Annotated in this window: 59 protein-coding genes and 1 tRNA gene (2 of these 60 only partly in view); 21 read left to right on the plus strand and 39 right to left on the minus strand. The window is 65.4% G+C overall.

Annotated elements, in window-relative coordinates; translation table 11 throughout:
• The 8 genes in view from IPL75_11975 to IPL75_12010 are tightly spaced (at most 22 nt apart) and all read left to right on the plus strand, a layout consistent with a single transcriptional unit that may run on beyond the window.
• Positions 1-221, plus strand: partial view of a hypothetical protein gene (locus IPL75_11975; GenBank protein ID MBK9240954.1) — the 3' end only. It extends 235 nt beyond the left edge of the window; 221 of the gene's 456 nt are visible here — the last part of the coding sequence; the start codon falls outside the window, past its left edge; it ends in the stop codon at positions 219-221.
• Positions 222-223: 2 nt separating this feature from the next.
• Positions 224-616, plus strand: a complete 393-nt coding sequence (locus tag IPL75_11980) for a hypothetical protein (protein MBK9240955.1) — start codon at positions 224-226, stop codon at positions 614-616.
• A gap of 5 nt (positions 617-621) precedes the next feature.
• Complete coding sequence (locus tag IPL75_11985; GenBank protein ID MBK9240956.1) at positions 622-1,305, plus strand: hypothetical protein; 684 nt, start codon at positions 622-624, stop codon at positions 1,303-1,305.
• Positions 1,302-2,120, plus strand: a complete 819-nt coding sequence (locus IPL75_11990) for a TPM domain-containing protein (GenBank protein MBK9240957.1) — start codon at positions 1,302-1,304, stop codon at positions 2,118-2,120. Before IPL75_11985 ends, IPL75_11990 begins: the two co-directional genes overlap by 4 nt.
• Positions 2,121-2,142: 22 nt before the next feature.
• A complete protein-coding gene (locus IPL75_11995; GenBank protein ID MBK9240958.1) occupies positions 2,143-2,721 on the plus strand; it encodes a LemA family protein in 579 nt (192 codons plus the stop codon).
• A complete protein-coding gene (locus IPL75_12000) occupies positions 2,718-3,212 on the plus strand; it encodes a DinB family protein (GenBank protein ID MBK9240959.1) in 495 nt (164 codons plus the stop codon). Before IPL75_11995 ends, IPL75_12000 begins: the two co-directional genes overlap by 4 nt.
• Positions 3,209-4,747 (plus strand): hypothetical protein, encoded by a 1,539-nt coding sequence (locus IPL75_12005; GenBank protein ID MBK9240960.1) that lies wholly within the window; start codon positions 3,209-3,211, stop codon positions 4,745-4,747. Before IPL75_12000 ends, IPL75_12005 begins: the two co-directional genes overlap by 4 nt.
• A complete protein-coding gene (locus IPL75_12010; protein ID MBK9240961.1) occupies positions 4,737-5,738 on the plus strand; it encodes an alpha/beta fold hydrolase in 1,002 nt (333 codons plus the stop codon). Before IPL75_12005 ends, IPL75_12010 begins: the two co-directional genes overlap by 11 nt.
• A gap of 57 nt (positions 5,739-5,795) precedes the next feature.
• Here IPL75_12010 and IPL75_12015 read toward each other — a convergent pair whose 3' ends face one another.
• A complete protein-coding gene (locus IPL75_12015; protein ID MBK9240962.1) occupies positions 5,796-7,088 on the minus strand; it encodes an amidohydrolase family protein in 1,293 nt (430 codons plus the stop codon).
• 114 nt (positions 7,089-7,202) lie between these two features.
• The gene (locus tag IPL75_12020) at positions 7,203-8,480 is read right to left on the minus strand and encodes an aminotransferase class V-fold PLP-dependent enzyme (GenBank protein MBK9240963.1); all 1,278 of its coding nucleotides are present in this window, start codon (positions 8,478-8,480) and stop codon (positions 7,203-7,205) included.
• 46 nt (positions 8,481-8,526) lie between these two features.
• Here IPL75_12020 and IPL75_12025 point away from each other — a divergent pair, with 46 nt between their 5' ends.
• The gene (locus tag IPL75_12025; protein ID MBK9240964.1) at positions 8,527-11,043 is read left to right on the plus strand and encodes a zinc-dependent metalloprotease; all 2,517 of its coding nucleotides are present in this window, start codon (positions 8,527-8,529) and stop codon (positions 11,041-11,043) included.
• 14 nt (positions 11,044-11,057) lie between these two features.
• Here IPL75_12025 and IPL75_12030 read toward each other — a convergent pair whose 3' ends face one another.
• On the minus strand, positions 11,058-12,563 hold the full coding sequence (locus IPL75_12030) for a CotH kinase family protein (protein MBK9240965.1): 1,506 nt from the start codon (positions 12,561-12,563) through the stop codon (positions 11,058-11,060).
• Positions 12,564-12,613: 50 nt separating this feature from the next.
• Here IPL75_12030 and IPL75_12035 point away from each other — a divergent pair, with 50 nt between their 5' ends.
• Positions 12,614-13,837, plus strand: coding sequence for an MBL fold metallo-hydrolase (locus IPL75_12035; GenBank protein MBK9240966.1), 1,224 nt, complete (start codon positions 12,614-12,616; stop codon positions 13,835-13,837).
• 18 nt (positions 13,838-13,855) lie between these two features.
• A complete protein-coding gene (locus IPL75_12040; protein MBK9240967.1) occupies positions 13,856-15,448 on the plus strand; it encodes a fibronectin type III domain-containing protein in 1,593 nt (530 codons plus the stop codon).
• A gap of 21 nt (positions 15,449-15,469) precedes the next feature.
• Here IPL75_12040 and IPL75_12045 read toward each other — a convergent pair whose 3' ends face one another.
• Entirely contained in the window at positions 15,470-16,312 is an 843-nt protein-coding gene (locus IPL75_12045) for a maleylpyruvate isomerase N-terminal domain-containing protein (protein ID MBK9240968.1), read from the minus strand.
• A 22-nt stretch (positions 16,313-16,334) separates the two neighbouring features.
• Positions 16,335-16,874 (minus strand): Uma2 family endonuclease, encoded by a 540-nt coding sequence (locus tag IPL75_12050; GenBank protein ID MBK9240969.1) that lies wholly within the window; start codon positions 16,872-16,874, stop codon positions 16,335-16,337.
• A 149-nt stretch (positions 16,875-17,023) separates the two neighbouring features.
• On the opposite strand from IPL75_12050, the gene IPL75_12055 reads away from it, so the two are divergent.
• Positions 17,024-17,578, plus strand: a complete 555-nt coding sequence (locus IPL75_12055; GenBank protein ID MBK9240970.1) for a Smr/MutS family protein — start codon at positions 17,024-17,026, stop codon at positions 17,576-17,578.
• A 3-nt stretch (positions 17,579-17,581) separates the two neighbouring features.
• Here the strand turns inward: IPL75_12055 and IPL75_12060 are convergent, their stop codons facing one another.
• From IPL75_12060 to IPL75_12120, 13 genes are all read right to left on the minus strand, one after another.
• Positions 17,582-21,052 (minus strand): TM0106 family RecB-like putative nuclease, encoded by a 3,471-nt coding sequence (locus tag IPL75_12060; protein ID MBK9240971.1) that lies wholly within the window; start codon positions 21,050-21,052, stop codon positions 17,582-17,584.
• 59 nt (positions 21,053-21,111) lie between these two features.
• Positions 21,112-21,816: a DUF72 domain-containing protein gene (locus IPL75_12065; GenBank protein ID MBK9240972.1), complete on the minus strand. Its 705-nt coding sequence runs from the start codon at positions 21,814-21,816 to the stop codon at positions 21,112-21,114.
• 10 nt (positions 21,817-21,826) lie between these two features.
• Complete coding sequence (locus IPL75_12070) at positions 21,827-22,960, minus strand: ABC transporter permease (GenBank protein ID MBK9240973.1); 1,134 nt, start codon at positions 22,958-22,960, stop codon at positions 21,827-21,829.
• Positions 22,957-24,054, minus strand: coding sequence for an ABC transporter permease (locus IPL75_12075; GenBank protein ID MBK9240974.1), 1,098 nt, complete (start codon positions 24,052-24,054; stop codon positions 22,957-22,959). Before IPL75_12075 ends, IPL75_12070 begins: the two co-directional genes overlap by 4 nt.
• The gene (locus tag IPL75_12080; GenBank protein ID MBK9240975.1) at positions 24,051-24,863 is read right to left on the minus strand and encodes an ABC transporter ATP-binding protein; all 813 of its coding nucleotides are present in this window, start codon (positions 24,861-24,863) and stop codon (positions 24,051-24,053) included. Before IPL75_12080 ends, IPL75_12075 begins: the two co-directional genes overlap by 4 nt.
• 1 nt (position 24,864) lies before the next feature.
• A complete protein-coding gene (locus IPL75_12085; GenBank protein ID MBK9240976.1) occupies positions 24,865-26,199 on the minus strand; it encodes a TolC family protein in 1,335 nt (444 codons plus the stop codon).
• Positions 26,196-27,116, minus strand: a complete 921-nt coding sequence (locus tag IPL75_12090) for an ABC transporter ATP-binding protein (protein MBK9240977.1) — start codon at positions 27,114-27,116, stop codon at positions 26,196-26,198. Before IPL75_12090 ends, IPL75_12085 begins: the two co-directional genes overlap by 4 nt.
• A complete protein-coding gene (locus IPL75_12095) occupies positions 27,113-28,135 on the minus strand; it encodes an efflux RND transporter periplasmic adaptor subunit (GenBank protein MBK9240978.1) in 1,023 nt (340 codons plus the stop codon). Before IPL75_12095 ends, IPL75_12090 begins: the two co-directional genes overlap by 4 nt.
• Positions 28,132-28,779 carry a TetR/AcrR family transcriptional regulator gene (locus IPL75_12100; protein ID MBK9240979.1) on the minus strand — a complete coding sequence of 216 codons (648 nt, stop codon included), beginning with the start codon at positions 28,777-28,779 and terminating at the stop codon, positions 28,132-28,134. Before IPL75_12100 ends, IPL75_12095 begins: the two co-directional genes overlap by 4 nt.
• A gap of 112 nt (positions 28,780-28,891) precedes the next feature.
• Positions 28,892-29,617 carry a response regulator transcription factor gene (locus tag IPL75_12105; GenBank protein MBK9240980.1) on the minus strand — a complete coding sequence of 242 codons (726 nt, stop codon included), beginning with the start codon at positions 29,615-29,617 and terminating at the stop codon, positions 28,892-28,894.
• A 13-nt stretch (positions 29,618-29,630) separates the two neighbouring features.
• Positions 29,631-30,689 (minus strand): histidine kinase, encoded by a 1,059-nt coding sequence (locus IPL75_12110; GenBank protein ID MBK9240981.1) that lies wholly within the window; start codon positions 30,687-30,689, stop codon positions 29,631-29,633.
• A gap of 4 nt (positions 30,690-30,693) precedes the next feature.
• Positions 30,694-31,425 (minus strand): hypothetical protein, encoded by a 732-nt coding sequence (locus IPL75_12115; GenBank protein MBK9240982.1) that lies wholly within the window; start codon positions 31,423-31,425, stop codon positions 30,694-30,696.
• A 2-nt stretch (positions 31,426-31,427) separates the two neighbouring features.
• On the minus strand, positions 31,428-31,751 hold the full coding sequence (locus IPL75_12120) for a hypothetical protein (GenBank protein MBK9240983.1): 324 nt from the start codon (positions 31,749-31,751) through the stop codon (positions 31,428-31,430).
• A 229-nt stretch (positions 31,752-31,980) separates the two neighbouring features.
• Here IPL75_12120 and IPL75_12125 point away from each other — a divergent pair, with 229 nt between their 5' ends.
• From IPL75_12125 to IPL75_12140, 4 genes are all read left to right on the plus strand, one after another.
• Positions 31,981-32,721 (plus strand): ABC transporter ATP-binding protein, encoded by a 741-nt coding sequence (locus tag IPL75_12125; GenBank protein ID MBK9240984.1) that lies wholly within the window; start codon positions 31,981-31,983, stop codon positions 32,719-32,721.
• On the plus strand, positions 32,718-33,599 hold the full coding sequence (locus IPL75_12130; GenBank protein ID MBK9240985.1) for an SCO family protein: 882 nt from the start codon (positions 32,718-32,720) through the stop codon (positions 33,597-33,599). Before IPL75_12125 ends, IPL75_12130 begins: the two co-directional genes overlap by 4 nt.
• Complete coding sequence (locus tag IPL75_12135) at positions 33,583-34,314, plus strand: hypothetical protein (protein ID MBK9240986.1); 732 nt, start codon at positions 33,583-33,585, stop codon at positions 34,312-34,314. Before IPL75_12130 ends, IPL75_12135 begins: the two co-directional genes overlap by 17 nt.
• Before the next feature lie 18 nt (positions 34,315-34,332).
• Positions 34,333-34,408: transfer RNA gene (locus IPL75_12140), tRNA-Ala, on the plus strand.
• A 75-nt stretch (positions 34,409-34,483) separates the two neighbouring features.
• On the opposite strand, the gene IPL75_12145 is transcribed toward IPL75_12140, so the two are convergent.
• Entirely contained in the window at positions 34,484-34,711 is a 228-nt protein-coding gene (locus tag IPL75_12145; GenBank protein ID MBK9240987.1) for a hypothetical protein, read from the minus strand.
• A gap of 55 nt (positions 34,712-34,766) precedes the next feature.
• Here IPL75_12145 and IPL75_12150 point away from each other — a divergent pair, with 55 nt between their 5' ends.
• From IPL75_12150 to IPL75_12160, 3 genes are read left to right on the plus strand one after another with little or no spacing between them, the layout of a single operon-like run.
• Entirely contained in the window at positions 34,767-35,453 is a 687-nt protein-coding gene (locus tag IPL75_12150; GenBank protein MBK9240988.1) for an outer membrane lipoprotein carrier protein LolA, read from the plus strand.
• A 28-nt stretch (positions 35,454-35,481) separates the two neighbouring features.
• Entirely contained in the window at positions 35,482-37,158 is a 1,677-nt protein-coding gene (locus IPL75_12155) for a hypothetical protein (protein ID MBK9240989.1), read from the plus strand.
• 21 nt (positions 37,159-37,179) lie between these two features.
• Complete coding sequence (locus tag IPL75_12160; protein ID MBK9240990.1) at positions 37,180-38,385, plus strand: ABC transporter permease; 1,206 nt, start codon at positions 37,180-37,182, stop codon at positions 38,383-38,385.
• A gap of 134 nt (positions 38,386-38,519) precedes the next feature.
• Here IPL75_12160 and murA read toward each other — a convergent pair whose 3' ends face one another.
• The 5 genes from murA to nagZ are packed head-to-tail and all read right to left on the minus strand — an operon-like array spanning position 38,520 to position 44,177.
• Positions 38,520-39,779, minus strand: coding sequence for a UDP-N-acetylglucosamine 1-carboxyvinyltransferase (murA, locus tag IPL75_12165; GenBank protein ID MBK9240991.1), 1,260 nt, complete (start codon positions 39,777-39,779; stop codon positions 38,520-38,522).
• A gap of 1 nt (position 39,780) precedes the next feature.
• Complete coding sequence (gene murB / locus IPL75_12170) at positions 39,781-40,716, minus strand: UDP-N-acetylmuramate dehydrogenase (GenBank protein MBK9240992.1); 936 nt, start codon at positions 40,714-40,716, stop codon at positions 39,781-39,783.
• Between the two features lie 10 nt (positions 40,717-40,726).
• Complete coding sequence (mpl, locus tag IPL75_12175) at positions 40,727-42,133, minus strand: UDP-N-acetylmuramate:L-alanyl-gamma-D-glutamyl-meso-diaminopimelate ligase (GenBank protein MBK9240993.1); 1,407 nt, start codon at positions 42,131-42,133, stop codon at positions 40,727-40,729.
• A complete protein-coding gene (locus IPL75_12180) occupies positions 42,130-43,098 on the minus strand; it encodes an LD-carboxypeptidase (protein MBK9240994.1) in 969 nt (322 codons plus the stop codon). The genes mpl and IPL75_12180 overlap by 4 nt, the downstream gene beginning before the upstream one ends.
• On the minus strand, positions 43,095-44,177 hold the full coding sequence (nagZ, locus tag IPL75_12185) for a beta-N-acetylhexosaminidase (GenBank protein ID MBK9240995.1): 1,083 nt from the start codon (positions 44,175-44,177) through the stop codon (positions 43,095-43,097). Before nagZ ends, IPL75_12180 begins: the two co-directional genes overlap by 4 nt.
• A 23-nt stretch (positions 44,178-44,200) precedes the next feature.
• On the opposite strand from nagZ, the gene IPL75_12190 reads away from it, so the two are divergent.
• Positions 44,201-45,193, plus strand: a complete 993-nt coding sequence (locus IPL75_12190; protein MBK9240996.1) for a GHMP kinase — start codon at positions 44,201-44,203, stop codon at positions 45,191-45,193.
• 301 nt (positions 45,194-45,494) lie between these two features.
• Positions 45,495-45,689, plus strand: a complete 195-nt coding sequence (locus IPL75_12195) for a hypothetical protein (protein ID MBK9240997.1) — start codon at positions 45,495-45,497, stop codon at positions 45,687-45,689.
• On the opposite strand, the gene IPL75_12200 is transcribed toward IPL75_12195, so the two are convergent.
• From IPL75_12200 to IPL75_12270, 15 genes are all read right to left on the minus strand, one after another.
• Positions 45,678-46,082 (minus strand): helix-turn-helix domain-containing protein, encoded by a 405-nt coding sequence (locus tag IPL75_12200; protein MBK9240998.1) that lies wholly within the window; start codon positions 46,080-46,082, stop codon positions 45,678-45,680. The genes IPL75_12195 and IPL75_12200 overlap by 12 nt on opposite strands.
• Before the next feature lie 16 nt (positions 46,083-46,098).
• The gene (locus tag IPL75_12205; GenBank protein ID MBK9240999.1) at positions 46,099-46,788 is read right to left on the minus strand and encodes a thiamine phosphate synthase; all 690 of its coding nucleotides are present in this window, start codon (positions 46,786-46,788) and stop codon (positions 46,099-46,101) included.
• A gap of 260 nt (positions 46,789-47,048) precedes the next feature.
• On the minus strand, positions 47,049-47,684 hold the full coding sequence (locus tag IPL75_12210) for a ribonuclease HII (GenBank protein ID MBK9241000.1): 636 nt from the start codon (positions 47,682-47,684) through the stop codon (positions 47,049-47,051).
• 16 nt (positions 47,685-47,700) lie between these two features.
• The gene (rplS, locus tag IPL75_12215; GenBank protein MBK9241001.1) at positions 47,701-48,048 is read right to left on the minus strand and encodes a 50S ribosomal protein L19; all 348 of its coding nucleotides are present in this window, start codon (positions 48,046-48,048) and stop codon (positions 47,701-47,703) included.
• Entirely contained in the window at positions 48,045-48,776 is a 732-nt protein-coding gene (gene trmD, locus IPL75_12220; GenBank protein MBK9241002.1) for a tRNA (guanosine(37)-N1)-methyltransferase TrmD, read from the minus strand. The genes rplS and trmD overlap by 4 nt, the downstream gene beginning before the upstream one ends.
• Positions 48,773-49,333, minus strand: a complete 561-nt coding sequence (rimM, locus tag IPL75_12225) for a ribosome maturation factor RimM (GenBank protein MBK9241003.1) — start codon at positions 49,331-49,333, stop codon at positions 48,773-48,775. Before rimM ends, trmD begins: the two co-directional genes overlap by 4 nt.
• 33 nt (positions 49,334-49,366) lie before the next feature.
• Positions 49,367-49,609: a KH domain-containing protein gene (locus tag IPL75_12230; GenBank protein ID MBK9241004.1), complete on the minus strand. Its 243-nt coding sequence runs from the start codon at positions 49,607-49,609 to the stop codon at positions 49,367-49,369.
• Complete coding sequence (rpsP, locus tag IPL75_12235) at positions 49,606-49,875, minus strand: 30S ribosomal protein S16 (protein MBK9241005.1); 270 nt, start codon at positions 49,873-49,875, stop codon at positions 49,606-49,608. The genes IPL75_12230 and rpsP overlap by 4 nt, the downstream gene beginning before the upstream one ends.
• Positions 49,876-49,886: 11 nt before the next feature.
• The gene (gene ffh, locus IPL75_12240) at positions 49,887-51,260 is read right to left on the minus strand and encodes a signal recognition particle protein (GenBank protein MBK9241006.1); all 1,374 of its coding nucleotides are present in this window, start codon (positions 51,258-51,260) and stop codon (positions 49,887-49,889) included.
• A 128-nt stretch (positions 51,261-51,388) separates the two neighbouring features.
• Positions 51,389-52,243, minus strand: coding sequence for a hypothetical protein (locus IPL75_12245; protein ID MBK9241007.1), 855 nt, complete (start codon positions 52,241-52,243; stop codon positions 51,389-51,391).
• Positions 52,244-52,254: 11 nt separating this feature from the next.
• Positions 52,255-53,499 (minus strand): bifunctional 3,4-dihydroxy-2-butanone-4-phosphate synthase/GTP cyclohydrolase II, encoded by a 1,245-nt coding sequence (locus tag IPL75_12250; protein ID MBK9241008.1) that lies wholly within the window; start codon positions 53,497-53,499, stop codon positions 52,255-52,257.
• A complete protein-coding gene (locus tag IPL75_12255) occupies positions 53,496-54,095 on the minus strand; it encodes a riboflavin synthase (GenBank protein ID MBK9241009.1) in 600 nt (199 codons plus the stop codon). The genes IPL75_12250 and IPL75_12255 overlap by 4 nt, the downstream gene beginning before the upstream one ends.
• Complete coding sequence (gene ribD / locus IPL75_12260; protein MBK9241010.1) at positions 54,092-55,174, minus strand: bifunctional diaminohydroxyphosphoribosylaminopyrimidine deaminase/5-amino-6-(5-phosphoribosylamino)uracil reductase RibD; 1,083 nt, start codon at positions 55,172-55,174, stop codon at positions 54,092-54,094. The genes IPL75_12255 and ribD overlap by 4 nt, the downstream gene beginning before the upstream one ends.
• 5 nt (positions 55,175-55,179) lie before the next feature.
• Positions 55,180-56,112, minus strand: coding sequence for a signal recognition particle-docking protein FtsY (gene ftsY, locus IPL75_12265; GenBank protein ID MBK9241011.1), 933 nt, complete (start codon positions 56,110-56,112; stop codon positions 55,180-55,182).
• Positions 56,112-57,098 carry the 3' portion of an NAD(P)-dependent glycerol-3-phosphate dehydrogenase gene (locus IPL75_12270; GenBank protein MBK9241012.1) on the minus strand. 21 nt of this gene lie beyond the right edge of the window, so only the last 987 of its 1,008 coding nucleotides appear in the window; its start codon lies off the right edge, out of view; its stop codon occupies positions 56,112-56,114. The genes ftsY and IPL75_12270 overlap by 1 nt, the downstream gene beginning before the upstream one ends.

A 57,098-nucleotide genomic window follows, 5' to 3' on the forward strand; every position in this document is an offset into this window, starting at 1 on the left:
AGGTGACCGGCACCCTTGATGGCCCGTCGGGCCCCTCCCCCATCGCCGGTGAGTGGAAAGAGGGCGTGCTGGGCTTCACGATCAGCATCGATGCCGGCGGCACGGCAATGGAGATTTACTTCGAAGGCAAGCTGAACGCCGAAGGCAAGATGACCGGCACGATGGCCGCCGGCGACATGGGCAGCTTCCCCTTCACCGCCGACCGCGCGAAGGGACTGTAACCATGTCGCGTGTGCTGGCTGCGCTCCTTGTCATTGCCGGAGCGACGACCGCGGCCGCCCAACAGGCACCGGCGGCCACAACCCTCACGGGCAAGTGGCAGATGACGCTGGAAATGGAAGTGGGCACGTCGAGTCCGGTGCTGGTGTTCAAACAGGACGCCGATAAGCTGACGGGCACCTACACCGGACGCTACGGCGAATATCCACTGGTCGGCAAAGTCGACGGCAAGAAAGTGGAATTCGTCGTCACGATCAACGCCGAAGGCACCGAGACGCGGATGGCCTTCACCGGCGAATTGACGACCACGCCCACCGGCGATGTCCTTCGCGGCGGTGCCGAACTGGGTGGCATGGGCCAGGCCACCTGGCTGGCCAAGCGCGAGATCAAGAAGTAGACCGTATGGAACTCCCTGCTGCGGCCAGGCAGGCAATGGCCCGCCTGGCCGCAGACCTCACGCGGGTGTTCAGCGACCGCTTCGTCGCCCTGGTGGCGTACGGCCCCACACGCACGGCGGCCTTCGCCCGCTCGATACACGCCGACGACCTCGACGCGCTCACGCCGCTGGCCGACCGCTGGCAGCGCGAGGGTCTGGACACGCCTCTGCTCATCACGCCTCTTGAGTTCGAGCGATCGCTCGACGCGTTCCCGCTCGAATACCAGGCCCTGCTCGACCGGCACGAGGTGATTGCCGGCGAGTCGCCCTTCACCAACGCGCGCCCGTCAGAAGCCGATCTCCGGCGCGCCTGCGAAGTGCAGGCCAAAGCGTTCCTCATTCACCTGCGCCAGGGCTGGATTCAGGCCGCAGGACACGCACACGAGCAGGAACTGCTGCTGGCAGAGTCAGCCGCCCCACTGCGAGCGCTCCTCGCCAGCGTGGCGCAACTGCAGCACGCGAGTCATGCGACAGACGCAGACATCGCGGCGTTTGCCGGACAGGCCACGGGCGTGCCCGCGGACCTCGTCGCCGGCATCCTTGCGCTGGAACAACATCCAGAGGCGGCCGGGCGTCTCACATCGCGCCTGGGCGAGTACCTGGGAGTGGCCGAACGGCTCTGGGCTCATGTAGACGGCTGGCGCGCGTGACCCCTGCCTGTGCCGCCGTGCGCCGCCTGGCGCTTGTCGCCGCGTGTTTTTTCTTCATCTTTTCGCCCGCAGCCGCGCAGGCTCAAGGGCCGCTGCCGACGCTGACCGCGCCCGTCAACGATTTTGCCAACGTGATCGACGCTGGGTCCGCCGCCGAACTTGATCGCATCATTCGCGTGTTGCAGACGACGACCGGCGATGTGGTGGTGGTGGCCACGATCGACACCTTTGCGCCGTACGCGACGATTGAAGAGTACGCGACACGCCTCTTCGAGAAGGCCGGCATTGGCACCCGCAAAGCCGACAGCGGCGTGCTGATGCTGGTGGCCGTGCAAGACCGCCGCGTCCGTATCGAAGTGGGCTACGGCATCGAGGAGTTCATCACCGACGGTTTTGCGGGCGACACGATTCGCACCCAGATGCTGCCGGCATTTCGTGAAGGCGGCTACGGGCCTGGGCTCGTCGCCGGTGCCACCCGCGTGATCACGCGAATCGCCCAGGGTCGTGGTGTGACGTTGCCCAATGTCGTGGCGGCAGCCCGCCCGCGGTCGGAGCCAAATGGTGGCATCCCGATTGGCGTGGTGATCCTTTTTCTCGTCCTGTTTTCGCTGATGGGCCGCTTCGGCGGGTTCGGTGGATTGGGTGGCATCGCCGCCCTGCTGCTGCAGAATCGACGGGGCCGGCGCAGCACCTGGAGTGGATGGCACGGCGGGTCCGGCGGATTCGGCGGCGGGTTCGGGGGCGGCGGCGGTGGCGGCTTTGGCGGATTCGGCGGGGGACGATCCGGAGGCGGCGGCGCGTCCGGCGGATGGTAGCGTATGAGCAGGAGTTTCGACAATGCGGACAATTACTGAGTTCAAGCGGCTGGTCATGACGATGTTGGTTGTTGGCGCCATTGGCGCCTCGGCCTCGGGCTGTTCATACAACCGCTTCACCACGCAGGAAGAAGCGATCAAGGGCCAGTGGGCGCAGGTGGAGAATCAGCTGCAGCGCCGCAGTGACTTGATTCCCAACCTGGTCGAAACCACCAAAGGTTACGCGCAGCAGGAAAAGGACATCTTCATCGCGGTGGCCGACGCACGCGCGAAAATGGCCGGCGCGACTACGCCGGCACAGAAGATTGAAGCAGCCAACCAGGAAAGCAGCGCGCTCGCACGCCTGTTGGTGGTGGTGGAGAACTACCCGCAGTTGAAGTCGGATGCGATCTTTGCGCGGCTGATGGATGATTTGGCCGGCACCGAAAATCGGCTGGCTACCGAGCGTGGGCGCTACAACGATCGCGTGCGCGAGTACAACACGGACCGGCGGAAGTTCCCCGGCAACATCACGGCCAAAATGTTCAGCTTCGTGGAATACCCGTACTTTGAGGTGGCCGCCGACGCGAAGGCGGTGCCGAAGGTCAACTTCGGGAAATGATCCGCGACGTCCTTCTGGCCGAATTTGATCACGAAATGGCGGTGACCCGCCGGCTCCTCGATCGATGCCCGGCACAGTTCGACTGGACGCCCCATCCGAAGTCGTTCACACTCGGCTCGCTGGCCACCCACCTCACGCGCCTGCCGCGGTGGGGCGAGTGGATTCTGTCCCGCGACACCTACGACCTCGTGCTCGACCACGCCGCTTCCCCACCGCCCTTCGCTACGCTGCCTGAGGTGCTCGACGCGTTCGACCACAACGTGCGGGTCGTCCGAGCGGCGCTGATTGCCACAAGCGACGCGGAACTGGGAGCGCCGTGGTCACTGCGCCGGAACGGCACCACACTGCTGACGCTGCCCCGCATGTCGGCATTCAAGACGTTTGTGGTGAATCACACCATTCACCACCGCGGGCAGTTGACCGTGTACCTCCGTCTGCTGGACATCCCACTGCCGGCCATCTACGGCCCGTCGGCCGACGAGCCCATGTGAATACGGCCACAAAGCTCGCTGGCGTGCTGGTGTTCGTCGTGCTCGCCACCGCCAACAGTGGCGGATACCGCTATGGGGTGTCGGACCAGGCCTTCTATTTGCCCGCAGTCAACCATCACCTGACGCCGGAGCTGTTTCCGCGCGACGCGCCGCTGCTTGATGCCCAGGCGAGGCTGATTACATCCGATGAATTGATGGCGGCAGCCGTGAAGACAACCGGCCTGTCACTCCCCATGGTCGCGGCCATTCTGTACGTGCTGACGCTGGTCCTGTTGATCGCGTCGGCGGCAGGGTTCACCCGCGGCCTTGGATACTCATGGTGGGCGGTCACACTGTTTGGGATTCTGCTGACGTTCCGTCACCGCATCGCCAAGACCGGCGCCAATTCGCTTGAAGGCTATATGCACCCGCGCGAGATGGCATTTGCGATCGGCATCGCATCACTCGCCTGCCTCGTTCGCGGCCGCCATGCGCTTGCCCTGGGTCTGGTCGCTGCATCCGCCGTGCTGCACCCCACCACGGCCGCGTTTTTCGGCTTGGTGGTCGGCGTCGCGGCGCTTGATCGGTACGTAGCTCGGCCTGGGTCGTACGTAGCTCGGCCTCGTCCGAACGTTGCTCGGCCTGCTCCTCAAGGCCGAGAGACTACCCGCGCGCTTGGCCTCATCGCCGCGGCGGCCGTCCTCCTCGCCGCCGTCGCCCTCTGGGCACTCGTGTACGGCCCCCTCTCGGGCCGCCTGGGGACCATGGATGCCGAGTGGTTGCAGGTGTTCGCCGAGAAGGACTATCTCTTCCCCGCCCAGTGGCCGATCGACGCGTGGCTGATCAACCTGGCCTACCCGGTGATCATCTTCGCGATGTGGCGCGCGCGGGTTCGCCGTGATCTGGCGGGGCCAAATGAGCGCGGCCTCGTCATCGGGCTGATGGCGTCGGTCGTCTTTTTCCTCGTGTCTGTGCCGTTCACCATGGCTGAGGTTGCGCTCGCTGTGCAGTTGCAGATCACGCGTGTGTTCTGGATTCTCGACTTCGTGGCCATCGCCTCGATCGCGTGGTGGCTGACGCAGTCGCGCCGCGTAGCGATGGTGGCGATTGGCGTGTGTCTGGTCGGCTCGGCCGCGCGCGGATACTACCTGCTCGAGGTTGATCAGCCGGACCGGCAACTGGTGCGCCTCAACCTGCCGGATACGCCCTGGATGGACGCAATGCGCTGGCTCGAGACACAACCCTCACACTGGCATGTGCTTGCCGACCCAGGCCATGCGTGGAAGTACGGCATCAGCGTCCGGGTCGGCGCCAACAGGGACACGCTCATCGAATCGGTCAAGGACAGTGCGATCGCGATTTACGATCGCACCATCGCCATGCGTGTGGCCGACCGCGTGTTTTTCACCAACGATTACGATCAGATGTCCACGGCCAGGGTGCGTATGCTCGACGAGAAATACGACCTTGACGTGGCTGTGGTGACGGCCGGCAGCGCGCTCGATCTGCCGCTGCTCTATCGCAATGCGGAATTCGCCATCTACGATGTTCGCTGAGTCGTCGTTTGTCCCCGCGCGCGGGTTGTCGGCGGGCCACGTCATCACGATTTACGCGTGGGCGCGAGGCCGCACCTATCCTGGCCTGCCCACACCCGAGACGCGCCTGATTCGTGTGGATGCCGAGAGCCAGGTGCGCGCGGACTGTTACTGGCAGCACGAACGGACCACGCGGCCGACACTTCTGTGTCTCCATGGCCTGGAGGGGTCCTCCGAGAAGCACTACATGCGCGGGTTGGCCCACAAGGCGCTGCGCCGCGGCTGGAACGTGGTACTCCTCAATCAGCGCAATTGCGGCGGCACCGAACACCTGACGCCCGGGCTGTATCACTCGGGGCTCACGGCGGACCCGATCGCGGTCATCCGGGCGCTTGCCTCGGCCGAAGGGCTCAGTCGGTTTTCGGTGGCGGGATATTCGCTGGGCGGCAACATCGCGATCAAGCTGGCGGGCGAACTGCCGGACCATCCCGATCTGCCCGTCGTGTCGGTGGCTGCGGTCTGCCCCACCATCGACCTCGCGCTCTGTTCCGAGGCGCTGCAGTGGCGACAGAACCTGTTGTATCAGTTGAACTTTCTCAAGGGGCTCAAAGCGCGTATGCGCCGCAAAGCTGCGGCCTTCCCTGGTCGCTATGACCTCGCGCCACTCGACCGCATCCGCACCATCCGCGAGTTTGACGACACCTACACGGCGCCGGCGCATGGCTTCGGCACAGCGGCGCGGTACTACGAACTCGCCAGCGCCCTTCGTGTGGTCAACCGCATCGCGATCCCGGCGCTCATCATCGCGGCACACAACGATCCGTTCGTGCCCATCTCTCAGTACCAGGTGGCCGACATCCGCAACAACCCCAACGTCCTCGTCAGCCTGCAGCGCCACGGCGGCCACTGCGGCTTCGTCGGCCGCCCAACCGCCGACAGCGACGGCTACTGGGCCGAACAGACCGCCGTCGACTTCGTGTCGCGAACGGCGAGTCGCCAAAACGACCTCTGAGGTAATTACCGTAGACAATGAGTCGGGAATTACCTCAGAGGTCGTTTTGATTCTCGCCTACCGCACGCGTTTGCCGTTCTTGATCACCAGGTCCACGTCCTGCAGCAGGTTGATGTACTTGAGCACGTCGCCGCGGACGGCGATGATGTCCGCGTACTTGCCGGGCGTGATGGTGCCGACGTCGCGGTCTTTTTTCATCATCAGCGACGGCCAGTAGGTGGCGCTGCGAATGGCTTCCATCGCCGGGATGCCCATTTCGCGCACCCACACATCGAGTTCGTTCCAGGTGGACTGGCTGTGGAAGTTCATCGGGATGCCGCTGTCGGTGCCGATGAGCAGCGTGGCGCCGGCTTCGCGTAGCTGCGTGACCTTGCGCTTCAGCGTCGGCTTGCGCGCCGGCGTGAGCTGGAAGTAGCTCAGCTCTCCCGGCTTGCGCAGTGACTGGCGGATGTCGGCCACGATGTCGGCGCCAAGGCCAAGCGTCCACGACGGGTCGTCGAGCATCTCGGGGTTGTCGCGCTGATATTCATAGTTGAACAACCCCTGCACGGTGGGTGTCCAGAAAAACGGCCCCATGCTCATCTTGGCCGACCGCTCGCGAATCATCGCGATGATGTCCTCAGGATACTCGGGCGCCGTCGCCAGGCCGGTGTGTTCGAAGTTGTCCACACCGAGCTTCATCCCAAGGCGAATCTCCTGCGGCCTGTGGGAGTGGCCGATGACAGGCAGGCCATTCGCATGGGCCTCATCGATCACAGCCTTGACCTCGACCTCGGCCATCTGGTCCTGGTCGATCAGCTTGATCACATCCACGCCCGCCTTCGCCAACTGCCGCACCTTCGCACGGGCATCGTCTACCCCGTTGACGCCCCAGCGAAAGTCTTCGGTGCCCGGGTATGGCTCATGTTGGATGAACGGACCCGAGACGAACAGGCGCGGGCCGGGCATTTCGCCCCGGTTGATCGCGTTGCGCACATTGATGCTCGGACCGAGCGGACCACCGAGGTCACGCGCTGACGTCACGCCGGCCAGCAATAGCTGGTGGGCAGACGACGGCATGATTTCTTTTTCGAAGCGAGCGGGATAGGTCTTGTCCCAGTGTGTGTAGTCGGAGTGCCCGTTGATCATGAGATGCACGTGCATGTCCCACAGGCCGGGCAGCACAGACATCCCTTCGGTGGAAATCACTTCGGCGCCCGCCGGAACCGCGAGCGTGCCCACCATGCCGACGGCCGTGATGCGCTCGCCGGACATCAGCACCACGCTGTTGTGAATCGGCACGCCGCCGAAGCCGTCGATGAGCGTGCCGCCGACCAGCGCCGTCACCCGCCCGGCTGCCTGGCGCGGCATCACGTCACCAGGACCGAACGCGTCCACGCCTCGGCCCGATGCCCCTGCCAGCACAAGCCCCACAGCTGCCACCCCCATCACGAGTGTTTTCATGGTGGGCATGGTAGCAAAGACTCAGCCGCGCGCGATGGCGCCCAGGGCGGTGACCAGCGCGTCCAGGTCGGCCGTGGTGGTGAAGAGTTGCGGTGTCACACGCACGCCCTTGACCGGGCCGGTGTCGATGGCCACCGTGAAGATGCGATGGTTATCGAACAGCGTCGTGGCCAGTTGCTGCGGCGTCAGGCCGGTGACGCCGACGTTGGCGATCGCGCACGCGCGGTTCCCCGTGGGTGTGTTGAGGTAGACCTTCGGCATGCCGCGCACCTTGTCGGTCCAGTACTGCTGCAGGTATCTGAGTCGCGCTTCCTTGCGGGCCGGTCCCACCATCTTGTGGAACCGGATGGCGTCGCTGATGGCGAGCACGGTCCAGATGGGCTTGGTGCCGCTCCGCTCGAGTTTGCGGATGTCGTCCGCAGGTCGAGAGGTGTCGCCAAACAGCGGCCAGACGTCTTTGATCTTGTCCTTCCTGACGTGCAACAGGCCGGCGCCCAGCGGCGTGCACAACCACTTGTGCAGGCTCACGCCGAGGAAGTCGCCGTCCAGATCGGGAATTTTGTAGTTCACCTGCGCGAAGGAGTGCGCGGCATCAACAATCACCGGGACGCCGCGCGCGTGGGCCATCGCCGCAATCTTCTTCACCGGCATGATGTGGCCGGTGATGTTGATCATGTGCGAGACCAGGATGACCTTGGTGCGTGGCGTGATGGCGCGCGCATACACATCGACAAGCTCCTCGTCGCTCTTCGGGTGCAGCGGCACATCCACCTCGATGCACTTCAGCCCGTGTCGCTGCCTTTCCTGCCGGAACTGTTCGAGCATCGAGCCGTAGTCCTGGTCGCACATCACGGCCTCATCGCCGGGGGCGTAGGTGAGGCCGTGGATGACCGTGCCGAGCGACTCGGTGGTGTTGCGTGTGATGACCAACTCGTCTTCGGGCACGCCGGCCAGATCGGCCAGCTCTCTCTTTACGCTGGCCACTTCGCCCAACATACGTCGACGCATGAACCAGGACAGGTTGTTGTTGATGTCCTGGGTGTACCTCGTGAAGGCCTCGAATGTCGGGGTCGGCTGCGGGCTGGAGTAGCCGTTTTCCAGATGCACGTACGCGGTGGGCACAGGAAAGACACGACGAATCTGATCCCAGAACGCCTCTTCAGTGGCCGCACCCTGCGGACTCAGCCCGACAAACGGCTCGAGTCGGCCCTCCATGGCGTCGAGCGTACGTGGACCGAGCAGCGGCACAGCGGCGGCCGCTGCAGCCATTCCCAGGAACCGGCGTCGGGTGGTGGTCATCGCCGCTGATTATCCATTAAGATCGCCCATTCCCCTGGGAGATCCAATGCGATACCGACGCCCACTTCTTGCCCTGATCACACTCATCGCCGCGGCCACGCCGATGTCGGCGCAGAACCCGCCGCCGGCCGCCGCCCCATCGCAGGAAGCTGGGGCCCAGCCACCGGCCGGTGCGGCAGGGAGACGGGCCCCACGGCCCTACGACCAGGTCATTACCGCTCGCGCGCGCACCGAACGAGGCGCGTTCGCCGTGCACAAGGTGGACGACCGGTACTTCTTCGAGGTGCCCGAGGCGATGCTCGGTCGCGACTGGCTGCTGGTCAGCCGCATCTCCGGGGTGCCGGCCGGCAGCGGCGGCTTCCAGAGCGCCGGTAGTTCCGTGGCTGAGCGCATGGTCCGCTGGGAACGCCTCAACAACAATGTGCTGCTCAAGAGCATCAGCGTGGATGCCGTGGCCGACGAGTCGCTGCCGATTGCGCGTTCGGTGAGCCAGAACAACTTCGCGCCGATTCTGGCGTCGTTCCCCATCGCCGCTTTTGGTGCCGACAACGGCAGCTTCGTGATCGACGTCACCGACTTCTTCAGCGGAGATACGCCTGCGCTCTCAGGACTGTCAGCGGCGCAGCGGCGCACGTATGGCGTTCGCCGGTTTGATGCGGCGCGCAGCTACCTCAGCGACATCCGCTCGTTCCCGATCAACGTCGAGGTGCGCCATGTGCAGACCTTCGACGCGTCAGACCCGCCAGGCGACCGCACCGGCGGCGCGGTGAGCCTCGAGATGCGCCAGTCGCTGGTGCTGCTGCCGAAGGAACCCATGCGGCCGAGGAACTTCGACCCGCGTGTCGGCTACTTCACGGTGGAACGCGTGAACTACGGCCTTGACGTGCAGAAGGCCGAAACCGAGACGTTCCTCGCCCGCTGGCGCCTGGAGCCCAAGGACCCAGCCGCGTATGCCCGCGGCGAGTTGGTGGAGCCCATCAAGCCGATCACGTACTACATCGATCCCGCCACACCGACGCGGTGGAAGCGTTACGTGAAGGAAGGCGTCGAGCAGTGGCAGTCGGTGTTCGAGAAAGCGGGATTCAGGAACGCCATCATTGCGAAGGAAGCGCCGACCAAGGCTGAGGACCCTGACTGGGATCCGGATGACGCGCGCGTGTCGATGGTGCGATGGGCGGCGAGCCTGGTGCGCAACGCCGTGGGACCGCACACGTCCGATCCGCGGACCGGCGAAATCATCAACAGCGAGATCACGTGGTACCACAACCACATGCGCAGCTATCGCAACCGGCTGATGCTGGAGACCGGCGCGGCCAACCCGGCGGCGCGTTCGCTCAACATGCCAGACGAGCTCATGGGCGAGACGATGCGCCAGGTCATCACGCACGAAATCGGCCACGCGCTTGGCCTGCAGCACAACATGGTGGCCAGCAGTTCGTTTGCGGTGGAATCGTTGCGCGATCCGAAGTTCACGGCCAAGTACGGCGTCAGTGCCACCATCATGGACTACGCGCGCCAGAACTACATCGCGCAGCCGGGTGATGGGCTTCAGCCGAAAGACTTCATCCGCAGGCTTGGCCCCTTCGATGACTTCGCCATCAACTGGGGCTATCGCGTCCTGCCAGGCAAAACGGCAGACGATGAGAAGGCGACGCTGAATTCATGGATTGTGAATCAGACGGGGCCGTTCCCCTATCGCTTTGTGCCCGGGCAGTTCGGCGCGCTCGACCCGCGTTCGCAGACCGAGGACATGGGCGACGACCCGATCAAGGCGTCCACCTACGCCATCGCCAACTACAAGAAGATGATTCCGAATCTCATCGCCTGGACGACAAAGCCGGGCGACGACTACTCGGAGCTGACCGAGCTCTACACCGAAGGGCTTGGCCAGTGGGGTACGTACATGGGCCACGTGGCCGGGCTCATCGCCGGGGTGAACGTCGATCTCAAGACCGCCGATCAAGCCGGGGCGGTGTTCAAGGTGGTACCGAAGGCGAAGCAGAAACAGGCGCTCGCGTTCCTCAACGAACACGTGTTTGTGACGCCCGACTGGTTGCAGCCTCCGGCCATCGCCGCGTTGATTGGTCCAAGTGCGTTACCGGGGCGTCAGGCCAACGTGCTCAACAGCCTGCTCAGCAACGCACGGCTCGGACGCCTGGCGGAGATTGAGAAGTTCGATGCCATAAATGCCTATCCGGTGGCCGAGTTCATGGCCGACGTGAAGGGCAACATCTGGAACAGCCCGCAGGCCACCGCGCCCGACGCCAACCGCCGGTCACTGCAGCGCGCCCACGTGGCTCGCCTCGGCGCCATCGTGAATCCGCCGGCCACACCCGCACCTGCCGCCGGCGCGGCGCCCGCCGCCGCACCTGCGCCGCCTGCGCCGTTCATGGCGCCGGTCGTGCTCGCGCAGAGCGACCTGCCGGCGCTCGCCCGCGCCCAACTGCGAGCCATTCAAGCGCAGGCGCGCAGTGCGGCGGCGACCACCGTGAATCCCGTCATCAAGGCGCACTGGGCGGACATCGTGGACCGCGTGGCGGACATCCTCGAGACGCGCAGATAAAGTCCGCGGGGCGTCTACTTGCGCCCCGCCGCGATGACATCGGGGTGCGCAAGCAGATACGCGCGGCGTTCTTCGATGAAGTCCTTGATCACGGTTTCAGTGAACTCGGCCGTCGGGTAGAGCTTGCGGGTGTCGGCTTCGACGTCGGCGCGAATGAGTGCGCGATAGGCCGCCACCTTGGGGCCGATCTTCGCCCAGTCCAGCGCGTTGGTCGCGATGTGGTGAATGTACTGCAGGTACTTCGTCCGATACTCAGGCACCGCCAGCAATTTGTTCCGCAACGCCTTGTTCACATCGTCCATGTAACCGACAGGGTCGGCTTTGGCTTCGCGCGGGCCGCCGCCGCGGCCACCAGCTGCCGCCGGGCCGCTTGACGCGGTGGTGAACGCCTCGTTGGTGTCGTGATGCAGGATGTGGAGCACGCCCTTCGTGTCCACATAGAGGTTGAAATCGCTGCCATGCAGCCAGTAACCGTCGCCGCTCATCACCACCATGTCGAGCGCGAGGTAACGCAGCGCGCCGTCCACATTGAAGATCGGCTCGATGGCCGCCTTCAGGCCTTCAGTCGGCGTCTGTGCCAGCACACGCGTCACGTTCATCAACACCTTCCATGACGCGTCGCGGTCGGCACTCTGAATCTCATACCACTTGCGGTATTCGTCGATGCTGTCGCCCAGATACGAGAAGCTGCCGAAGCGCGACCGGTTCGACGACTTGAATCGAATGCCGTCCTGGGTACCAAACGCGTCCCTCAAGAAATCCCTGTTGAACCGTTGTTGGTTGACGTACACCCCCCACGACTCGCCGTTGATGACCACACGCATGTAGTTGGCCTTGAGCGCCGGCAGATACTGCCTGACCATGTCGAGGTAGACCATCGATCGCAGAAACGTGGGATCGGAGTGAGCGTTGAGAAAGGTCAGATCCGAATAGCCCTCAAGCCGCTGGTCGGCGTTCACGTGATCCACGGACACACTCAGCGAGCGCTTGCGGCCTCGAGCCACGCTGAAGAAGGAACTGTTTCCACGGAACTGGAGGCCGACATTCGGGTAGCTCTTTCCGTCCACGCGCATGGTGGCCGGCACTTCGATGTCCGTGTGGTAAAACGCCTCCATGTCCTCTTCCCACCCGGCGTCCGGGAAATCCAGGAACACCGTGCGCAGGGTGGCCGGGTCATAGAGCGGCTTGCCCGGGTGATTCTGCACATCGGCTGGAGTCATGCGCGGGCCAGGTTCAACGGGTGTGGCTACCGACGCCCCACGACCGCCTCGCCCGGCCCGAAGCTCGGCAATCCGCACGCGGGCAGCCGTCCGTTCGGTCAGGTTCAGCCAGCCGTTTTTGTCCTGGTCAAACTGCTTGAGCAACTCGAGATCAGGCGTGCGCCCCTGCGGCGGTGACGGTGCGCCACCCTGCCTCCCCTGCGCCGGGGGCGGTGGTGCGCCTTGCGGCGGCCCGACCTGCGCGAATATGAACGACCACGAGGCGACACACAGAGCGACAACGCTGGCCACACGTTTCATCCAAGAGACTCCAGACTCGAGGTAGCGGGATTATAGGCCTACACTAGGGCGTGTTTCAGCCGACTCTCTTCGCTCGGGGGCCCCGGGCTTCAGCCCGGGACGCGTGGCGGCTGCCAGTCGCCCTTCTGGTGGCCGTCACCTCGGTGGGTTGCGCGACCTTCTCGATCAAGACGGACAGTTGCCCGGCTTACCCCGGGCCGACGCCGATGGCGCCGGCCTCCGCGGCAGCCGCATCAACTGCGAGCCCCGGCACGGCCCAGGTGAAGGTGCAGTATCTGGGCGTCGGCGGCTTCCTCGTGCAGCGGGGCGACGACGTGGTGTTGTTTGGACCGGTGTATTCGAATCCGAGCCTGCTGGAGGCGATGGGCGACCACCAGATTCGCACCAATCGCGCGCTGGTCGATCGCCTCCTGCCGCGCGAAGCCACCCAGGCCCAGGCCATCGTCATCGGCCACTCGCACTACGACCATCTGCTCGACACGCCGTATATCGCGAACGCGCATGCAAAGAACGCGACGGTGTATGGGAGCCGGACGACCGCGTCGCTCATCGCGTCCAGCCTTCCCGCGGCGCGGCTTGTAGACGTGGGCCCGGCGGCTGTCATGGGGCAGTCCGTCGCGATCAACGCGCGGATGCGCCTGTGGCCGATTCGCTCCGAACACGCCGACCAGTTCCGTGTGAAGGTGCCGCTGACGGGCGTCAACATTCCGTTCCACGTGTGGCGGGGCGAGGTGGCCGAGCCACTGTCGGCGCTTCCGTCCAACGCCAGTGAATGGGCCGAAGGCGAAGTGTTTTCATACCTGCTCGACTTTCTGGATGACCAGGGCCGGGTGGAGTTTCGCGTGTACTACCAGGACTCGGGCACCGACGCGCCGGTAGGTTTCCCCTGGGGCGGGAAGGAACCGCCTGATGGCAAGCGTGTGGATGTGTCGCTGATTTGCCTGGGCGGCGACTTCGAGCACCTCCACGACCATCCCGAGGGCATCATCAAGGCGACGCGGCCTCGCTTCCTGCTGCTGGGCCATTGGGAAAACTTCTTTGTGCCGCAGGACGACATCTGCCGCACGAGCAAAGTCGCGGCCATCCCGCTGCAGGACACGCACTATTTCATCCGCCGCGCGAAGGCGGCCATGAAAAGCGCGAAGCTGGACGGCAAACCCATCGTCCCCTGCCCCACGGCCTCGGTATTCAACTTCCCGATTGATCCCGCCGGCGACGCCGCCGTCCACAAAGCGCTGAAGAAACCTGGCGCCACGTACGAGTGCGGCCGATAGCCCTACAATATGCCCGACATGCACAAGATCTCATTGGCGCTTTCCGCGGCAGCACTGAGTTCCCTGGCCATCGTCCTCGCCGCAGCGCCCAGCGCGCCAGTCGCTGATCGCACGTGCGCCACAAGCACCACGCTCGAGGCGCTGGCCACATGCATTCGCACCCAGATGCCGCAGTCGGGCTCCAACGGCTTCGTCGAGCCGAGTCTGGCCGAACAGGCGGACTGGCGATGGACCGTCAACCAGATGTTGGGCGGCGCCTGCAACTTCGCTCTGCCGAGCACCATGAACGGCATCGCGCAGGTCAGGACGTTCACCGATTCCGGCAATGGGCGCGCCTACTGCCTGCTCATGGAAGTGGCCGACGCGAACAACAACGGCTACGTAGACCGCGGGTGGGGCACGTTCATCACCTACGATGGCGCCACCAGAGAGATCAGCCACCAGGCACCCCATCCGATCTCCGACAGTACGACCGAAAGTCAGGCGATGGGCGTGTTCAAGGGCACGGATTCGCGCAGCTACCTGATGGCCGGCGCGCATCGGCTGGCGAATGCGGCGGCAAGCACCTGCCAGGCCTCGTACGGACAGGCCGACGCGGCGCACAACACGGCCAACATGTTCCACGCGACGAACCTTGAGCTCATGGCGTGGTACGGTGCCAACGACTGGCACGCCATCCAGTGGCACGGGATGGCGGCCGATACCTGCGCCAACACGGATGTGTATCTGTCGCATGGCAGGAACGTGACGCCCACAGCGGGCGACCCCGTTTCGGTGCTGCGGTCAAACGCGTTGTCGGACCACCCGTCATGGGACCTTGATGTGACCGGCGCGGGCGTCTGCAGCCTGAACGGCACCGACAACACGCAGGGCCGCGTGATCAATGGAGTGCCCGCGGCCAATGCCTGCGGCACCTCGGCCACCGGCTACACGGGCCGGTTCCTCCATATCGAACAGGACCCAGGGTTCCGGAGCGCGGCCGACTGGATCGGCCCCGTCGCCGATACGTGGCCGGCGATCGCGCCTCCGACTGTGCCACCGGCGCCGAGTGGGTTAACCGCAACGGCTACCTCATCGAGCCAAATCACATTGGGCTGGGTGGACAATGCCGCGAACGAAGATGGCTTCACCATCGAACGCTCCACCGACAACAACACGTTCACGCCACTCGCCACGGTCGCAGCGTCCGCCACTGGCGGCGTCGACACAGCCCTGACCGCGGCCACCACGTATTACTACCGGTTGCGGGCGTTCAACGTCGCCGGTGTGTCGGACTACTCAAACATCGCCAGCGCCACCACCCAAGCTCCGCCACCTCCGCCTCCGCCGACACCGCCCGCCGCACCGACAAATCTCAAGGCGCAGACCGACCGGCGCACCATCAAGCTGACCTGGACGGCCTCATCCAGCCCGAACATCACTCACATCCGGGTGTATCGCTCCACGGTCAGCGGCGGGCCCTATGCGCTTATCGCAACGCTCCCGAAGACGACGAAGTTCACCAATACGGGGCTGACCATCGGCACCACTTACCACTACGTCGTTGCTGCCGTGAACAGCAGCGGAGCGGTGAGCGGCTACTCCAATCAAGCGTCAAAGACGGCGAGATAGGCAATGGGCCAATGAGGGGCCTTAGACCACAACCGACCGGGCAGCCAGCAGCGGATCGGTCAGGTCTGCGCGACCATCGACTTGCACGGCCCCGTGCGCCGCGTTGCCCTTCAGTGCGTTAAACAGCAATCGCCACGCCGCATCGTCTGTCATGCGCACGCGAGCGGTTGGCGCCACCGCTGCGCCTGCGAGGATCTGCCAACCGCCACGCCGCACCAACGTCCACTGACCTCCCGACGGGCCCGTGGCATCGATGGTGACGGTATCTCCCTCCGCGGCGTCGATATTTCGATACGCATGCGGAAGACCTCGGACCGCGATTTCCAGAACGGCGTGCAGGAAACGAGGGTCTGGGTGCGAGGCCGCACCCACGGCCAGCCGAATCTGCTGCTGGTGATGCCACAGTTCGGTAAACTCCCGGCCGACGTCGAACCAGCCCTCGGACGTCTGCTCGCCGGCCCACGACACGCCGAACAACGCGGGGGCATCCATCGGGAGGGCTTCGAAGAAAGCGGCCAACTCGATGGTCGCCTTTTCGGCGAGGTCGGTCAGAAGTCGAGGGCTCAGCCGACGGCTCGCATCCACCCAGTCGGCGTTGATGCCATTGATGAACTCCACGAACTCGCGTTCGGACCTGATTGGGCGCTTCGGCGGCGGTGGAACAAGTGCATCACGATGGAACGACAACCGCCGCATCGAGAAATCCACCACATGCGCCACCACATCACGCACGAGCCAGGTGCCTGCGATGGTCGGCTTCTCGAAGTCTGCCGGTGCGAGGCCGCGAAGCAGCGCAACGAGTTCTGTGGCGACGGGACGAAAAAGCGCACGGGTATCGGTGGGCTGCAGAGGCGTCAGAGACATCCGACGATTCTAGCGTGTTGGTTCAGATCACGTATCCCATGATCGAGGACAAGCTGCGCTCGAAGTCAGGCAGCACACCAGACCGGATCGGCTCGATCCGGGCGTGGGTGGTGCGCAGGCGCACCTGACCTTCCTTGAAGTGCAACACCTCTACGCGTCCCGTCAGTTGGTGCACCAGCCAGCACTCCCGAACACCGTGGTCGCGAAACCAGGTCACGCGCTCGTCTGTGTCGCCAATCCGCGGCGTGGGAGACAACACCTCAACCACAAGATCAGGCGCGCCGAAGACCTTCTGTGACACCGTTGCCGCGCCGCCGTTGAGAATGACGAACAGGTCGGGCTGCACTACAAGCGGCCCATCGGCGTCGAGCACCACATCGAGAGGCGCCAGCCATACCTGGCCGAGCCGCTGCCCCACGACATGTTCATGGAGTGTCAGATACAACGAGCCCACGGCCGCCTGGTGCATCGGCGTCGGCGATTCCGCCACCCGCATCGCGCCATAGATCAACTCCTGCGGCGTCACCGATTCCGGAGTTTCGAAATACTCACGTAACGTCATACGTCCTCCTGTCACTTCCCGCTCCCGCCTCAACGCCGCACTCTGCATGATCACTCTCTTCTCTTGCGTGTACCGACGACGGTGCCATCGTCGGCGGCGACTCCGCAAGTGAGAAGATCGTGCCAACGTGCCACAATGCCGTCGAACCGATGGCCAATCGACGCTCACGCCCGGTCGCACCTTCGTCGCTGCCGCCATCAGAGGTGTCGCGCGGCGACATGGAGTTATTCGAACGCGAAGTAGCAGATGCGCGTCCGATAGCGAAGGACTCGCCGGAGCGCGTGACGGCAAAGCGGGACACCGCGCCGGTGTCCCGGAGTCCGGGAGTCCAGGGGTCGCCCGCCACAAGTGTAGAAGCAGGGGAAGAGGCGCTGGACTCGTATGTGGCGCCCGGTGTGGATCGTCGGGAGTTGCGGAAACTCAGGCGAGGTGACTACGCGCCTGACCTCCGGCTCGACCTGCACGGCCTGATGGCCGTGGAGGCATTGGCTCGAGTGGCACGAGTCCTCGAGGGTGCCCCCGGTCGCCGTCCCCGCTGCCTGTGTGTGGTACACGGACGCGGACTCCGCTCGGCGGGCAACCTGGCCGTGCTGAAGCCGCGCGTCCGCCAATATCTGCGCGCGCATCCGGCCGTGCTGGCGTTCAGTGATGCGCCGTCGAACGACGGTGGTCCTGGCGCGGTGTATGTGTTGTTGCGGAGATGACCGCTACAGCGCCATCTCTCGATACCGGCACAGCGCATTCGCCAACTGCATCTGCGCTGGTGACTGACAGTCGGGTTCGAAGAGCCTCGGGTTGGCCACAAGGATACACAGGCACCGTGCGCGCGAAGTGGCCACGTTGAAGCGGTTGAGGCTGTAGAGGAACCCGAGGCCGCGCGGTGCATCCTCTGGCCGCGATGTGGCCATCGAGTAGATCACCACCGGGGCCTCCTGGCCCTGGAATTTGTCAACCGTGCCGACGCGGGCATCGCGCGACAGGCCATCCTGCAAACGACTCACCTGTGCGTTATACGGGGCGACGATGAGGATGTCGGCGACGGTGAGTTGCCGTGCGGTGTCATGTTCGTCCACCCACTCGGATCCGGGCGCGAGGAGGCTGTCCACGATGCGCGCCACCTCGGCCACCTCTTCGTCCGACGCGTTGCGATTGCCCTCGTGCTCCACAGATACGATCCGCAAGCCGGCGCCACTGAACCTCTGGCCGCCACGAAGCACCTGACGCTCGAGGCTCGGCAGCGGCGTCAGGCGGTCCTCATAGAAACACTCCGACGTGAAGTCGCAGATGCTCGGAGCCAAACGCCGGGTGACACCCAGAAACTCGCCCCGCTCAGGCGGCATCGTCTTGTGCGCACCCAGCATGTGCTGCAACGCCGATTGGCCGACACCATCGGGGTGCACACCCTTTGAGGGCTGCTCGAGTTGCTGGGGATCGCCGAGCAGCACCAGCGCATCAGCCGCTACGGTGCACGCGAGTGTGTTGGCCAGCGACATCTGGCCGGCCTCGTCAACAAAGAGCACGTCTACGTCCTCGGCCTCCTTGCCGGTCCAGAACCACGCCGTTCCGCCCACCACCATCGGCGACTCGTCGTCGAACTCCTTCTCTTCGCTATCGTCGTTCTTGTTGACGTGGCGGATGGGCACGGCAAGGCCGCGCCGCTCAGGCCGCTTCGACTCCTTGCGCACGGCCTTGAGGAGATTGGCGATGGCCGCGTGGCTCAGAGCCGTGACGCCCACGCGCTTGCCGGCCGCGACGAGGTCACAGATCATCACACCGCCCGAGTACGTTTTGCCGGTGCCGGGAGGCCCCTGAACGGCCAGCACCCGGCCTCCTTCGGGGTCCTGGAGTCCCGGGGTCCCGGAGTCGACAGGACCGAGGAGTCCCACCAGCGTCTCGACGTCGCGAAACGCCGGGGTGCGCGCTTCCAGCAGATCCATCGCCAACGGATCCGCAGCGCCGTCGGCCATTGCCATGCCGATGTCATACAGCGCGTCTTCGATGGACCTGGCGCTCACCACGTCGTGCACAAATGCCGACACCGGACGCTGCCCGGCTCGTGCCGGCCCCACCTTGACGTCCAGCGTGCGCGACTGCCGATCGATGGCCGCCACCTCACCCCACACCTTCCCATCCACCAGGTTGAGTTTGTTGCCTTCGCGAATGTCGCAGTCCTGCACCGGAAAGCGGAACCGCTCCACCGCTGACCCGGTCGGCCTGCCTGTGCGCTTGTGAAGCACCACTTCCACCTGCTCGACATGTTCGAGGCCCGAGACGGCTTTCCGCTCATCCATCAACGCCGCGTCGTCCAGATCCAGGAGCCGGAAGAACTCCCACCATTCGCCCCTGGCCTCTCGACGATGCCAATCGAGGAGGTAGGCCATGAGATAGAGGGCGCGGTCCCGCGCCTCAGTGCCTTGGCACTCCCCCGGGGTTAACGCCCCGGGGCTCCGTATGAGAGCCAGCAGCCGTTCGCGGAGCGCCAGGACCCGTTGCTCGCGCTCACCGACTGTTTCGGGCGCTTCCCCACTCTCCCTCTGCGGCCGGGGCACGTCGGCCCCACCGGCAACCAGTTTTTCGCGCTGCATCTCGAGCCATACCTGCAGCTGCCACGTGGAACGGACGTCGTCGCGGTTGTAGCCTTCGACGGCCGCACGCACATCGTCCGTGATCGCTCCGGGGTCGCCCGACTCAAGCGCCACCTCGATGGCCTGCCGCTCGCGACCGGCCTGCCGCAGGTCGATCTCGCGCGTGAAGCCGTAGTACTGCTCCATGTCCTTGATCGAATAACTCTCAACGCCCGCACGGATGGACTCGCGGACGACGGCGTAGAGGTCAACGAACGTTCCGGCGCGCAGCATGGTGTCGAGCGCCTCGGCGCACGTGGCGTATCGACCCGCCAGGCGCTTGAACGCCGACGGCTCGTACGGCGCGTAGTGGTAGACGTGTGCACCGGGGTTGTGCTCCACGTACCACGCGATCCTCTCCACGACCTTCTCGAACGCAGTGCGCTCATCGACGTCGGTGAAGGCCCACCGGCCTTCATAGTAGAAGTTCCCGTTGGCGTCCACCCAGCCGAGACCAAAGAGATACTCGCGGGAACCCTCGCCGGCTTCAGTGCTCAGGGCGTGCCGCGCGAAGGGGTCGCCCTCCAGGTCGAGATACAAATCGCCGGGTGATGGCGCAGGCAGTCGCTTCAAGCCGCGCAGCGGCAGCGGCGTGCCGTCGGCGGCCACATGCGGCTCCACCGGCAGCAGCTTGAACTGTGGCTCCTTCGTCACGCGCTGTTTCAACTGGAGCGCCGCCTGGTCCTGCAGCTTCACCAGCGTGTCACGCGACCCATGAGTCGGCTTGATGCCCGCTGGCACGTCCCACTCCGCCAGTGTGGTCAGAGTGGTGACGCTGTGGGCCTCGAGTTCGCGCTTGTGATTGCGGCCGAGGTTGGCGACGAACTGGATGTGGTCGTCCTTGCGGCGCTGCGCGTTGCAGACTTCCCACCACCGGCACACGGAGCAGTGCTCAACGGGATCGGGATAGGTGGCCCTCTCCGCTGAGGCTCCGGCCCGGCTGGCTGAATCGGCCGCGTCGATCAGCTTTGCCTTGACCAGACGATAGTAGGCCGCCACTTCATCCACGCGATACGTGTGCGTCGCTGCGGGCGTGACGACGAGGAAGCGTTCCGGAGCACGGCTCTGCATTTCGCCGAGGAGTTCGGAGTACACGCACAGCTGGAGGATGGCGCCGGCGCGAGTCTCGCGGGCGAGTTTGGTGTCGTGGGCTTCATAGTGCCAGCCGCCGAGCGCGCTGTCACCGGCCACCTTCACCAGCACGTCGGCGTATCCTGACCAGGTGTCGTTGCCCAGTGCGGCCTGGACGATGACATCGGCGCCGCGGCGCATGGCGTCGAGACTTCTCGCCACCTTGCCGGCCATCGGAGCCTTCGGGTCTTTGAACGGTGTCAGGTCCTCGACGGTCAGTCCCTGCGCACGCAGGCTGGCCACGTACCGCTGTTCGTGCTCCTCGCCGCGTTTGCGAAGTTGGTCGGCCAGCGGGTCGCTGTAGGTCGGCTTCGTGCGCAGCCCGCGTACCGCGTCGAGCTCCAGCGTCAGCGTGTGCCGGCACGCCAGGAAGTTCGCCAGGTCGGTCGGAGAAAAGACGCCCCCTCTGTCACTGATGCGCATTGATACTCACGTTAGCGCCTGACTATGACACGGCGGGTCACACGCGGGTCGCGGCCTCCCTACAGGTGCAGCGCGGCCTCGAACGCCTTCGCGAACTCGGGCCCCTTGCCCTCGTCTTCGTGCTTGAAGTACACGAATACCTGGTCCCAGTCGGCCTGGTGTGAGAGCACGGTCTTCGCCCAGCGATCGAGGTCGGCGGGCTGGTAGCCTTCGTCGCGCAGGCGGAAGTAGGCGTGCCGCGCGGTGGCCACCAGGGGCGTGGTCTTGTCGCCCATATCGGCGATGCATAACGCGGCGCCGTGTTTCTCGAGCAGGCGGAACACCTCGTCGGCGTGCCACGAGTCGTGGCGGAACTCAAACGCACACCGCATATCTTGGGGCAGGATGGCCAGGAACTGCTCGAAGCGCTCGAGGTCGCACCGCATGTTGGGCGGCAACTGAAAGAGCAACGACGCCAGGTGGGGCCCGAGGCCACGGGCGCTCTCGGTAAACATCGCGAGCAAATCGGCGCAGTCGGCCAGTCGTTTGTCGTGCGTGATGCGCTTGGGCGCCTTGAGCGTGTAGCGGAACCCCTCGGGCGCTTGTGCGCGCCAGCCTTCGGTCAGCTTCGGCGTGGGCATCCGATAAAACGTGTAGTTGATCTCCACCGTGCGGAACCGCTCGGCGTAATACGCAAACATTTTCGACGCGGGGAACGGGTCGGGATAAAACGTCCCCTTCCACTCGGGATAGTTGTAACCGGACGTTCCGACGGCGATATCCATCAGGGACAGATTACTCCGTCTTGTGCGACCGGGCCGTGGCCAGCGCAAGCACCACCACGCCCCAGACGGCCAGGGCCGCGAAGTGCGGCCACAACAGGTCGAACCCCACGCCCTTGAGGAAGATGCCGCGCACGATGACCAGGTAGTACCGCAACGGAATCACCGTCGTCACCCACTGGATGACCACCGGCATGTTCTCGATGGGAAAAATGAACCCTGAGAGATAAATCATCGGCACCAGGAAAAAGAACATCGCGGTCATCATCGCCTGCTGCTGTGTGTGCGAGATGGTCGAGATGAAGAGGCCGAGCGCCAGCGTGCACAGAACATAGACCGCGCTCGCAGCCAGCAGGAGCGCCGGGCTGCCCAGCATCGGCACCTCGAACCAGAACACCGCCACGGCCATCACGAGCAGCACGTCAATGAACCCCACGACGCCGTACGGCAGCAACTTGCCAAGAATGAGTTCGAAGCGGCCAAGCGGAGTCACGTGCAGCTGCTCCAACGTCCCCAGCTCACGCTCTCGAACGATGGCCATCGCGGACATGTTGGTGGTGATGAGCAGCAACAGCAGGGCCAGTACGCCGGGCACCATGAAGTCTTTGCTGAGGAGCTCCGGGTTATACCAGACGCGAACGGCCCCGGTGATTCCACCGGGAGCCGCACCGCCGCCCAGGAGCACCTGCTCAGCCACGAGCGCCGCATTAAACTCGCTGACGAGCCCCGCGGCGTACGCGAGCGCTACACCCGACGAGTTCGCGTCGGTGCCGTCGGCCAGCACCTGCACGGTCCTGGCACTCGCCGGTCCCTGCCCCTGCAGCGAGTCCCCGAATCCAATCGGCACGATGACACCCAACCAGGCGCGCCCCCGCGCCAAGGACTGATCCACGTCATTCGGGCTGAGGAACTCATCGACGACCTTGAAATACGGCGACGCGGCAAAGCGCTCCACGAGCGCCCGGCTCTGCGACGACCGGTCGCCGTCCACGATCACGATTGGCACATCGTGCACATCGGTCGTGGCCGCGTATCCGAGCATGGTCAGCTGGAGGATCGGCGCCACAAGGATGATGCCGGCCAGGCGCGGGTCTTGCCGGAGTTCCAGGAACTCCTTCCACATGAGTGCCATGACGCGGCCGATCATCGCTTCGCCAATCGCAGTGAAGCGAGTGCCATCACCAGAACTGCATACACCGCCAGCGCCGCGACTGACGGCCACACTGTGGCCAGGTCCGAGCCCTTCAGCACGATGCCGCGCAGCGCCACCAAAAAGTACTTCGCCGGCACAGCGGTGCTCACGTACTGGAGGCCGATCGGCATGCTGGCGATCGGGAAGATGAAACCCGACAGGATAAAGGTCGGCAGAAACGCCACGAGGCTTCCGATCTGAAACGCCACTTGTTGGGTTTCAGCAATCGTCGAGACGAGCAATCCCGTGCCGATGGCGCCGACTAGAAATACCCCGAGCACCAGATTGAGTGCGATCCAACTGCCGTGCATGGGCAACCCGAACAGCGCCATCGCGGCGAGAATGACCAGGATGCCGGAAATTTGTGACAGCACCAGATAGGGCGCGGCCTTGCCCATGATGAACGCGGGCGTCGAGATGGGCGCCATGCGAATCTGCTCCATGGTGCCGCTTTCCTTCTCGCGCACAATCGAGAGCGCCGTGGACACCACCGCGGTAATCATGGAGATGTAGGCGATCAGACCGGGCACCAGGAACAACGTGCTGCGCAGTTCAGGGTTGTACCAGATGCGCGGCTCCACCATTGCCAGCCGCGTGGTCACGCTCGCGCCTGCCGGGATTGACGCTTCGCGCAGCACGGCCGTGGTGTAGCCCAGTACGGTTGTGGCGGTGTTGGCATTGTCGCCGTTGAGCAGCACCTGCACGGTCACCGGCAAACGCTGCGCGAGGTCGTTGCCGAATCCTTCGGGAATCACCAGCACCGCGCGCGCAGCACCGGAATCAAGCGCCCGCCCGATCTCGGCGTCCGACGAAGCCGTGCCGACCAGTTCGAAATACGTCGAGTCCACGAAACGCGAGACGAGACGACGGCTTTCAGCCGTCTCGTCCCGATCCTGCACCACGAGCGCGACATGGCGAATATCGAAGTTGAGCGCGTAGCCGTAGAGCAGCAGGAAAAACGCCGGCAGGAACAACATGACCATCAGCGTCCGCCGGTCGCGCTGAATCTGGCGCAGTTCCTTGATGGCCACGGCCCAGAGATGGTTCATGCGGCATCCCCCGTGGCGGCGGCATCGGTGACCACGTCGATGAAGACGTCTTCAAGCGTGGGAAGCACGTCCCGTTCGACTCGCCCTGTCTGGGGGGCTCGCTCACGGCGGGCGGCGAGCGCGACTTTCAGTTCGCGCGTCGGGCCCATCGCCGCAATCCGACCGCCGTGAATGATGGCGACGCGATCGCACCGTTCGGCTTCGTCCAGATAGTGCGTGGTCACGAGCACGGTGGTGCCGGCCCGCGCCAGGTCGTCGATCAGACGCCAGAAGTCCCGTCGTGACACGGGATCCACACCGCCGGTGGGCTCGTCCAGAAACAGAATCGGCGGCTCGTGCAGCAGCGCGCAGCCAAGCGCCAGGCGCTGACGCCACCCACCCGACAGTGTCCGCGTGAGCACGTCTTCGCGGCCGACGAGGCCCGCCATTTCCAGCGTAAATTTCCGGCGCCGCGCCAGCCGCTCGCCCGTCAAGCCGTAGAGTCCGCCGTAGAAGCGGATGTTCTGGTCCACCGTCAGTAACTCGTACAGCGAGAAGCGCTGCGACATGTAGCCGATGCGGCGTTTCACCCCTTCGGGATCGCGGCCCACATCGATACCGCCAACATCGGCACGTCCGGACGTGGGCTTGAGCAGACCGCACAACATGCGGATGGTGGTGGACTTGCCCGCACCGTTTGACCCGAGGAAGCCAAACACTTCCCCACGCTTCACCTCAAACGACACGTCGTTGACCGCGGTGAACGCGCCGAACCGCCGCGTCAGGTGCTCGACGCGAATGGCGACCTGGTCTTCCCTCTGGTCGGGCACGTCAGTCGACTCCGACCGCTCTGCGCAGACGGGCTTCGCTCACGCGCAGCGAGGCCAGCAGCCGTGTCCGTTCGAGTTCGGCCTCGAGCAGGGCGACCTGGGCCTCGAGCACATCCGTGCTGGTGGCCACGCCGGCCGCGTAGCGCTCGCGCAGCACCCGGTGCGCTTCCGCGCTTGCGGCCACCGCCTCGCCGGCCGCAGCAATCGCTGCGTTTCCGCTTTCCACTTCCTGCAGCCGCTGCTGGACGTCCACCGACACGCGTCCGTCGAACTCGGCCAGGCGATGGTCGAACGCACGCGCCTGTGCTTCCGCCACCGCGCGGTCGGCCTTCGCGCGTCCGCCATCCCACAACGACCAGGACACGGTGACGCCCAGATCCCAGGACGTGTGCCAGGCGTTCTGCCGGGGCACGAAGCGGTTATTGGGCCGCGCGGGTTCGACCGCGGCTAACGCCGCCACCTGCGGATGTGAGGCGGCCATCGCCGCTTCGGCCGCCGATCGGAACGCCGACTGCCGCGCGGTGAAGGCCCCCCGCTCGGCGCGTGACTCACGCGCGAGCGCCACCACGTCGGCGGCCTGCCGTGAGGTCAACGCCGACAGGCCGTCCCACGGCCGATCGATCGGCGAGACGGGATCGAGCGCCTGTCCCGGCATCCCGATGAGCCGCGCCAGTTCGCGCTCGGCGGTGGCCGCCGCGTGCGCGGCCTGGATGCGCTGCACAAGATCCCGCGCGCGCCGCGCCTTCGCGGTGAGCACTTCGTGAGGCGAGACCAGGCCGGCGTCGAGGCGCGCCTGCACATCGGCCACCCAGGCATCCGTCCGGGCCAGACTCTGGTCGATCACCTTCACTGCCTCGCGGCCGGTGACCAGCGCCCAATACGCCTGCGTAATCTCCATGGTCAGATCCGCACCCACCACCTGGCCGTCGGCTTGCGCAGCGCGTACATCGGCCTCGGCCGAGTTCACCAGCGCATCCACGCGCCCACCCGTCCACACCGGCCACAGCAGCTCCGTGCGGACGCGGAAGTTATCGGGGATGTCTGGAAACAACACCCGGGTGCCGCCCCCGGCCTGCGGGATGCTGTATTCCGGGACGTGATTGGTGCGCACGTAGCCCGACAGCGCGCTGACGGTGGGCTTGTCCAGTGTGGCGCGACTGTCACGCGACGCCACAGCCGCGGCCTCCCGCGCGTCGGCCTCTTTCAGCCGCGGCGCGGTCGCTTTCCCTCGCGCCACCGCGTCGGCCAGCGTGAGGGGCATCGGCGCCTGAGCGGCGGCGAGCGCCGGCAGCAGGGCCAACGTCAGCGTGACGACACAGCGTTGTGCGTGATTCATGAGCGTGCTCCCTGCCGGACGTGTTCAATAAAGACATCTTCGAGTGTGGGCACGATGGCCTTCACCCGAGTGACGTCAACCTGGGCATCGCTCAGCCATTGCGCGATCTGGGTGCCCATCGCTTCGCTCGGCACGCGCGCGTGCAACCGATCCCCGAACAACGACACCTCGTCGTCTCCCAGTTTTTCCCTGAGAATGCGCAGCGCCTGTCTCGACGGCGACGCAATCACTTCGAGCATCACCGTGTGGTCCATGCGGCGAAGTGCGTCGGGCGTATCGAGCGCCAGCACCTTGCCGTCGCGCAGAAGGGCCACGCGCCCGCACCGCTCAGCCTCGTCCAGGTAGGGCGTGGCCAGTACGGCGGTCAGTCCGTTTGCCCGAAACTCGTTGAGCAGCTTCCAGAATTCACGACGCGAGACGGGATCAACGCCCGTGGTCGGCTCGTCGAGAATGAGCAATGCCGGCTCGTGGACGAGCGTGCAGGCCAACGCCAGCTTCTGCTTCATCCCGCCCGACAGTTTGCTGGCGAGGCGATCCCGAAATGGCAGCAGGCCCGTCAGTGTCAGCAGCCGCGTCCGTTTGTCGGCAAAATGCGACACGCCATGCAGGCGCGCGAAGAAGGCGATGTTCTCGTCGATGGTCAGGTCGCCGTAGAGGCTGAATCGCTGAGACACATAGCCGACCGAGTCCACCGAGATTCGGCGCACCTTGAATGGATCGGCGTCAAACAGACGTACCTCCCCGGAGTCGGGCCGCAGCAGCCCGCACATCATGCGCAGCGTGGTGGTCTTGCCGGCGCCGTCTGGCCCGATGAGGCCGAACATTTCACCCGGCGCCACCTCGAGCGACAGCCCATCCACCGCACGCGTGCCACCGAAGGACTTCACCACCCTGTCAAGGGCGAGTACCGGTGTCACTGCCCGCCCCCGAAGTCCACTTCCACCGGCATGCCGGGCTTCAACGTCCCGGCCTTGTTGTCCACGGCCACCTTCACCCGATACACCAGCTTCGCGCGCTCGCTGGCTGTCTGCACGTTGCGGGGCGTGAACTCGGCACGTGGTGACACAAACGTCACCTTGCCAGGCAGCCGGTCACCCGCATCGGTAATCACCGTGGCGGTCTGGCCAATCTTGACCGCCGCCACGCGCGGCTCCTCCACGTACGCCGTCGCCCACGCGCGGTCGAGATCGACGATGACGAGGAGGGGGACGCGGGGGGTGACAAGCTCACCCGGTTCGACGAGGCGGGACGAGATGACGCCGTCGGAGGCGGCGGTGATGGTGGTCTCAGCCACATCGCTGTTGACGGTGGCGATCTGGGCGTCCACCGCAGCGAGCCGTGCGCGCGCGGCGTCCAGTTCCTGGCTGCGGGCACCCGCGTTCAGGCGTGCCACCTGCGCGCGGGCAGCGGCCACGCGGTCGTCCGCGGCCTTTAGTCTGGACTCTGCCAACACGCGCCGCACCACCGCGTCGTCGCGCTGCTTCTCGGACCCGGCGCGCTTCTGCACGAGTTGTTCAAAACGCTCGGCATCGACCTTCGCGGCGGCAAGTTCCGTGGCCACGGCGGCGCGATCGCTTGCGGCTGCGGCGGCCTGGGCTTCTGCCTGGGTGATGTCTTCGGTGCGGGAACCGGCACGCAGCAGGCGCAGTTGAGCATCAGCCTGCTCCCGATCGGCCTTGAGGCGGGCAAGAGCCAGCGTGGAATCGGTGGACGACAGCTGAATGAGGGTCTGCCCCGCCGTCACCCGATCGCCTTCCGCCACGGCTACCGTCAACACGCGGCCCGGCACCTTCGAGGCCACACGCATTTCCGTGGCCTCCACATACCCCGACGCATGTGGCGTCGCCTCGGTGGTCGTTCCCGAGCATGCGGCCCCTGCGGCCCCCATCACCGGAATCACACCCCACGCCAGTCGCCTGATCCACATCCGAGTCATCGTGATTTCCTCGCCGTTGTTGTCGTCGAAATGCCACCGAGCACCATCGCCTGCAGGTGAGCCACCATGTCGTCAATCTCCACGTCCAGGCCCTCGTGGGCCCGGGCGAACTTGTCGCGCAAGGGCCGGCTCGCGATGAACAGCGTGAGCGGGCCCACAAGGCCGAGTTGCACCAGGAAGGGATTCACGGGGCGCATGGTGCCGGCGGCCGTCCCATCGCGAAGGATCTCGCCCAGCATTTTCAGGACCTCACGGAAGTGGACAGCCACGGCCGGATCCAGATGGCGACCACCCTCGGCCACCTCTCGCAGCCAGATGGGGGGGAAAAACGGCCGGTCGACCGCGACACCGGCGATGGCCTGCACGTAGGCACGCAACTGCACCTCGGGCGAGCCGCCACTGGCCCGCACACCGCGCACGGCTTCGGCGATTGAGGCAAACGTATCGTGGAGGATGGCGTTGAAGAGCCCGGCCTTGCTCTTGAAGTGGTAGTAGATCATCGCCTTGTTGACGCGGGCACTGGCGGCGATGCGGTCGACTTTGGCGCCGTCGAAGCCACGTGCGGCGAACTCCGTCGCAGCGGCGGACCAGACGCGCGCGCGGGAGGCCTCGGCGTCTCGGGCTGGCTTGGCGCGTGCTGGCATGTTAACTAAATGGTTAGTTAACAATCGGGCCCCTGTCAACTGCGAAAACGACCTCAGAGGTCGTTTCCGATTCCGGACGGCCGGAAACGACCTCTGAGGTCGTTTTCGCGCGCTACAGCAGTTGCTGAAGCCGCTGATACCCGGATCGGCTGACCGTGAGCTTGGTGCCGTCCTGGAGAATCGCCACGCGGCTGTCTTTGGCGTACAGCTCCACCTTGGCGAGCCGGTCGATATTCAGCAGGAACGACCGGTGGATGCGCACGAAGCGGCGTGGATCCAGTTGGGTCTCGAGTTCAGACAGCGTCTGCTCCTTGAGCAGCGACTTCCCCGCGGTGTGGAACGACACGTAGTCGTCCTGCGCCTCCACGTAGTCGATCTTGGAAACCACCAGCACATGCACATCAGCGCCATCGCGGATGATGACGCGGTCGAGGGGCATCCCCGGCCGGCGCGCGGCTGCCCGCAACACGGTCGGCGCCACAACCGCTGCCTGACGCGATCGCACCCGGTCCAGCGCCTCACGCAGCCGCTGCGACGAAAACGGCTTGAGCAGGTAGTCCACCGCGTGGACCTCGAACGCCCGCAGCGCGTAATCATCATGCGCCGTGACAAACACCACGGGCACATCGCGGCCGATGACCTCGAGCACCTCAAAGCCGTCGAGCTTCGGCATCTGCACATCGAGCAACACCACGTCGGGCTTGTGCTCGGCCACGGCCTTGATGGCCTCGAAGCCGTTGGCGCACTCACACACCACGTCGATGTCGCCCACCGTCTCCAGGTGCTGGCGCATGGCGAGTCGCGCCGGCTCCTCGTCATCGACGATCACCATGCGCAGCGGACTTTGCAGTTCATTCATACAGTTTCCAGGGCCAGGTAATGGACACACGGTAGGACTCGGGCGACGGTTCCACCGCCAACGCGGCGTGTGTGCCATACGCGCCGCTCAATCGGCGCCGGACGATGTCGAGGCCGAAGCCGGTGCCACGGCGTCCACCGCCGTCCGGGTCGCGCGGATTGGTGACGGTCAACCAGACCAGTTCACCTCGCCGCCTCGCCTCCACTTCGATGGTGCCGCCGTCCAGGCACGTGGCAATGCCGTGCCTCACGGCATTCTCCACGAGCGGCTGCAGCAACAACGGCGGCACCATCACGTGCGCGAGTCCGGGTTCCACATCCATACGGACCTTCAATCGATCACCAAACCGCACGCGTTCGATCTCCAAATAACTCGATGCCAGCGCCAACTCCCGCTCAAGCGCTATTCGCGGCACCGCGCCGAGCGTGAGGCTGCTTCGCAGGAAGTCCGCCAGGCGTTGCACCATCTCGCGCGCCTTGGTCGGGTCGGGACCAATGAGGCCCGACACCGCGTTCAGGCTGTTGAACAGAAAATGTGGATCCACCTGGGCGCGCAACGCCCGCAACTCCGCTTCACGGGCGGCAATCTGCGACTGCAGTTCGCGCTGCGCCAATGCCGTCGATTCCTCCACCGCCTGCAACGCGTAGTGCACGGTGACCGACAGCAGGTACGCGAGCGCACCGAACCCCATGAGCAGGCTGATGAAGGACGGCGAGGACGCGGCTTCGGCGGGCACACCCATGCGATCGAGCACCCTCCACCACCAGCGCCCCACACTCGCCCAGACCGACGCGGCAATCACCGAAGCCACCACCGCACTCACGCCAACGCGCCAGGTGGCCGTGCGGGTGAGCGGCATGGCGCGCGCCAGAAACAATGCAGACAGGGAAAGGGGCGCGGCCAGCAGGCCCAGCGGTACGCCAAACGCGAGCGCCTGAGGCCAGGTCACGCCGAACCCGGTGCGTGCGAGCAATGCCAGCAATGTGCCGACCAACGCCCAGGCGATGAGGTGAAGTTGAAGCCGGCGCCGATCTCCCAGGATGGCCTGCATCAGGTCACTTGGTCTTGATCTCGACGCCGCCCATCACGACAAACCCGCGCACGGTCAACCGGTGCTTGGAATCCTGTGTGCCCGAACTGCTGTCGTCGGCGCCGCCCATGATGGCCACCACCTGATTGGACACGGCCCAGTCGGGCGGCACGGTGATTTCGACGCCGCCCCACCAGACGAAGACGTCAATGATGGCTTCCTGCCCACCGGTGGATGCCCCGCGCAGGTCCACCTCCACCCCACCCATGATGGCGGTGAGGTCAGCACGCCGGAACGCGGCCGACGTATTGCGCCGCACTTTGCCCGACCAGACGGCCACTTCGGAGAAGGTGGAATCGGTGGAACCGGTCGCCGCCGGGGCACATGACTCGTCACCCTTGAACGCGCGATAGATGATCAGACTTCCCACGCCGACCAGGAACAACGGCCACCAGCGGTCGAAATCAAACGAGAAGCCGATGAACTCTTCAGAGAGCGTCCCGACGCCGAAGAGGACCAGTACGCCGCCGAGCACCTTGCCTGCCGTGGTGTCGCTCTGCAGGAATTTGGCGGCGCCGAAGGCCACCAGCATCAATGGCCAGAACCGGAGGATGTGACCCGCGTCGGCATAACCCAGGTTGTCGGCGGTCAGAATCAGGCCGAACGCCACGATCATCAGACCAAGCACGACCTGCGGGGTCAGACGAAAGCCCGGTTTCGGCGACATGGATGACCAGGGCGACTGGGTCGTGTTCATGTTCATGACTGCGCCCCTTTCACTCTGCAGTTGCGCGCGTGGAACACAATCGACAGGCCCACCAGCACAATAAACAGCGGCCAGGAGTCATGAAGGCGAAGCACGCGGTAATTGTGTGCCAGAAAGATGCCGGACATCAGAATCAGCGACACCCCACCCCATCGGCCGTCTTCCCCCGGCGCCACCAACTTGCCGACGCCGATGACGGTCAGGATCAACGGCCACAGTTTCCCAAAGTCCACATCGGGCCACGTCCCCAGATTCGAGGCCAGGAAGATCAGCCCCACTGCCACAAGCACCACGCCGGTCATCACGTTGTTTCTCACCACAGGCCTCCCGTCACCAGGGTCCACCAGAGATTCACTGCGGCCATGGCCGCCAGCGCCCCCAACACCCCCACGCTCACCAGCAATCGCTCTGTCCTCACGCAGGAAGATTACGGGGGGCGTTCGCGACGATGCCGCCAGGTTTCGGTCAGCGGCGTCCGGGCGTCGGTGAACGTCGCCCGGCCGATCTGACCGCACACGGGCGGGCGTTCCCCGGTAGAATCGGGGCATGTCGTTTTTCTCTCGATCCCCCCAGCCGGTGAGTCCCGTGGACGACCTGGCTCCGTCGGATGTGCTGATTTCGCTCCATCAATTGGAGAAATCCTATGCGCTCGGCGCCTCGCGCTCGTGGGTGCTGCGGCGCATCACATTGGATATCAAAGAAGGCGAATTCGTCTCGATCATGGGACCGTCGGGTGCGGGCAAATCCACCCTGCTGCACATCCTCGGCATGCACGACAGCGCCTGGACCGGCGAGTACTACTTCGGCGGTCAGCCCGTGCACCGGCTCAGCGCGAAAGACCGCGCGGCCCTGCACAAGAAGTGGATTGGGTTCGTCTTTCAGAGCTATCACCTGCTCGACCACCTGACCGTCTACGAGAACCTGGACGTGCCCCTGTCGTACCGCGACATCAAGAAGTCCGAGCGCGACAGCATGGTCTGCGACATCCTCGATCGCTTCGCCATCGTCGGCAAGAAGGACCTGTATCCCAACCAGCTCTCGGGCGGACAGCAGCAACTGGTGGCTGTGGCGCGCGCGGTCATCGCCAATCCCAAGATCATCCTGGCCGACGAACCCACCGGCAACCTGCACTCGAGCCAGGGCCGCGAAATCATGGAACTGTTCCGCAAGCTCAACGAGGGCGGCACCACCATCGTGCAGGTCACACACTCGGAAGCCAATGCCGAGTACGGCTCGCGCGTCATCGAACTCAAGGACGGGTGGCTGGTCGGCGCCCCCACGGCGTGATGCCCCTTCGCCTGGCACGGGCTAAGGCCCATGCCCTCCGTACCGCCGCCGCGTTGCTCATCTTCCTCTCCGGGTGCACCGCTGAGCCGCCCGCCAAGCGCTACGAACTGACCGGGCAGGTCCTCGCCGTGCACGAGGCGCGGCAGGAACTGGCGATCAAACACGAAGACATCGCGGGCTACATGCCGGGAATGACGATGAGCTTCCCGGTGGCGACGAAGACGTTGATGATTGGCCGCACACCGGGAGAACTGATCTCGGCCACCCTTGAAGTGAATGGCCTGGTGGGCAAACTCGTGGCCATCACGCACGTGGGCACGGCTCCCCTGCCCGACAACACGAACACCGCGGCGATGGCCGACGGCATCCTTGCGGAGGGCGATCTGATGCCCGACGCCGCGCTCATCGACCAGCAAGACCAGCGACGGTCGCTGTCTGAATGGAAGGGCACCCCGGTGCTGCTCACGTTCATTTATACGCGCTGCCCGCTGCCAAACTTCTGCCCGGCGATGAACCGGAATTTTGCGGCCATCCAGAAAAGCCTGGCGGCCGATCCCGCGTTAGCCGGGCGCTTGAAACTCATCTCGGTCTCGTTTGATCCCGAGTACGACACCCCGGCCGTTCTGGCGGGCTTCGCCAAGACCTTCCAGACCGACCCTGCGGTGTGGACGTGGCTCACGGGTGACCGCGTCACCACTGATCGACTGGCGGCGAAGTTCGGCGTCAGCGTCATCCGCGAGGACGCATCCCCCACCGATGTCGTCCACAACCTGCGCACCACCCTCATCGACGCCGACGGACGCATCGTCAAGATCTACTCGGGCAGCGAGTGGATGCCGTCGGCCGTGCTTTCGGACGTGCGTGCCGTCATCAAGTAACACGCCGCCCAGATCGGCGTTTACGCCGGCTGAACGGCGCGTGATCGATCGCCTGACGACGCCCGAGCTTGTGCAGGCGTTTCTGAACGGGCTCACCTACAACACCGAGCCCCCGCCGGGCGGGCCCCAGCAACGCACTTTCCGGAGTGTGGTGGCCACGCGCGCCGCCCACTGCCTTGAAGCCGCACTCACGGCGGCGGTGATTCTGGAACAACACGGCTATCCGCCCACGGTCATGAGCCTGGAGTCGGAGGATGGCCTGGACCACGTGATCTTCGTCTACCGCGCCAGGACCGGATGGGGATCGGTGGCCAAGTCGCGCGACCCCGGTCTGTTTGGACGCAAGCCCGTCTTCCGGTCGCTGCGACAGATGGCGCTGACGTACTTCGACCCCTTCATCGACACCACCGGCCGCGTGACCGCCTACGGGATGGTGGACCTGCGTGTGCTGGGCCGCTACGACTGGCGGCTGTCGTCCGGCAACGTCTGGAAAGTGGAACGCCTGCTGTACGAGATCCCTCACCGAAAAATCCGGTCGTCTGACGCGCGCGTGGATCGCCTGCGCCGCAGGTATTTCACCTTCCGCCGGGAGCACCCCGGGGTCAAACCGGTGGCCTACTACGATCAGCGAACGTGGAGCGAAATTCCGGAGAAGTTCCGCCGCGCAGACCGCATCGCGAGAAAGGGCGAGACAAGCGGCGGTCAGTCGCGTTAAACTTGGGGTTCCTTACGTGGGCGGCTAGCTCAGCTGGGAGAGCGCTGCGTTCGCAATGCAGAGGTCGCGAGTTCGATCCTCGCGCCGTCCACCAACTTTTCGCCGCTCACTTCCGCCGCGAAAAGTTGCCTCGCCGTAGCCCCGCCGAAGCGCGCAGCGCGAAGGCGGGCTACTCCTTCGGCTTCAAATCATCCAGCAGGCCGCGCACGGCGTTCACCGCGTTGGCGTGTGCCGCCAGCACCCGGTGATACCCGTCAAAATCCAGCGACGTTACAGGTGTGTCGGCCGGCAGGGCTGCAACCGCCGGAGCCATCTTCTGCAGCTCCCCTGCCGAGGTTACCGCCCCCAGCCACGCGTTCCTGAACGCCATCACCGCATTTTCTGAGTCACGCGACATCACCCGCCTCCTGCCCCGACAGTATATCGAGCCGGGTGCTAGTATGAACTCACCCATGCAGGCTCGGGCCGCGACCGTCTTCCTTTCGGGGTTCGCCGGGCTGATCGCGCTCAGCGCGCTCGCCACGGCACCCATTCACGGCCAGGCGCCGACAGCGCAGAGTCTTGCCCTGTCTCTGCAGAAACGGTACGCCACCATTCGCGACTTTCGCGCCGACTTCACGCACACGGTGCAGGGCGCGGTGCTTCGCACCGTTCGCACAACCGAACGCGGCGAATTGAAGGTCATGAAACCAGGCCGCGTCTTCATGACGTACGGGCCGCCGCAAAAGAAGTCGTTTGTGGCTGACGGCGTCACCGTCAAGACCTACATCCAGTCCGATCGCACCGGCACGGTCGGGCCGATGCCGCAAGGCGACGACCTCTCGGTCGCCATCCTCTTCCTCGCCGGGCGAGGCGACCTGGTGAAAGACTTCCAGGCGTCGATGCCAGCCACGCAGCCGGCCGGAGAGTGGCAGCTGGACCTGGTGCCCAACAAACGCCAGGAAGACTTCGCCACCCTCACCCTCTTCGTGGATCGACAGACGCTCGCCTTCCGGGGCCTGGGCACCGCAGACCATCTGGGCGGCTCCTTCGTTTTCCGTTTCACCAACCTGCGTGAGAACACCGGGTTGAAAGAGTCAGACTTCCGCTTCACGTTCCCAAGGAACACTCATGTCATCGAAACCGGGCGCGGGAAGTAGCCGGACTTCTCGCCTTCTGCTCGTCTGCGTGATGCTGACCGTGGTGGCCGCGTGCGCCACTGCCGGCGGCATGCGACAGGCGCAAAACGCCGAACAGGCGCAGGACTTCGACCTGGCGGTGGCTCACTACTCACGCATCGTCAGAGCTGAACCCGACAATCGCGAAGCGCGACTGGGGCTTGAGCGCGCCAAGCTGCGCGCGTCGGAAGTACACCTGGGTCGCGGCCGTCGCGTCTTCTCACAGGGCCGGTATGACGATGCGGTGGTGGAGTTGCAGGTGGCGTACGAACTCAACCCCACCAGCGGCGTGATTGAAGACGACCTGCGGGTGGCCCGTGCGGCCCAGCGGGCCAAACTGGCAGCGCCCGCCGAAGGCGAGACCGCGCTCGAGTCGGTTCTGACGCGCACGCGCAATCTACCGCCGAGCGGATTTGAGTTGCCCGATGCGCCGATGCCCGCAGCGATCGACACCGGCGCGCAGTCCACCAGCCGGCAGGTCTACACGATGCTGGGCAAGCTGGCGGGTTTCAGCCTGGTGTTCGATCCCCAGTTTCAGGATGCGCCCGTTTCGATCAGCTTGAAGGAACCGACGGTGCGCCAGGCGCTCGACGCGGTGGCCCAGAACACGCGCACGTTCTACAAGATCACGGCGCCCAAGACCATCACCGTCATCCCCGACAATCCGAACAAGCGCCGCGAGTACACCGAAGAGCAGATTCGCACCTTCTTTGTCAGCAACCTGGACATGAAGGAAGTGGTCGATCTGCTTCGGGTGGTGGCCGACATCAGAAGTATTCAACCGGTCAGCACGAATACGCTGACGATTCGAGACACGCCCGAGCGTCTTGATGCGGTGGCGCGGCTCCTGGGCGCCATCGACAAGGCCAAAGCCGAGGTCATTGTTGACGTGGAGATCCTCGAAGTGGATCGCACGAGCATGCGCGACTACGGGCTGCAGATTGCATCGCCGGGGACGACGGGCATCGACGGCGTAGTCAGCACCGATCAACCGCTCACACTGCGAAGCCTGCGCAACCTGACGCAGTCCGACATCCTCATGTCGGGCGTGCCGGCGCTCTACTATCGCTTGCTCAAGACCGACTCGAACACGCGGACGCTGGCCAACCCCCACATCCGCACCGTGGACGGTGTGCTCGCGCGTGAGGAGATGGGCGAACGGGTTCCCGTCCCCACCTCGCAGATCGTGCCCCTCGGGCAGGGTGGCAACAGCCTGCAATCCATCCAGAACATCACCTACGAGCCGATCGGCATCAACATCGACGTGACGCCCAGGTTTCACGCGAACAACGACGTGACACTGACCGTGAAGCTGCAGATGAGTACCGTGTCCGGCACCGGCTTCTCGGGCTACCCCACCTTCGGCAATCGATCGGTACTGACCACGGTGCGTCTCAAGGACGGCGAAACCAACATCATTGCGGGGTTGATCCGCGACACCGAACGGACCGTCATGAACGGCATTCCTGGCATCTCGGACCTGCCGATCATCGGGCGCCTCTTCGGCCGCAACAAACGCGAAACCCAGGAAACCGACATCGTCCTCACCCTCACGCCTCATATCGTGCGGGTGCTGGATCTGACTGACGAAGACCTTCGCCCCTTCCGCATCCGCAACGACGGCAGCGGCGCCCTCCCGATTGAGCTGACGCCTATTGCGCCACCGAGGGATGTCATCATTAAATAGGCCGCACCTATGTCTGTATTGATGACTCTCCGTATCGCCATAAAGGCCCTGAACCGCAACAAGATGCGGACCATGCTGACCATGCTGGGCATGATCATTGGCGTGGGCGCCGTCATCACCATGGTGGCATTGGGCCGGGGGGCGCAGTCCTCGATCGAGGACCAGATTCGCGGCGCCGGCACCAACATGGTCACGGTCTTCCCCGGCAACATGATGACGATGGGCGTCAGCATGGGGCAGGGCTCGTCGGCACGCCTGATGCCCGAAGACGCCGTGGCGCTCCGTGCGTTGCCCGACGTCACCGCCGTGGCCGAGTCGGTCACCTCGCGACAGCAGATCGTGGCCGGCACGCAGAACACCAACTCTTCGATTGTCGGCACCAACGTTGACTTCATCGAGGTCAAGACCTGGCCGATGAAATACGGCTCGTTTTTCAGCGAACAGGATGTGCAGACGGCGGCAAAGGTGATCGCGCTCGGCGTCAACGTGGCCGACCTGCTCTACGGACAGGACGTCGATCCGACCGGTCAGTTTGTGCGCGTCCGCAACCACGTGGTCAAGGTCATTGGCGTGATGGCCCCGAAAGGGGCGTCGTCAAGCGGACAGAATCAGGACGACCAGGTGTTCATGCCCTACACCACGGTGCAGAAGAAACTCCTGGGCCAGCAGCACCTGAACTACATCCTGGCATCGGCGAGGTCTGGCGATCGCATTGCGCAGACCGCGGCTGCCGTCAGCGAGGCCCTGCGCGTGCGCCACGACATTGGTCCCGGCATGGAGGATGACTTCCGTGTGCAGACCGCCGACGACATGGTGGCCATGCGGACCCAGGCCACCAGTACGCTCACCTCCCTGCTTGCCGCCATCGCCGGCGTTTCGCTGCTGGTGGGCGGCATCGGCATCATGAACATCATGCTGGTCTCGGTGACCGAGCGCACGCGCGAGATTGGCCTGCGCATGGCCATCGGGGCCCGCGGCTCAGACGTGCTCTACCAGTTCCTGGTCGAAGCAGTGCTCATCAGCCTTGTGGGCGGCGGTCTCGGTATTGCCGCCGGCTTCGGCGCTGCAGAGTTCATGAAGTGGTTCCAGGCCTGGCCCGCCGTCGTGCCAACCGACACGATCATCCTGGCATTCGGCGTCGCCGCCGGCATCGGCATCTTCTTCGGCTACTATCCGGCGCGCAAAGCCGCAGCGCTGGATCCGATCGAAGCGCTGCGCTTCGAGTAACGCTGCGCGGCCTCGCAATATGCCGGGTCTAAAGACCCGGCCTCCGAAGACAATCGCCCGTCCTCGGATCCCGGTCGTTCCTCGGACGCCGGGCCGCTCTTCGGAGGCCGGGTCTTTAGACCCGGCGACTCGCTCTAGTCGCGGCGTTCCACGTCGGCGCCGAGGCCGCGCAGGCGCTCCACGAGATGCGCGTACCCCCGCTCAACAGTCTCGATTTCCAGGATCCGGCTTTCGCCTTTGGCGGCAAGAGCGGCGGCGATGAGCGCCATGCCCGAGCGGATGTCGCGGCTGTCCAGCGTGCGGCCGCGCAGCGGCGTCTTGCCCGAAACGATGATGCGGTGGGAGTCGCAGAGGAAGAGATCGGCGCCCATCGAACTGAGTTGCTCAAGCGCGAAGAGCCGCAGTTCGTACATCCAGTCGTGCAGCAGCGTTCGTCCTTCCGCCTGTGTCGCCAGCACCGTGACGAGCGAAACGATATCGGACGGAAACGCCGGCCAGAGGCCGGTGGCAATGCGCTTCACGGCACGGAGCGAAGACGGCCGCACCACAAACTCGTTGTCTCGCAGGTCGCAGTCGAGGCCCATGTCGGCCAGCACCGACACCGTGGGCTCCAGGTCAAGCGCCCGCGCTCCCCTGACCACCACGTCCCCTCCGGTGACCGCGCCCACCACACCCCAGCTTGCCGCCTCGATGTAGTCGCCACGCAGCGTGTGGACGACGCCCTTGAGCGTGCGTGCGCCTGTGATCCGCAGTGTGCTCGTGCCGATGCCCTCCACGACCGCTCCCATCGCGGTGAGCATTTCGCACAGCTCAACCACGTGCGGTTCACAGGCCGCGTGGCGAAACTCGGACGTGCCTTCCGCTGCGGCGGCGGCCATGAGGGCGGTTTCCGTCCCGGTCACGCTGGCCTCAGGCAGGTACATCGAAACAGCCTTGAGGCCTGACGGCGCTTCAAGGCGATGGTCGGCCGCGTGATCGATCACCCGCGCGCCCAACGCCTGCAACGCGCGCAGGTGCGTGCTGATGGACCGACGCGCCGGGAAATCCCCGCCAGGCTCCGCGAGCGTGGCCCATCCGACGCGGGCAAGCAGCGACCCCATCAGCATCACGGAGCCGCGCAGACGTCCGACCAGCGTCGCGTCCGGGCTGCCCGACGGAATGTTGGCGCAGGTGACGCGCAGGGTTGACGAGCCAAGCCCCTCGACGGTGGCGCCCAGGGAGCGTAACAACTCGACCATCACGGACACATCGCGAATCTGCGGCACGTTCCGCAATTCACACGTTTCGGACGTCAGCACGCAGGCGGCCAGCAACGGCAACGCCGCATTCTTGTTGCCGTCCACCGCCACCTCGCCCGACAATCGGGCCCCGCCGCGCACTACCAGATACGCCATGTCACCACTCCCCGAGGTACACGATTTCGTCCCTGAGTTCGACACCGAACTGGCGTCGTACCGCCTCACGCGCCCGTTCGATCAATCGCCTGATGTCCGCGGCCGTTGCGGTCTTGTCGGCCACGATGAAGTTGGCATGCGTGGCCGAAATCGTCGCACCACCCGCCGACGCCCCTTTGAGCCCCGCACGATCCACAAGCGCACCGGCCGACCAGGGGACCCCCATTGGTACCCGATCGCGCGTGGGGTCGGGGTTCTGAAAGATACATCCCGCGCTTGGCAGGTGCAGAGGCTGCGTACGCTTGCGATGCGCCAGCGACGCTCGCGCCACTGCCCGCATCGCGTCCGGCTCGCCGCCCGACACACGCACGTCGGCCCAGACCACCACCTCGAGAGTGTCAAACAGGCGGCTGGTATCGTATCCAAATCCCATGTCGCCGGCAGGGACGGTCCCAAAGACCCCGCGTGGCGAGAGCAGGCCCACGTCGACGATGTGCTCACTGATGTTGTGGCCGGCGTAGTGGGCATTGCCATGCACCGCGCCGCCCACGGTGCCTGGCGTGCCGGCCCAGGCCTCCAGCCCGGCGAGACCGCGGCCAATCAGCCAACGCACCAGACCGTTGATGGTGACGCCGGCCTCGGCCCTGACACGTCCCGACACCGGCTCTGAGATTCCGGTCAGCCTCGGGCGCACGACCATGCCGCGCACGCCGGCGTCGGCCACCAGCACGTTGGAGCCTCCACCCAATACCGTGACCGGGAGATCGTGTAGTGCGGCAAGCCTCAGCACCGCTTCAAGCGCCGCCCGCGAGCGTGGTTCTACCAACCAGTCGGCAGGACCGCCCACGCCGAACGTGGTCAGGGCACCAAGGGGCGTGCGCTCACGCACACCCTCGGGCCCGACAATCGCCTGCAACTGCCCGGTGACCGTGGTCATGGTCAACACGTCAACGCCCAGGGGGCCCGAGGGCAGCGAGCAGTTTCTCGTGAATTCCGTCGAACCCGCCGTTGGACATCAAGACGACGATGTCGCCCTCGCGGGCTTCCTGGGCGATGGTGTCCACAATCTCGGGGACGCCTGGCAGCGTGCGTGCACGGCCACCGCGCTGGACCAGCTCTTTGACGATGTCGTCCACCGAGAGGCGTTCGGCTTCGGGCAGCGACGCCCGGAACACGGCGGCCAGCACCACTTCGTCGGCGCCGGACTCGTGGAAGGCGTGCACGAAGTCGTCCTGGAAGATTTTCCGGCACGACGTGGCTGAGCGGGGTTCAAACACGGCCCAGACGCGCCTGTCGGGATACGTGAACTTGATCGCGCGAATCGTCTCGAGAATCGCCGTGGGGTGATGCGCAAAGTCGTCGTAGACCGACACGCCGCGCACTTCCCCGCGCAGTTCAAGTCTTCGGCGCACGCCCAGAAACTCACGCAGGCCGGTGCGGAGCCGCTCGTGTGAGACGCCCACCGCGTGTCCCACCGCGAGGGCGGCCAGGGCATTGCGGACGTTGTGCGCGCCGTAGAGCGGCACCTCGAAGTGGCCGAGCCGGTCTCCGCGGTACGTGACTTCGAAACGTGTATGGTCGCCGACCGGCTCCATTTCACCCGCACGCCAGTCGGCGCCTTCGCTGAAACCAAACGTCTCCACGGGCGACCGCGCCATGCGGCCAAGCGCGATCGCTTCGGGGCAATCCGCGCCGAGCACCAGGAGTCCATGCTGCGGAATCAGGTTGACCAGACGCCGGAACGCGATGCGCAGCGCTTCCATGTCGGGATAAATGTCGGCGTGGTCGTATTCGACGTTGCCGATCACGGCGATATCAGGCAGGTACTTGAGGAACTTCGCCGTCTTGTCGAAAAACGCGCTGTCGTATTCGTCGCCTTCAATCACGAAGTCGCGACCCGATCCCAATCGATAGCTGCTGTCGAAGTTTGACGCGATGCCGCCCACCAGCAGGCTGGGATCTTCGCCCGCCGAAGTCAGCAGCCAGGCCGTCATGGACGTGGTGGTGGTCTTGCCGTGTGTGCCCGCGATCACGATCGAGCGGCGGTCCCAGAGGAAATGCTCACGAATGGCCTCGGGCAGCGAGCAGTACCGCATCTTGCGATCGAGCACCGCCTCCAGTTCCGGGTTGCCGCGCGAGATGGCGTTCCCCACCACCACCATGTCGATCTCGCTGGTGATGTTGGCCGCGTCATATTTGTCGAACACGCGGATCTGTTCCCGCGCGAGGAAGTCGGACATCGGCGGATACACGCCGTGGTCGGAACCCTGCACGTCCAGTCCGCGCGTTTTCAGCATCGCGGCCAGCGTGGCCATGGCCGTGCCGCAGATGCCGATGAAATGGACTCGAGTCATGCGGCTCCCTCGTACACGGCAGACTCCTCGATGTCGAGGCCGGGGTTGACGCCTTCGGCCAGCACGCGTGTGTGAACGCCAAACGGCAGCGTCATCAACGGCGTGGTGGTGTGACCCGACGGAAAACCAAACAGCACGGGGCCATCAAACCCCGACATCACATCAGCCACGGTGGATTTGGCGGTCACGCTGCCGTCCGGCTCATCGCAGCGCGGCATTTGTCCGAACACAACAGCTGATGCCCGCGAAAGCACGCCGGTCTGGCGCAGCTGCACCAGCATGCGGTCCAGCCGATACGGACGCTCCCCCACGTCGTCGATGAACAACACGTGGCCCATCGGCGGGTCAAACGCCCACGGCGTGCCCATCGAGGCCAGCAGTTGCGTCAACGTCCCGCCGAGCAGCGGCCCCTCGGCAATTCCCCTGTTGAGCGCCTCGACGCCCGCAGGGCGCAGTTCGCCCATTGGCTCGGGCTGCAGGCTCGCCAGGAACGACACGGGGTCATACGCGTCGGGGCCAAGCGACAAGCGCCGGTCGATCATCGGGCCGTGAATGGACGTCATGCCGGCCCGGCATGCCAGCCAGATGTGCAGGGACGTGACATCGCTGTAGCCGATGAACGCCATGCGCGCCTCGCGCGCGGTCTCCACATCGGCCGGGCCCAGCAGCGGCAGCATCTGCAGGCTGCCGTAGCCGCCCCTCAGGGCCATCACCGCGTCCACATCCGCGCGCCGCCAAAAGTCCATGAGCTGGGCCTTGCGGCTGTCCGGGTCACCGGCAACAAAACCCCTGCGCTCAAATACTCGCTCGTCGTAAACGGGCTTGAATCCGAGCCGCTCAAGTTCGAGCACACCCTTCTCGAACTCATCGCGGTCGCAAGGGCTGGCCGGGGCGACGAGGCCGATGCGGCTGCCTGGACCGGCGGGTCGCACCTTCAGCAGCCCTGCCCGGGTTCTCGGGCTCACAGCCAGGCCGCCATGCGGTCCGAGATGCGCTGATGGGTCTCCAGGCCCACCGCCGAGAGCGCGGCTGGTGGCGCCTGCAGGGCGGCGGCAAAGCGCGTCTTCACGCGCCACTGCCTCGCGAGCGCATCTTCCACGCGCGCCACCGGCAACACGCCCGACTCCATGGCATGGATGACGGCCTCGAGCGCGTCCACTTGCTCGTCCTGCGTGGAGTTGCAGAGCAGCACGCTGTCGCAGCCCGCCTGCAACGCCGCAACCATGGCGTCGGGCAACGGCCAGGTGGCGGCCACCGCCTTCATGCCCAGGTCGTCACTGATCACGAGACCGTCAAAGCCCAATGACTTCTTGAGCACCCCATCCACCACCGCACGGGACAACGTGGCCGGCAGGTCGGGGTCAATCGACGGCACCAGCACGTGCGCAGTCATGATGGTCGCCAGGCCAGCGGCAATCCCCGCGCGAAAGGGCACGTATTCCACCCGATCGAGTCGATCCGGCGCGTGCTCTACCAGCGGGAGTTCAAGATGTGAATCCGTGCTTGTGTCGCCGTGCCCGGGAAAGTGTTTTCCGCAGGCGACGATGCCCGAGGCGTGCAGGCGGCTGATGAGCGCGGCGCCGAACGACGCCACTACCTCGGGCGTGGTGCCGAATGCGCGATCGCCGATGATCGGATTCTGGGAGTTCGTGTGAATGTCGAGCACCGGCGTGTAATCGAGGTTCACGCCCACCGCGCGCAACTCGGCCGCAAGCGCGGCGCCAAACTCGTCGGCCAGCGCCGCATCCCCACTGCGTCCCAGCGTCATCATCGGGGGCCATTCGGTGAAGGGCCTGCGCAAACGCGCCACCCGCCCTCCCTCCTGATCGACGCTGATCCACAGCGGCCACTCGCGCGCGAGTGACGCCGATTCGCGCGACAGTTCACGCACTTGCGCAGGCTCGGCGACGTTGCGGGAAAAGTAGATCACACCGCCAAGATCAAACGACGCCGCCAGCCGCTTCACGTCGGCGGGCACCGTGTGTCCGGGGAAGCCGATGATGGCCAACTGTCCCACTTGACGCCTGAGATCACGAAGCGACATACCGCGCCCATTATAATGCCCGCGTGCGTATTGACTGTTCTGCTCCCACCCGCATCGACCTTGCCGGCGGCACCTTCGACATCTGGCCCCTCTATCTTTTTCACGATCACGCGCAAACGATCAACGCCGCACTGAGCCTGCGTGCCTCCTGCACGCTTGAGTCGAGGGCGGACGGGCGTGTGGAACTGCGGTCGGAAGACACCGGCGAGTCGGCGTCGGCGTCTTCAGCCGAGGCGCTCGACCTCACGCACCTGCCGCTGCTCGCCCGTCTGGTGCACACGTTCGACGTGTCGGGCATCACCCTCACCACGCGCTCGGATTCGCCGGTGGGCGCGGGTATTGCCGGCTCGTCGGCCATGAACATCGCCATCACAAAAGCCCTCTCGGTGTGGACGGGCCGGTTCACGTCGGACGCCGAGGTGATGCTCACCGCCATGAACGTGGAAGCCCAGGTCATCCATGTGCCCACGGGCGCACAGGACTACCGGCCGGCGCTCTACGGCGGCGTCTCAGCCGTGGAACTCAACGCCACCGGAGTGCGCCGCGTCCAACTCGATCTCCCCGCTGCCGAACTCACGGCCCGCATCGTTGTGGCCTATACCGGCGCGTCGCGCAACTCGGGGATCAACAACTGGGAAGTGATGAAGCGCCGCATCGATGGCGACCCTGCGGTGGTGGCCGCCTTCAACGGCATTCGCGACGCGGCGGTCGGCATGCGACAGGCGTTGTCAGCGCAGGACTGGACGGCCGCGAGCCGGCACTTAAACGCCGAATGGGACTGCCGCACGAAGTTGGCGCCCGGCGTGACGACACCAGAAATTACTGCGCTGCTCGCGGCGGCTCGAGCGGCCGGGGCCACCGCCGGCAAGGTCTGCGGCGCCGGTGGCGGCGGCTGCCTGTTCTGCCTCGTGCCACCCGATCGCAAGACCGCCGTCGCCCAGGCGCTCACGGCCGGCGGCGCCCGCGTGCTCGACTGCACGATTGACGACGACGGCGTGAAACTCACGCGGTCCTAAGGTCAGATCGTTCACCATGAAGTTCCATGAAGATCCATGAAGGGTCACGCGCTGTCAGAAGCGCGGGCTTGGGGGCCCGGCTCCGCCGGGGCCACACGATCGGAGGGAAGTCACAAACGAACGCACCGCTTGAGAAAAAGACGTCGGGAGACACCCGACGTCTTTTTCAGGTGCGTTCGTTTGTGACTTCCCTCCGATCGTGCGTGCCGCCGAAGGCGGCACCCAAGCCCGCGCCTTCATGGATCTTCATGGCCTACATGGTGGAAAATTCATCAGGGAAGTAACATCCTGAAAGGTCACGATGTCTGTTGCCGCGATTCGCAAGCTGTACTTCAACACAAGCAAGGCCACGGTCCAGAAGGACCTGACCAAGGCGATTGCATTGTTCAAGGCACTCACGTCCGAAGACGACCGCGAGAAGGCCGCGGTGTTTATGGATGGGTTGTCGCAGATGCGATCGGAGTGGGGCGTGCGCCCGCGTGGATCAGCCGACTGACCGGTTCATCCGCCACACGACGAACGCCACGATCACCGCCACCACGATCAGGCCGATCGCGATGCGCAACACGAGCGACGCTTTCCGCTGACGTTCCAGAAAAGCCAGGTCATCGTCGGTCACATCAGGCCGCACGGCTTCGCTCTCGTCGGGCACGGCGGACGCAAGTTCGGCGACAAATTTCGCCACCACCGTGTCAGCATCCAGCCCCACCTCGAGCGCGTAGGAACGGACGAACGCGCGGCTGAAGATGCCTCCCGGCAATTTCTTGAAATGGCCGCGTTCGAGGGACTCGAGCACTCCCACCGCAATTTTGGTGGACGCAGCCACCTGCTGCAGCGAAATGCCCCGGCCCTCGCGGGCGTGTCTCAACTCTAGTCCGACTTCACTCATACGATTGGTTCGATTCCTACTGTAGATGACCGGTTGCAGCCCGGTCAAACGCCCCGCGCAGCGCGGCCGCGCAGGCGGCAATGCCGAGCGCCCCTGCGGCGCGCCCGGGTGGGAGAAAACATCGAATGGCGGCCACGCCGGCGGCGCCCGCGGCCATGCACTCCGCCGCGCGCTGCACGGTGACGCCCCCGATGGCGAGCACGGGAACTGCCCCTGCGGCTTTCACGACAGAACGTAGCGTATCGAGGCCCCGGCCTGGCTTGGGGCCCGACTCATACACCGCGCCAAACAACAGGTAGTCGGCGTCCGCGTGGACGCGGGCCTCATCGACGCTGTGCACCGAGCGTCCCACGAGTAACGGATCAGGCCGCGCTACGAGGGCCGGACTGCCCTGGGCCAGCGCGCGCACACGCGCGACTGGTGGCGCGTCGCCTGGCAGGTGCACGCCGGCGCAGCCGGAGGCCAGCGCGACATCGGCGCGGTCGTTGACGACCACCCTGGTGCGAGTGCCCGACGCGACGCCGGCTACGGCCCGAGCGAGATCACACAGCAGCCGCGCAGAGAGGTCGCGCTCACGCAGCTGAATCACATCGATACCGGCAGCAACCGCCTCTTCGAGCCACCGAGCCAGCGTGAGTGCGCAGTCGCGTTCGGTGCGCGCGTCGGGGTCAAGTTGATGCCGGTCGGTCACGAGGCACAGCGTCATGCGGGATCAGACCATCGACTGACAAAGGCCCTGGTCAGGTCCCTCACGCCCACCCATCCGGTGACCAGCCCAACGCCGGTCACACCACCACGCACGAAGTAGTTGCTCATCAGCGTGGAGAGCCACGGCCAGGACGCGGCGAAGTAGTTGCGGTCCCACAGCGCCGTCCATGGCGCCAGGATCAGCAGGAACCCCGCCTCAATGAGGTAGGCCGAAAGCAGGAGGCGCAGGAAAAAAGGGATGGCGGTCTCTCCGAAGAACTAGTCAGGCATCGTATCAGACGGAGAAAACAGCGTTGGTTGCCGAAACGTGCGCCGATGGGCTGCCGAATAGCCCCACCGGTCTACGGCCGCCAGATGTTCGGCCGTGGCATACCCCTTGTGCTGGTTGAATCCATACCGGGGGTCGCGATCGTGCAATTCCCGCATCAGTCGATCGCGATGCACCTTGGCCACGATCGACGCGGCCGCAATCGCGCTGACTTTCCGATCGCCGCCGACAAGCGCCCGTTGCGCGAGCACGAGCTGGGGAATGGGAAATCCGTCGATGAGTACCAGGCCCGGCAACGGCACCAGCGCCATGACGGCGAGGTGCATGGCGTGCAGCGACGCGCGATGGATGTTGAGCCGATCAATTTCTCCGGCGTCAACCACGCTGACGGTCCACGCCACGGCGGAGGCCATGATCTCGGACGACAGGCGCTCGCGGACCTCAGCCGACAGCAGTTTCGAGTCGGCCACGCCGGCCACGTGGTGATCGGGGTGCAGGATGACGGCAGCAGCCACCACCGGCCCTGCCAGGCACCCGCGCCCCACTTCATCCACACCGGCCACATGCACCACGCCCAGACGCCGCGCGGCGTTCTCGATCGCGCGCGACGCCCGGGCTTTCGCCATGTCGGCCCCGGACGCTCTAGGTGGTGCGGCGCTTTTCCTTCATGCGGGCGGCCTTGCCGCGCAGTTCACGCAGGAAGTAGAGCTTCGCGCGGCGCACCTTGGCGCTGCGAATGATCTCGATCTTGTCCACCGTGGGCGAGTGCAGCGGGAAGATACGCTCGACACCCTGGCCGAACGACACCTTGCGCACGGTCACCGACGCGCGCGATCCGCCACGGTGCATGCCAATGACCATGCCCTCGTAGACCTGAATTCGTTCCTTGTCGCCCTCGCGCACTTTCACGTGTACGCGCACGGTGTCGCCCGATCGCATTTCGGGCCGCTCCACCAGGTGGGGACGTTCAATCATCTCTAACGCATTCATGAGCTGTGCTCCTTTACCGACTCTTCGAACTTCTTCAGCAGGTCTTCGTTCTTCAGAAGATCGGGCCTCCGCGCTTTCGTGCGCGCCAACCGCTGCCCTGCCCGCCACTCTTCAATCGCCCCGTGGTGCCCGCTCGACAACACGTCAGGCACCGCAAGTCCACGAAACACCGCCGGCCGCGTGTAGTGCGGATGATCGAGCAATCCGCTGACAAACGAATCCTGCTCCACCGACGCCTCATCCCCCACCACGCCGGGGATCAACCTCACCACCGCATCCACCAGGACCAGGGCCGGGAGTTCACCACCCGTCACCACATAGTCCCCAATCGAAATCTCATCGGTCACAAGCGTCTCTGCCACCCGCTCGTCAACCCCTTCATACCGCCCGCACAACACGACGATGCGTGACATGCGGCTGAAGCGCAACGCCTCGGCGTGTGAGAGCGGCCGTCCCTGCGGCGTCATCAGCACCACCGCGTCTGCCGCTCCGCGCTCGGCGGCAATCTCCTCAACCGCCCGAAACAACGGCTCGGGCTTCAGCACCATGCCCGGTCCGCCTCCGAAGGGCATGTCGTCCACCACCCGGTGTTTGTCCGACGTGTAGTCGCGCAAATCACGCGCCTTCACATCCACCACACCCTTGCTCCGCGCGCGGCCCACAACGCCTTCCGACAACACCGCGTCGATCATCGCGGGGAAGATCGTCACGACGTCAATCGCGGTCATCGTGACGCCTCCTTCGAGCCAGACTTCTCCTTCGGCTCCTTCGCTGCGGGCGCGTTCACGTCCAACAGCCCTTCAGGCGGATCCACCACGATGCGACGCCCCACCACATCGATCTCGGGGCACATCGCCTTCACCAGCGGCACCAGCACCTCGGCACCATCGCGATCCACACCCAGCAGCGCGCCGCCCGCCCCCGTGTAGACCGCCTTCACCTGTCCCACCTCAACTCCCGCGCCGGTCTGCACCTGGCAGCCCACGAGGTCGTAGAGGTAATACTCGTCGGGCCCCAGCGGCATCCGCGACTGTTCGGGGATGCGAAGCTCAACGCCGCGCAACGCCTCAGCCTCTTCCACCGAGGTGACCCCTTCGAACGCCACCACCCACCGGTCCGACTGGGGGTGACTGTCGGTCACCGTCAACGCCATCGGGTTGCCACCTGACTTGCGCCACACCTGTGCGCCCACGGCAAACCGCTCGTCACCGAAGTCGGTGTCTGGCGCAATCACCACCTGGCCACGCAGGCCGTGAGGCCGCACCACCAGACCGACCTGCACCATCGACGCCCAATCCACTGCGTCGCCCTCCCGCGCCTAGTCGTCGCGGAAGTCGACGCTGACCCGAAGGCCGTCGAGTTCCGCGGCCGCAGCCGCGAGCGTCCGGACTGCCGTGGCGGTCCGTCCCTGCCGGCCGATCACGCGGCCCAGGTCGCCCGGCGCCATCGTCAGTTCCACAACGGTCTGGTCGCGGCGCTCGTACTCCACCACGTCCACCTCGTCGGGCTGGCTCGCCAGTGCGCGCGCCACCACGTCCACGACGTCGCGCGCCCGGCTCACGATGCGGCCGGAGCGGCTTCCTGCACCGGTGCCACCGGCGCGCGGGCAAGCAACGTGCGCAGCGTGTCGGACGGCGTCGCGCCGCTCTTCACCCAGTGCGCCAACCGCTCGCGATCGATCACCAGTGTTTCCGGCGATGTGCGCGGATTGTAGTGGCCGAGAATTTCAATGAAGCGGCCCTCGCGTGCGGCCGCCGACTCGGTCACGACAATGCGGTAAAAGGCCCGGTTCTTCGAACCTGCCCGCCGCATACGAATCACTACCATGCTGTCTCCTTCTACCTGCCCCGTAACATGCCCATCAGGCGCTGCTTGCCTTTGAGTCCGCCACCTGCGCCGCTCATCGTCTTGAGCATCTTGCGCATCTCGACGAACTGCTTCAGCACCCGATTGACCTCTTCCACCGACGTGCCGCTGCCGCGCGCGATGCGCTTGCGACGGCTGCCGTTCAGCAACTGGTGGTCCTGGCGCTCCTCAATCGTCATCGAACTGATGATCGCCTGCACCCGGCCCACCTGTTTGCCATCCACCTGAGCGCGCTGTGCGTTCAGTTCTTTCATCGCGCCAAGTCCGGGAATCATCCCCAGCACCTGGTCCAGCGGCCCCATCTTCGTGATGGTGCGCAGCTGGTCTGCAAAATCATCCAGCGTGAAGTCATCGAGACGCGTCTTCTTCTCGAGCTTCTCGCGGCTCTCCGCATCAAGCGCGCCCTCTGCGCGTTCGATGAGGGTGAGGATGTCGCCCATCCCCAGCAGCCGTGACACCAGCCGGTCCGCATGGAACGGCTCGAAATCCTGTGGCCGCTCGCCCACACCCACAAACGCAATCGGCACACCGACCACGCCCACCACCGACAACGCCGCGCCGCCCCGGGCATCACCGTCGAGCTTGGTGAGCACCACGCCGGTGACCCCGTTGCCCGTCCCAGGCACGCTCATCCGCGCGTTGAACTCACCCGCGCTCCGAATCGCGTCCTGGCCGGTCATCGCGTCTGCGACGTACAACCGATCGGTCGGACTGACCGCCGCCGCAATCGCCTCGAGCTCGGCCATCAGCTCGTCGTCGATGTGCAACCGCCCCGCGGTGTCCACGATGAGCGTGTCGAACCCCAGCTGCCTGGTTGCAGCCAACGCGCCCGACGCTCGCACCACCGGGTCCAACTCACCCGCCGGGTCGTGCACCCGCACACCCACTTGCCCCGCCAGCACCGACAACTGCTCGATGGCCGCCGGCCGACGCACGTCGGTGGACACCAGCATCGGGTGCTTCCCCTGCGCCACCAGCCACCGGGCCAGCTTCGCCGAGGTCGTCGTCTTGCCCGAGCCCTGCAGCCCCAGCATCAACACCACGCGGGGCGACCGCGCATCCGGCGTGAGCCCCCCGGTGACATCACCGAAGAGCGCCAGCATCTCGTCGCGGACGATCCGCACCACCTGCTGCGCCGGCGACAGGCTGCGCAACACCTCGTCGCCAATCGCCTTCGCCCGCACGCGGTCGATAAACGCCTTGACGACGCGGAAGTTGACGTCGGCTTCGAGCAGCGCGAGCCGAATCTCGCGCAGCGCGGCGTCAACACTCGCTTCGCTCAGGCGCACTTCGCCCCGAAGCGACCTGAAAACGTCCTGTAGACGTGTGCTGAGCGACTCCAACATACCGTTCACGCCGCCTGTCCGGCCCCGACGCCACACCCCGTCTGTAGCCCTAACCGGTTCAGGCGCAAACAGTTATCTTAAGGCAGAATCGGCCATCTGGGAACCGGAAACTGGCGATCCGGGCCGTTCTACTTGATGATCGTCTCTACGGCGACGTCGAACCGGCGGAAGTTGTCGTAGGTGGCCCGGCCGGTGATGACCGGCTGGCGGGGGGTTGAGTAGCGTTCACTCATCAAAAACGGCAGCCAGAGCTTCAATTTCGGCTGTTCGGCATACCCCACCGTCACCAGGGCCGTGGTGGACCCGGTGTTGATTCTCAACTCGGTTCGAAGCACCCGCCCGGACGATTCCTCGATCCAGAACTTGCCGGAGGCGGCCGCGTTGTCGCGGGTTTCGACAAACCGGGGCATCTTGCGCTCCTGGAACCGGACTTCACGGGCCTCAATACCCGACACCTCCAGGGTGCCTCCGCGCTTGAACTCGGACCGGTGCTGCTCGGCCGTCCTGGCGTACTGCAGGACCATCGTGGGCACGTTGATATTCCGGCTGACCCAGCCCAGGTTCAGGCGCGAACTGGCCTCCACGATCTTCTTGACCTGGGCGGCACTGTCGCCAGTGGGCTTGATGAACAGGTCCACAAGCCGGTCGGTACGGTCGCGGACCTCCTTGCCGTCCACCTCGTAGACATCCCGGAAGGCCACCCACCCCATGTCGCCGGCCTTGGCCAGCAGCAGATCTGAGCGTAGTTCGCGCTTGTCACCGAACATGCCGTGGATCGGAGCGACCTCCTGGAAATAGCGCTCCTCGGAGACCACGGTCGCCAGATCTTTCTCGAACGTGTCGATGTACGCACCCAGCCGCACCAGCAGCGCGGGAAGTGACGTGTCGAGCTTTGCCGGCTCCTGGGCGGAAAGCGCGAGTCCCGCGGCAAGGACTGCCGCCACGACAGCACTGACGATGCGCCCCAAGGGCCTTTCCACCATGATCACCTGCCCTACACGGATGAGAGTTTGTGACCGAGCTTGTCTTTCTTCGTTTTCATGTACCGGCGCGTGAACTCGGTCGCTTCAATTTCGAGCGGCACCGATTCCACCACCGACAACCCGTACCCTTCCAGCCCCACGAACTTCCGCGGATTGTTGGTGAGCAGGCGCATCGTGCGCACACCCAGGTCGCGCAGGATCTGGGCGCCGATGCCGTAGTCGCGCTGGTCGGGTTTGAACCCGAGCTTTTCGTTGGCTTCCACCGTATCGAGCCCCTGGTCCTGCAACTCGTAGGCCTTGATCTTGTTGGCCAGGCCGATGCCCCGGCCCTCCTGGTTCAGGTAGAGCAACACGCCCTGCCCTTCAGCCGCGATGAGCGCCATGGCGCGATCGAGCTGCAGGCCGCAGTCACACCGAGACGAATGGAACACATCGCCGGTCAGGCACTTCGAGTGCACGCGCACCATGATCCGTTCACCCGCACCCACATCACCGCGCACAAGCGCGACGTGCGTTTCCCCATCAAGTCCCGACTCATAGGCATAGACGTCGAACGGCCCATGCGCAGTCGGCAACGCGGCGCGAGCCGTCCGTTTCACCAGGCTTTCCGTGCGCATGCGATACCGAATCAGGTCGGCGATGGTGATCATCAGCAGCTTGTGCTTGCGTGCAAACTTCGTCAGCTCAGGCACGCGCGCCATGGTGCCGTCTTCATTGAGAATTTCGCAGATGACGCCGGCCGGCTCCATCCCGGCCATCCGCGCCAGATCCACTGCCGCCTCGGTGTGGCCCGCGCGCACCAGCACGCCGCCAGGACGGCCTCGCAGCGGGAAGACGTGTCCCGGCCGGGCCAGGTCTTTCGGCTTCGTGTTCGGATCAATGGCCACCTTCACGGTGTGCGCGCGGTCGGCAGCCGACACACCCGTGGACGTCCCGGCACGTGCATCGATCGAGACGCAGAACGCGGTTTCACGCCGCGACGAGTTGTCGCTCACTTCCAGCGGCACATCAAGTTCGATCAGCCGCTCGGGCGTCATCGACAGGCACACGAGCCCGCGCCCGTGTTTCACCATGAAGTTGATCGCTTCAGGCGTCACCTTCGACGCGGCCATTGTCAGGTCCCCCTCGTTTTCCCGATGCTCATCGTCGACGACCACAAGCATCTGGCCCTCACGAAAGGCGGCCACGGCCTTGTCGATGGGCGCGAACGGCGAGGCCTTGCGGCCCTTGGCTAGACGAAGACTGGCGCTTTTCACTTGCGACTCATCCCTTCAAAAGACTGCAACGACATCATGCGGGCCACGTACTTGCCGAGCACGTCACCTTCGACATTCACCGACGCGCCGGCCGCCACATCGGGCAGTGCGGTCTGCGCCCACGTGTGCGGCACAATCTGCACGGCGAACGACTTCTCAGTGAGTGCCGCGATGGTCAGGCTGATCCCGTCGAGACTGATCGACCCCTTGGGAATCAGGCACGCCTCGATTGCGGGAGGCACACGGAACTCGAGCCAGTAACAGTCGCCCTCTGCACGCACGGAGGTCAACTCGGTGACCGCATCCACGTGGCCCAGCACGAAGTGGCCGCCGAGGCGATCGTCGGCGCGCATCGGACGCTCGAGGTTCACCCGCCGGCCCACGCGCCATTCGCCGAGCGTCGTGACTCGCAGCGTCTCGGGCGAAACATCGGCGGCAAACCCGGTTTCTGATTGCGTCACGACCGTGAGGCACACGCCGTTTACCGCGATGCTGTCGCCAAGGCCGAGCTCGGTGGCCAGTGGCGTATCGATCGCTATACGCCGAGCGCCTGGCAGCTCGTCAACCGCGCTGACCCGGCCTACGGCTTCAATCAACCCTGTAAACATTCGTCCACCAACCAGTCGGCATCGAACCGCTGCCACCGCTCGGAAGGCACCGCCTCGCACCGCGCCCGTACCGCAGGCACCATCGGCACGCCGTGGCCCAGAACGGCCGGAGTGACCAGCCACTGCAGGTGATCCACCAAGCCCGCGTCGAGCCACGCCTGTTGCAGCGACGGCCCACCCTCAAGCACCAGCGACTGCACACCGTCTTCGGCCAACCGGCGCGCCACGGCGGCCAGGTCGCGCGTGGGATACGCATCCACCCGCACGCCCTGCGCCGCGAGCGCCTCGAACCTTGCCGGCTCGGCCTGCACCGTCGAATCCAACACCACCATTATGACGGGACCGGCCGAACCGGTCGACCACAGGCGCGCCCCGGGTGATGTACGCCCCCGCCAGTCGAAAACGACCCGGGTCAGCGGACGAGTGCGCATCGGCCCGCGGGCCGTCAGTTCCGGGTCGTCCACCAGCACCGTGTCGGCGCCCACCGCAATGGCATCGATCCACGCCCGCTGGCGATGCATCCAGCGATCCGCCGCGGCGCCCGAGAGTTGGGTGCGTTCCCCAACCCGCCCGACAAAGCCGTCAGACGACGTCACGGTCTTGAGCACGGTCCAGGGGCGACGGTACCGCATCCATGTGAGGAACGGCGCGTTCTGCCGCTCGGCGTCGTCTGTGCCGACGCCAACTGCCACCTCAATGCCGCGTTCGCGCAGCCAGGCATGGCCGCGGCCATCCACCAGCGGATTGGGATCTTGAATCGCCGTGACGACCCGCCGAACGCCGGCCGCCGCGATCCGGTCAACGCACGGCCCGGTGCGTCCCGTGTGACTGCACGGTTCGAGCGTGCAATACAACGTTGCTCCGCGCGCCCGGTCCCCGGCATCGTCGAGCGCGATGACCTCTGCATGCGGACCACCCGCCACCAGGTGCGCGCCCTGCCCAACGACAACATCCTCGGGCGACACCACCACCGCGCCGACGAGCGGATTGGGATGTGTGCGACCGCGACCGCGTTCGGCCAGCGCGATCGCCCGGGCCATCCACGCGGCATCGGTCGGCGCGAGCACTGGTGCTACTTCGTTTCTGAGAAAAGCGCGTCCACGTACGCGCCGGCGTCAAAGGGCAGGAAGTCGTCGATCCCCTCGCCCACGCCAATGTAACGGATGGGAAGTTTCAGATCGTGCGCGATGGCCACCACCACGCCACCCTTGGCCGTGCCGTCAAGCTTGGTCAGCACAATGCCATTGGCGCCGCTCGCCTGCTGGAACTCACGTGCCTGCACCAGACCGTTCTGCCCCACAGTCGCGTCAAGCACCAGCAACACCTCGTGGGGCGCGCCCGGGACCTCGCGCGAGACAATGCGGCGAATCTTGTCGAGTTCGGCCATCAGGTTGGCGCGCGTGTGCAGCCGCCCTGCCGTGTCCACGAGCACAATCTCGCGCCCGCGGGCCTTGGCTGCAGTCACCGCGTCGAATGTGATTGCCGCCGGATCGGATCCGGTTTTCGCTCGCACCAGGTCAACACCCGCGCGCTCGGTCCACACGGCGAGCTGCTCGACGGCAGCGGCGCGAAATGTATCTGCCGCGCAGACCAGCACCGACCGGCCGGCCGCCCGGTACAGATTGGCCAGTTTGCCGACGGTTGTCGTCTTGCCGGTGCCGTTGACGCCGACGATGAGTATGACGTGCGGAGTTGAAACGATCGCTTTCGGCGCGTCGGTCTCGCTGAGGATGCGGCGTACTTCACGTCCCACGCGCGCACTGATGGAACCTACCCGATCCTGGCGCACGGCTTCCACGATGCGCTCGGTGGCCGGCAAGCCGACATCGGCCGCGATCAATGCCTCTTCAACCGCCTCAAGCGTATCGAGCGCCAACGCAGGCCGGCCGCCTGTTGAGGCGGGTGCCTGTGTTGAGGCCGACGGCTGCTCGGCGTCAGCAAGGCGGTCGCGAATCTGTTTTGCGGTGCGCGCAAGCCCTGCGCGCAGACGGTCAAAAAGCGCCATCAGACCTTTCCGGCTTCCTGTTCGCAGCGCTGTGGCCGCAACATCAAATCGCCCGCAGCCGCGCGAGGCGTCTTGCGGCCCGCCAGGACCTCGGCCATTTGCGCCGCAATCGGAAGCTCCACACCGTGACGTTGCCCCAGCGCGAGCGCGGCGGGAGTGGTGCGCACACCCTCGGCCACCATTCGCATGCCCGCCAGAATGTCGTCGAGCGATCGGCCCCGGCCCAGTTCCACGCCGACATGGCGGTTGCGGCTGAGCGAACCCGTGCACGTCAGCACCAGATCTCCCAACCCGCTGAGGCCCGAAGGCGTCTCGCGCTGCCCACCCATCGCGAACGAGAGTCGGGAAATTTCGGCGAGGCCGCGAGTGATGAGCGCCGCCATCGCGTTGTGACCAAGACCCAGCGACTCCACCACACCCGCGGCAATAGCAATGATGTTCTTGAGCGCCGCGCCAATCTCGACACCGACGACGTCGGTGGACGCGTAGAGGCGGAAGACCGGGCCGCGGAACTCCTCCTGAACTGCGGCGAGCGCCACGGCGTCTGTTGACGCGGCCACGAGCGCTGTGGGCAGGCGCTGCGCGACCTCAGCCGCGAAGCTTGGTCCGGAGAGCACCACGACGGGATTGCGCCCGCCGGTCTCCTCCGTCAGCACCTCCGACATCCGGTCGTGTGAATCAGCCTCAAGGCCTTTGGTGGCACTGACCAGGATCACACCGGGCTCAAGGTGGGGCACGGCGTTTCGCACCACGGCCCGCAAGCCGTGCGAGGGCACGGCCACAATCACATGCCGCGCGCCCGCAAGGGCCAAGGTCAACGACGACGTGGGCCGGAGTTGTGCGGGAAACGTGACGTCCGGGAGATAGGTGGGGTTCGCGCGGCGTTCCGCCATCGCGCCGAGCAGGTCATGGTCGCGGCCCCATAGGGCCACGTCGTGTCCCATGCTTCCCAGATGGATTGCCAGAGCGGTGCCCCAACTACCGGC

Source organism: Acidobacteriota bacterium (assembly GCA_016716905.1).
In the GTDB taxonomy this organism is placed as follows: domain Bacteria; phylum Acidobacteriota; class Vicinamibacteria; order Vicinamibacterales; family SCN-69-37; genus SYFT01.

Bases quoted from the DNA above. Each gene is read 5' to 3' on its own strand.
- murA (MBK9240991.1), bottom strand. From the start codon at position 39,779: ATGGCGTATCTGGTAGTGCGCGGCGGGGCCCGATTGTCGGGCGAGGTG.
- IPL75_12125 (MBK9240984.1), top strand. From the start codon at position 31,981: ATGTCGTTTTTCTCTCGATCCCCCCAGCCGGTGAGTCCCGTGGACGAC.
- ffh (MBK9241006.1), bottom strand. From the start codon at position 51,260: ATGTTGGAGTCGCTCAGCACACGTCTACAGGACGTTTTCAGGTCGCTT.
- IPL75_12195 (MBK9240997.1), top strand. From the start codon at position 45,495: ATGTCTGTTGCCGCGATTCGCAAGCTGTACTTCAACACAAGCAAGGCC.
- IPL75_12025 (MBK9240964.1), top strand. From the start codon at position 8,527: ATGCGATACCGACGCCCACTTCTTGCCCTGATCACACTCATCGCCGCG.
- rimM (MBK9241003.1), bottom strand. From the start codon at position 49,333: ATGGTGCAGGTCGGTCTGGTGGTGCGGCCTCACGGCCTGCGTGGCCAG.
- IPL75_12160 (MBK9240990.1), top strand. From the start codon at position 37,180: ATGACTCTCCGTATCGCCATAAAGGCCCTGAACCGCAACAAGATGCGG.
- IPL75_12070 (MBK9240973.1), bottom strand. From the start codon at position 22,960: ATGATCGGCCGCGTCATGGCACTCATGTGGAAGGAGTTCCTGGAACTC.
- IPL75_11985 (MBK9240956.1), top strand. From the start codon at position 622: ATGGAACTCCCTGCTGCGGCCAGGCAGGCAATGGCCCGCCTGGCCGCA.
- IPL75_12210 (MBK9241000.1), bottom strand. From the start codon at position 47,684: ATGGCGAAAGCCCGGGCGTCGCGCGCGATCGAGAACGCCGCGCGGCGT.
- IPL75_12065 (MBK9240972.1), bottom strand. From the start codon at position 21,816: ATGGATATCGCCGTCGGAACGTCCGGTTACAACTATCCCGAGTGGAAG.
- IPL75_12085 (MBK9240976.1), bottom strand. From the start codon at position 26,199: ATGAATCACGCACAACGCTGTGTCGTCACGCTGACGTTGGCCCTGCTG.
- IPL75_12205 (MBK9240999.1), bottom strand. From the start codon at position 46,788: ATGACGCTGTGCCTCGTGACCGACCGGCATCAACTTGACCCCGACGCG.
- ftsY (MBK9241011.1), bottom strand. From the start codon at position 56,112: ATGGCGCTTTTTGACCGTCTGCGCGCAGGGCTTGCGCGCACCGCAAAA.
- IPL75_12015 (MBK9240962.1), bottom strand. From the start codon at position 7,088: ATGCCGCGCCAGGCAGCCGGGCGGGTGACGGCGCTGGTCGGCGGCACG.
- rpsP (MBK9241005.1), bottom strand. From the start codon at position 49,875: ATGGTAGTGATTCGTATGCGGCGGGCAGGTTCGAAGAACCGGGCCTTT.
- rplS (MBK9241001.1), bottom strand. From the start codon at position 48,048: ATGAATGCGTTAGAGATGATTGAACGTCCCCACCTGGTGGAGCGGCCC.
- murB (MBK9240992.1), bottom strand. From the start codon at position 40,716: ATGACCACGGTCACCGGGCAGTTGCAGGCGATTGTCGGGCCCGAGGGT.
- IPL75_12000 (MBK9240959.1), top strand. From the start codon at position 2,718: ATGATCCGCGACGTCCTTCTGGCCGAATTTGATCACGAAATGGCGGTG.
- IPL75_11995 (MBK9240958.1), top strand. From the start codon at position 2,143: ATGCGGACAATTACTGAGTTCAAGCGGCTGGTCATGACGATGTTGGTT.
- IPL75_12075 (MBK9240974.1), bottom strand. From the start codon at position 24,054: ATGAACCATCTCTGGGCCGTGGCCATCAAGGAACTGCGCCAGATTCAG.
- IPL75_12045 (MBK9240968.1), bottom strand. From the start codon at position 16,312: ATGTCTCTGACGCCTCTGCAGCCCACCGATACCCGTGCGCTTTTTCGT.
- trmD (MBK9241002.1), bottom strand. From the start codon at position 48,776: ATGACCGCGATTGACGTCGTGACGATCTTCCCCGCGATGATCGACGCG.
- IPL75_11980 (MBK9240955.1), top strand. From the start codon at position 224: ATGTCGCGTGTGCTGGCTGCGCTCCTTGTCATTGCCGGAGCGACGACC.
- IPL75_12200 (MBK9240998.1), bottom strand. From the start codon at position 46,082: ATGAGTGAAGTCGGACTAGAGTTGAGACACGCCCGCGAGGGCCGGGGC.
- IPL75_12050 (MBK9240969.1), bottom strand. From the start codon at position 16,874: ATGACGTTACGTGAGTATTTCGAAACTCCGGAATCGGTGACGCCGCAG.
- IPL75_12010 (MBK9240961.1), top strand. From the start codon at position 4,737: ATGTTCGCTGAGTCGTCGTTTGTCCCCGCGCGCGGGTTGTCGGCGGGC.
- IPL75_12060 (MBK9240971.1), bottom strand. From the start codon at position 21,052: ATGCGCATCAGTGACAGAGGGGGCGTCTTTTCTCCGACCGACCTGGCG.
- IPL75_12040 (MBK9240967.1), top strand. From the start codon at position 13,856: ATGCACAAGATCTCATTGGCGCTTTCCGCGGCAGCACTGAGTTCCCTG.
- nagZ (MBK9240995.1), bottom strand. From the start codon at position 44,177: ATGTCGCTTCGTGATCTCAGGCGTCAAGTGGGACAGTTGGCCATCATC.
- IPL75_12055 (MBK9240970.1), top strand. From the start codon at position 17,024: ATGGCCAATCGACGCTCACGCCCGGTCGCACCTTCGTCGCTGCCGCCA.
- IPL75_12245 (MBK9241007.1), bottom strand. From the start codon at position 52,243: ATGGTGGAAAGGCCCTTGGGGCGCATCGTCAGTGCTGTCGTGGCGGCA.
- IPL75_12145 (MBK9240987.1), bottom strand. From the start codon at position 34,711: ATGTCGCGTGACTCAGAAAATGCGGTGATGGCGTTCAGGAACGCGTGG.
- IPL75_12095 (MBK9240978.1), bottom strand. From the start codon at position 28,135: ATGACTCGGATGTGGATCAGGCGACTGGCGTGGGGTGTGATTCCGGTG.
- IPL75_12115 (MBK9240982.1), bottom strand. From the start codon at position 31,425: ATGAACACGACCCAGTCGCCCTGGTCATCCATGTCGCCGAAACCGGGC.
- IPL75_12100 (MBK9240979.1), bottom strand. From the start codon at position 28,779: ATGCCAGCACGCGCCAAGCCAGCCCGAGACGCCGAGGCCTCCCGCGCG.
- IPL75_12030 (MBK9240965.1), bottom strand. From the start codon at position 12,563: ATGAAACGTGTGGCCAGCGTTGTCGCTCTGTGTGTCGCCTCGTGGTCG.
- IPL75_12110 (MBK9240981.1), bottom strand. From the start codon at position 30,689: ATGCAGGCCATCCTGGGAGATCGGCGCCGGCTTCAACTTCACCTCATC.
- mpl (MBK9240993.1), bottom strand. From the start codon at position 42,133: ATGACTCGAGTCCATTTCATCGGCATCTGCGGCACGGCCATGGCCACG.
- IPL75_12150 (MBK9240988.1), top strand. From the start codon at position 34,767: ATGCAGGCTCGGGCCGCGACCGTCTTCCTTTCGGGGTTCGCCGGGCTG.
- IPL75_12020 (MBK9240963.1), bottom strand. From the start codon at position 8,480: ATGACCACCACCCGACGCCGGTTCCTGGGAATGGCTGCAGCGGCCGCC.